We start from the raw sequence: 43,490 nt of genomic DNA, 5'->3' as shown, positions 1-43,490 counted from the left end.
GCATCGTCCAGGACCGCATTGAAGCGGGAACTTTCATGGTCGCGGCAGCGGTCACTAACGGTAACGTGCTGGTGAAGGGCGCCATTGCCGAACACAACCAGCCGTTGATTGCCAAGTTGGAAGAGATGGGAATGACGGTCATCGAAGAAGATGCTGGTATCCGCGTCATCGGGACCTCGGTGATTTTGCCGGCTGATATTAAGACCCTCCCCTACCCGGGCTTCCCGACAGATATGCAACCACAGATGTCGGTTTTACAGCTGCTAGCTAACGGGACGTCCGTCCTCAACGAAACGGTCTTTGAAAACCGCTTTATGCACCTTGAAGAACTACGGCGGATGAACGCCGATTACAAGATTGAAGGGTCGACTGCCGTCTTAAACGGTCCGACGATGTTTAACGGTGCCGAAGTGGCGGCAACTGATCTCCGGGCCGGGGCGGCACTGGTCCTGGCCGGCTTAGCGGCGAACGGGATTACCCAGGTTTCCAACCTGAAGTACCTCGACCGTGGCTACTACCACTTCCACCAGAAACTAGCTGCATTGGGCGCCCAGATTGACCGGGTCGACCTCGACGACCAGACAACCTTGACCATTAAGGCATTTGATAAGAAAACGCAAAGAAATTAGCATTACTGGCGCACTAACCGTGTTCATTATCCGGTTGGTGCCAGTTTTGTGTTACAATAATGCGTAGCTTTTAAACCGGAAGGAGAAATAACGGCAGATGGCGACTGATATTGGGATTGACTTAGGGACTGCCAACGTCCTGATTTATGTACAGGGTAAGGGAATTGTACTGAACGAACCCTCAGTAGTGGCAATTGACACGAACACAAACAAGGTTCTTGCGGTCGGGTCTGAGGCCTACCGGATGGTGGGACGGACCCCAAGTAACATTCGGGCGATTCGGCCCCTCAAGGACGGTGTCATTTCGGACTTTGACGTTACCCAGGAAATGCTGTCGTACTTCATCGGCAAGCTGAGTGTGAAGGGCTTCATGTCCAAGCCAAACATCATGATTTGTGCACCAACGAACATTACTGAAATTGAGCGCAAGGCGATCATTCAGGCGGCTGAACAGTCTGGCGGCGGCAAGGTTTACCTAGAATACGAACCAAAGGTGGCGGCCATTGGTGCCGGTCTGGATATCTTCAAGCCCCAGGGAAACATGGTTATTGACATGGGTGGTGGCACTTCTGACATTGCCATCCTTTCACTGGGTGACATTGTTTCTAGCCAGTCCGTCCGGATGGCCGGTGACAAGATGAACAGTGACATTACGGCCTACATCAAGAATAAGCACGGGTTGGTGATCGGTGAACATACCGCCGAGAAGATTAAGATCGAAATTGGGACGGCGCTACACGTCGATGACCCGAAGACGATGGAAGTCCGTGGTCGCGACGTGGCTACCGGGATGCCAAAGCAGATTGAAACCAACGAAAACGAAATCGAAGAGGCACTTCACGACACGCTGGAACAAATCGTCAACGCGTCAGTGGCCGTTCTCGAGACGGTGCCACCGGAACTGGCTAGCGACATCATTGACCGCGGGATTATCCTGACGGGGGGGACGTCACTGCTGCACGGGATCGACCAGCTGTTTAGCTCCCACCTGAAGGTGCCAGTCGTGGTTTCCGAAGACCCATTGGACAACGTGGCGAAGGGTGCCGGTGAAATGCTGGAACGGATGCAAAGTAACCAGGCATCACCAGCAGAACGGTCGGAAGAAAGCGACGAGACGGCGAAAAAGGGCGGTTTCTTTTCCCGCTTCTTTAAGAACTAGGATTTAACTAACGGGTGAGAACGTGTCAAAAAGAGAAAAAAAGGTTGAAGTAAGCGTCAAGGATATCGAGCGGGATGGTCAGCCCGTCCAACAGGTCTTTATTCGCGGCCGGCTGATTGGTGAAGTGATTACCAATGGCCAGCGGTTTAAGGCCATCATGCTCAATGACGGGAGCGAATTTGGTGTTCGGTCCCAGGAAGAGGGCCTCGAGGTCGTTCTTCAGCAATTCCATCTTCACCAGTATTAAAATAACGGGACCCGTGGCTGCTAGCTTTGGGGCCCGTTTTCGACCAATTCGAGGAGAGTTGATTTATGCAGCAAGCAAAAGTAAATCGCGGCGACGACGAGTCCCGGATCGACTGGGGCATTATCTTCTGTGTCCTATTGCTGGCGTTGATCGGGCTGGCATCAATCTTCGTTGCTGCTTATCATGATAAACAGCAGGTCAGCATTGCCCGCCAGGTAGTTACCCAGCTGGTGTGGTACCTGATCGGGACGGTGATGATCGTCGTGATTATGCAATTTGATGCCGAGCAGTTGTGGAAACTAGCGCCGATTGTTTACTGGATCGGGATCTTTCTGATGTATGCCATCCTGGTCTTTTACAGTCGGTCGTACTTTGCCAGTACAGGGGCCAAGAGCTGGTTTGCCGTTGGTCCGTTTACCTTTCAGCCGTCGGAAATTATGAAGCCAGCCTATATCCTGATGATGGGGCGGGTCATTACCACCCATAACAACGAGGTTGGCACCCATACCGTTAACAGCGACTGGCACTTAATTGGGAAAATGTTTTTGTGGCTCTTACCGATCCTGATTTCACTGCACTTCCAAAACGACTTCGGGACGGCGCTAGTGTTTTTCGCAATCTTTGCGGGGATGGTCCTGGTCTCCGGGGTGACCTGGCGGATTATTGTGCCGGCAGCGATCATTTTAGCGGTTGTCGGGGGGACGGCCCTTTTCCTGGTAACCAGTGACTGGGGACGGACCATTTTGGAGCACCTGGGCTTTCAGGCCTACCAGTTCAACCGGGTTGACACCTGGCTCCACCCCAACGCCGATACTTCCAACCAGGGTTACCAGCTGTGGCAGAGTATCAAAGCGGTTGGTTCTGGCGCCCTTTTTGGGACCGGCTTTAACAATTCCCACGTTTACGTTCCGGTTCGTGAATCAGACATGATCTTTTCGGTGATCGGTGAAAACTTTGGCTTCTTCGGTGGTATCCTGCTGATTCTGCTGTACTTTTTGCTGATTTACCTGATGATCCGGGTGACGTTTGACACCAAAAACGAGTTCTATGCCTACATCTCGACAGGGGTGATCATGATGATCCTCTTCCACGTCTTTGAAAACATCGGGATGAACATCGGGCTCTTACCACTAACCGGGATTCCGCTGCCGTTTATTTCGGCCGGTGGTTCCAGTCTGGTCGGTAACATGATTGGGATTGGGATGGTCATGTCGATGAGGTACCACCACCATTCCTACATGTTCAGTAATAAGAAAGACTTCCGGTAGGTGGTTGAAATGAAGCAGCATGATGACTGGTGGGTGGTCAAGGATCCCACGAAGAAGGGAACCGTGGCGACGATTGGCTTTCGCAACGACCGTTTAAAGGAGTGGGGACAGCTGCTCTTTTTGGACCTGCCCAACGTCGGTGCTTTCCTGGATAGTGGCGACTTTTTCGTTTCCATTGAAGCCACGCGGGAAATTACCTTTTCGGCAGCGCCAGTGGGTGGCCAGGTAATTGCAATTAACCCGCTGCTGAACGGCTGGGTTGACCACCAGGCAACCGGGAGCGAGTGGCTGTTAAAACTGTTAATTCAAGACTAAAGTTAGCGGAGCTGTTGACGACTTGTTCACAGCTCCGTTTCTGTGAGAGGAGGAATTCAGATGAGCGATGTCGCGATTGACGCGGCCGCAATGGCGTTGGACAATCTCCATGACCAGGCGCGTCACGGCGACTTGTTTGCCAAGCTAGGCGAAGAGGTCGGCAAGGTGGTCGCGGGGGTGCCACAACGCAAGCGGACGCGGGTGGCCCTGCCGCGGGTGAGCCCCGGCTACAAGAAGGAAATTGAGCGGTTGGCGAAGCGGGTGGGCAAACAGCCTCTGCCGGCGATTAGCGATGATTTTCTCCAGCAGATGCTCGTCGCCTTTCAGGTGCGCAACTGGAATGTCCGCGCCCGCTGGACATACTACGTTTGGAGTACGATGCTGGCGACCGGCGTGCTGACCGACAGTCAGATTCAAACTTCCCTGCAATGGGCGCTGTCACCGGATCACTTGTACTCGCACGTCCTGGAGCCGGACAACAACGCGGTTTTTACCCGGGCGATGGCGTTGGCAATGATTGTCCTCTTCTTGTATACTAATGCCCGCCAGATAATCACTATCCCAGACGATGATGTGCGCCGGTTAGGTGACGCGGTGGCCCTGCTGACCGTCCTGGAACACGATACTCGCGGTTTTGTCCGCCGGGATGGCTGGGCCCATATGATTATCGAGCTGGCTAACGCTCATTATGAACTGGTCAACCAGCCGCAAATGACCCGTGGTGACAACCTCTTTTTCCTCACGACGGTCATCGAGTCCTACCGGCACTTGACGACGCCGGTGGTCAGTGGCGAAGGGGAACAGCTAGCGATGCTGATTGTGGAGCTACTCAACCGGCACAAGATCTACCAGCAGTATTTTAAGCACGAACTCCGTCGCTGGGCTAAGTGGATGGATCGTGAAAATCCGCTCGTTACCGAGCAGCAGTGGACGCAGCTCTTTAATTACCGGCGGCTGATGCAGGCGCTGCTGGTCAATAGTGACCTGCCAGATGAGATTGGCCGCTTGATTGCCAACGGCGGTCAGCAGGAAAACTCGTCGCGGCAATAAGCACGTTGCTTGTCGCTGGTGAGCATGGTATACTTTAGTTTCTGGAATTTAACGGTAAAAATAACAAACAGAATAGGTGGTTTAAGTGATGACAACCAAGAAACTCCACGTCGCGCTGCTGTTCGGGGGCAACTCGTCGGAGCACGACGTTTCCAAACGTTCAGCGCACAACATTTACGATGCAATGGACAAGGATAAGTACGACGTCTCCTTATTCATGTTTACAACGGATGGGATTTTACTGAACAACGAGCAGTCACTGCGGATTTTTAATGGTGAACCTGAAGACCAGGTCGTTAAGGAAGCTTACGCGACGATGGACACTTCCTCGCCGCTGGCCCCGTTGATGGCGCTGAACACCGTCAAGGACATTGACTTCTTTTTCCCGGTCATCCACGGTAACCTGGGAGAAGACGGGACTGTCCAGGGACTCTTTAAGCTGCTCAAGAAGCCGTACGCTGGTTGTGACATTGCTGCCAGTGCAATCGCCTTTGACAAGGACTTAACGAAGAAGATCTGTGACCAAGCGGGGATTCGCAACGTGCCGTACGTCCTGCTGACACCGGAAAACCGCGACCAGTACAGCTGGGAAACTATTCAAAACGAACTGGGCTCGATGGTCTTCGTGAAGCCGGCCAACCAGGGCTCCTCAGTCGGGATTCACAAGGTACAGTCGGCTGACGAATTCAAGGCAGCCCTCGATGACGCCTTCCAGTACGACGTTAAAGTCTTGGTTGAAAAGGGGATCGACCACCCGCAGGAAATTGAAATTTCAATCTTGGGGAACCAGAAGCCAATTGCTTCGAAGACCGGGGCGGTCCGCGTACCAAAGGGTGACCCGTTCTACGACTATGAAAACAAGTTTGTCGATGCCTCCCAGGTGGTCTTCGACTTGCCGGCGAAGATTGACGATCAGTTGGCAACTGAAATCACCAGTATGAGTTTGAAGGCCTTCCGGGCGATGGGGATGACCGGGCTGTGCCGGTTTGACTTCCTGGTTGACAGTAACAACGTACCATACCTGAGCGAACCTAACACAATGCCGGGCTTTACCAATATCTCTCTGTATCCGCAAATGTGGGAAGTGTCGGGAATTGACTACGCGACCCTGATCGACCGGATCATCAAGCTGGGCTTGGCAGAATTTGAGCGGAAGAGCAAGATTAAGCATAGTTTTAAGAAGCTGGGCACCGAAAAAGTCGGTGAAAAGAACTATACTGAAAAATAACTCAGCGGTTAATAGTTGAATCAAGGTTGCAGCATCAGCTTGTTGCAACCTTTTATTGCGTCACGGAGGCGGAGAACATGGTAGAGTGGCCACTTTTTAGCTACTGCTGGATTGGAATTATGGGACAGTTAATCGCTAACGACCTATTGGTAGGACACCCGGGCGACCAGCTGGGCTTTACCGCGCTCATGGTCGCCCTGCTGACTGCCGTCGTGGCACACCGGCGGGGCGTCAGCGACCCTCGTGAATGGTGCTGGCTGACCGCCGGGACAGTCACTAACTGGCTGTTCCTCTTGCCAGTGGGTGGCCTGGGGTCCACGATCAGTGTTGAAGCACTCCTGCCGCTGCCGACACCGCTGTTACGCATACTGATCCTGGACCGCTGGAAGATTATTCCCGTCCTCGTTGTCATCTGGCTCCTGCTCGGTGGCTGGTGGCTGAGACGGGGCCGGCGCTTCGTCCTGGAACGGACAGGTGGTTGGTTGAAGGGCGTGCCCTGGGATGGCAAGCGGGCGCTAGCAATGGTGGCCCTGACGACTGGGTTCATCTGCTCTGGCATCCTGGTCCAGCACTACGGCGCCGACCTTCTCGCCGCCAGCTGGTGGCTGCTGGTCGTGACCATCCTGCTCTCCTACTGGCTGACAGTGATCGTTAAGTGGTTTTGGCAGTTGCCGGATGAAAAAGGTGACAGTTGGTTAACGTCATTACCAGTGAGGGTGCTGAGCGCTGGTCTGGCCATCGCACTCGGGGCGGTCATCATTAACCAGCAGGAGGCGACGGCGATCATCAACCACCCGCTGGTAATTTCGCACCGGGGCGTTAATGGCAATAACGGGGTGCCGAATACCATCCAGAGCCTGTCTTCAACTGCGAAAGGACACCCGGAACGAGTGGAAACCGACGTCCAGTTGACGAAGAATGATCGCTTTCTGACTTTTCATGACGGCAACTTACGCCAAATGACTGGTCGCCGGGGGACGGTTCACCAGTACACGCTGGCGCAGTTAGCCCGGCAAACAGCCGTCGCTGATGACTATCAGACCAAGCTGACACCTTTTAGTACCTACCTCCGCTATGCGAACCACCACCGGGTTCCCTTACTGGTGGAATTGAAGCCGCAAAAGGGGGTGGCACCGGCAACAACCGTTAAGTACTTCCAGCAGCAATATGGGCTGGGAGTTCACCAGCCACGATTCTGGCTCCATTCGGTAGATATCAAAATTGTAACAATCGTACAAAAACGTCAACCGAATGCTAAAATTGGAATAATCTTTCCATATGTTGTTAGCCAGCTACCGCTAAATGGTGACTTCTATTGTATAAATTATCATATGCTCAATAGAAATTTAGTCGAAACATTACACCGTCATCATAAAAAAGTATATGCTTGGACTGTTGATCGGCCGGCAGATGCGTACCGAATGAAACAGTTGGGTGTTGATGGTATAATAACTAACAATTATGAAAAAGTACTTGAAATTTCTCGTAATAACAAGTACATTTTAAGTAATCAAGTAGTCGGAAAACTGTTTGAATTATTTTAAATATATAATCTATTTCAACAAAGAAGGTAATAGCATGCAATTACGGGGCGAAGAACTACGTAAAATCCGTCGTAAGCGAGGCCTGTCTCAAACGGCTTTGGCGGAAGGTATATGTACCCAGGCAACGATTAGTCTGATGGAAAAGCAAAACCGGATTCCCAAGATGAACATCCTGACGGCCATTTGTGCCCGGCTGGACATTAAGACTGACCAGATCATCAAGAGCGATGATGTGTCACTGACGAGCATCTTTGACGAAACCAGTATTCTGCTGGTTCACGACGAATACGAAGCGGCTCGTAAGGAATTAAAGAAGATCAAGGTTAAGCAACTGAGCACCGACGTTGATAAACAGCTGTACTACTACCTTCTGGGCCGTATTCAAGTGGCGAGTGATCCGGTGGATGAGGCCATCTTTAACTTTGAACTCGTGCTGACCCAGTTCTCGACGACCAGCGCCAACATTTACCTGGCGATGACGACGGTCGGGATGGCTCTGGCATACGAAAAGCGGGGTAATAAGGAACGGGCGCAGCGTTTCACCATGCGGGCAGTTAACCTGATTGACGATAAGCAGTTGATCGGTGGTAAGCAGCAGTGGGTAATCCTCTACCATGACATTACTTCACTCTACCTGCGTCTCGGCCAGTACAAGGCGGCTTTGCAGACGGTTAACCGCGGGATCCGCACCGACCAGGCCGACTCCTCACTCTTCTTGCTAGACGACCTCTATGAAATGCGCGGCCAGGCTGAGCTGGGGATGCACGAAAATGACCAGGCTAAGCAGGACCTGCAAATTGCCGACAGTCTCTCGATCATTATGCAAAATGATGACCGGACGAAACGGCTCGACCAGCAGCTGGCAGCCATGTAAGGCAATAACAATGAAGCGGCACAGCGCCGCTTTTTTTGTGCCTTGACGGCTAGCGGCAAGAGGGGTACTATATTGTATTCCGCTGCGGCGGACATACATTGAGGAGGCACTATTATGCAGGTTGATTCCGCAAAGTTTAAGCAGCTGTGTTACGCATCGATTATCGACTACTTAAAAGCTAAGCAGATCCCCTTTGAGTCAAATGGCCAAAAAGGTTACTACCACCTGAAAGATCACGACTCACTGGTCGTTGTGGCGGCCGGCACTGGTCACTACCAGACCGACACTTTCTTCTGGAACTCACGGGGGCTCTCGGGAAACCTCTACCGGTTCATTACTGAGTATCTGGGCATTCCAAAGGGAAAGTTTGTCGATGAAGTTCTCGCCACGCTGGGGAATGATGCTGGACCTAGTGGTGAATTGACTCATGACCACGAGACTCCCTTTGATGAAAGCAAGTGGGCGGATACTGGCTACCACCAGCAAGTGGCGACCTTCCTGGAAAAGCAGTGCGCCTTTTCACCAGCACTCGTTGACCGGTTGTTCGACCTCGACCTCTTACGGCAGCTCAGTAATGGTGACGGGGCGTTAATGTGGCGTGACAGCCCCCAGAAGATCGTCGGGGCCAGCCAGCTCTTTATCCAGTACCAGGAGGACCAGCTGGTGACGCGGACTTGTCGTGATTCTAAACACTACTACGGCTTTAACTTTGGCTGCCACTACCACCCAGGCGATAACTACACCCTGCTAGTCTTTGAAGACCCGTTGCGGGCACTGGCGTATTACCGCCTGCTGGTCGAAAGTGGTGACACCGCCGCTTACCGTTTCTTATCGGTTGGTGGTTCGGGAACCCGCTTACCGGCCATTGTCAACTACATTAAAGACTGGGGTTGTCCCCAGGCAATCAGGCTGTGTGTTGATAACAGCGATGCCGGACTGATAATGGCGGCTAAGTTTTACGCCGATTACCAGGGAAATGGCGACACCGTGACCTTCTTAGTGGATAAACAACAGCACCAGGTACAGGTCAGTTTTGACCAGGCGAAGGCCGCTGCCGGTAACTTCCTCCGCCAATATGCCGAGCAGGCTGGGGGACCACAGGAAATGACCTACCAGCAGTTCCTGGCTGCCTTTGACCAGAGCCGTCACGAGGGTGCTGCCCAGCAACTGGTAGAAACGACGCCCGGGATTGGTTCAAGCAGGGATCAGGGCGAACCAACTACCGACCAGTCAACTGGCAAGACAGTCTTTGTCGACTTCGATGATCTCGACCTGCCATTTTAAAGCAAAAAAAGCATCAGCACTGTTTTGTGCAGTACTGATGCTTTTTAGTTGTTACCAGCTGAGACTGTCAGCCGAACGGTCCCGTTGGCTCTGGGAAAGTTGGCTAGCGTACTGGTTGAGGAGCACCCGGTTGTACTCGGTGAGGATGTCAGCAATTGCGGCAATTTCCTGCTGGTTGCTGGTGTCAGTGAAGAGAAAATCTTCGGCACTATAACCGCCGTGAAAGTAGTTATTGCGAAGAACACGGACGTAGTTAAAAAAGATCCGCAGGGTCATGGCCAGATCGGGGGTTGGTAAGGTCGACTGGTCCAGGTGACGGTGGTAGGCGTTGACGGCAGTGAGGAGACCGTTGATGGACTGGCAATAACGCTTGTACATGGTCGTTTCACCATCGCTATCACCGCTAGACGCGAACTGCTGAATGGTTTTGACGTGTTCCTCTTTGAGACTGGCAGCCCGCGGGTAGGTGATCACTTCGCCGTTCCGTTTTTGGTGGAAAATAATCGGCCCAAAGTGCATGAACAGCGGCAACAAGTCGTCATCGACGTCGTGGTCCTCGTTGACCATCTGAAAGAAGGGGACGATAAAGTTTAGCTGCATCCAAGTGTAGTTAAACTTCTCGGCTTCCGGGAAGGCAAAGCGCTGCGGGTGGCCGTCCACGAAACGGGCTTCAGTCCGGGCAGCATCCGCAACTAATTTGATGACCCGGCGCGGTGGCAGGTTCAACACAAACCGGGTTGCCAGTTGGTTAGCCCCAGCAAAGTGGAGCGACTGGCTAAAGACCTTTTCCGCCATGTACTGGAGTGTCCGGGCATCGTTGTCGCCGCGGTTTTCGGCGGTCATTGGTCGTTGAAAGATGGTGGAATAAATCGTGTTTAAGCACCGCCAGGAGGAGTCGAAGCGGTGACGGTTATCACTACTGGTGGCACCAATAAAGTTTTTGAGGGCGACCAGCAGTGGTTGCTGGAAGCGGTCGGTGATGGAAAAGAGGTCGCGAGCATTAGGAATGCCGGCTGCTAGCTGGAGCTGGTGGTCGCGGTGGTCAAAGGGCTGGTTCAGCTGCGCGGGGGTAATGCTTTCCCGCTGGTGAAAGTGGTCAGGGAGTGACTGTTGAACAGGCGTCTGGAAGTCAATTTGGCTGACGATGAAACTGCCATGGTAGATTCGAGTCGCATAAAAGAGGAGGGCCTTTTCTAACTCGAGACGGAAATTACTGCCGAGCCCGAGAACGTTTTCGGCGTGCAGGCTAGCAGTCGATCGCCTGGTTCCCCACAGGATGACGCAGTCTTGCAAGTCATTATGGACAAAAGTCAACCGATCTTGGTTGTTAAAAAGATAACGCTGGTTGGCGGTGGGGTGGCGCCAGCCAGTGTAAGCGGTATTGATACCACGGCTAATGCTGTAACCCTTTGTGGGGACGGTCGCAGTCAGCCAGCGCTTGGCATCAGCCGTTAATTGCTGGTTGTCAAAACCGCTGGGAAAAGCGAGCTGGACGGTGAAACAAAAATCCTGCTGCTGATTATTTGTTTGGTAAGCCATTTCGGATCCTCCTGCAAAAATCAATGGTTCTATTTTAAGACACCTGGAGGCAAAAAGAAAAGCCCGCATTGCGGGCTTTACTAGTCATTGATGAAACTTATTGACGGTGGTGAGTCTTTTTCCGCCCGTTCTTTACGGGGATTGGCTGGTTATCCAGGTCCGTCCGTACTACCAAGACATCACAAATCGCTGTCCGGGTAACAAATTCGGTCACTGAACCAATCAGAATCCGTTCCACGGCGTTCAGCCCCGTTGCACCAATCATAATCAGGTCGGCATGCATCTTTTGCGGGACGTCTCGAGCAATGATCGTCTTCGGCGCACCATATTCGATAGTGTAGGAAACGTTAGTTAATCCCTGCTTCTTGGCGAAGTCCACGTATTCGTCCAGCGTCTTCTTGGCGGTTTCAGTAACTTGTTCAACCATTGAACTATCGAAACTGGAAATGTTTTGGAACGCCCGCGTGTCAACGACATGAAGCAACCTTAATTCGGTATCATCACCGTTACGTTTGGCAACGGCAACAGCCTTCTTAAATGCCAATTCCGCTTCCTGGGATCCATCAATTGGAACCAGGATGTGTTTGTATTGTTGTGCCACATCAATAACCCCCTCTCAATTATTTCTACTATTATCATACACCAGGTTCGACCAATTGGTAAAGGTCCTTGATCGACTATTTTTACGGTCATCAGGGCCAAAAAGAAACCGGTGGTTTAAAAACCACCGGTGAGAACTCCGTTCGTGCCGTTAATTGTCATTCAGTGTTGACCTGTGTGTAAAACAGGTGGGACTTGGCCGCCAAGTTTCCAACTACCAAGTGAAAAGGCATGTTGTCCGCGAGACGATACCGCTGCCCCAATATTATAAGACTGTAAGGCAAACCTGCGTTTAGACAAGGCGTACACAACAGAATTTCTACTTGTATGGTAGCATGACCAAGCTGAAAACGCAATCAAAGCGTGTTTAGCAAGAACATGACCAGCTAACTATTTATTGAGTCCCCGTTCCTGGGACCGTTTCAGTTTCCAGTACTGGGCTTTAAAGGCGGCTTCAAAGTTGCCGTTGCCTTTCGGGCTGAAGTACTGGGCGTTTTTGATCTTGTCCGGCAAGTATTGCTGAGCGACCCAGTCCTGCGGGAAGTCGTGGGGGTAACGATAGTTCGTACCGTGTCCCAGCTTGGCAGCCCCCTGGTAGTGGGCGTCCTTGAGGTCCGCCGGCACTTCACCGGTGCCACCGCGGTGGATCTGGGTGATGGCCTTGTCGATGGCGGTAATCCCGGAGTTGGACTTCGGTGAGAGGCAGAGTTCGATCACCGCGTCAGCCAGCGGGATCCTCGCTTCCGGAAAACCAAGGCGCTCTGCCGCCTGCACCGCCGTGACCGCTCGTTGGGCCGCCGGGGGGTTGGCCATCCCGATGTCTTCATAAGCAATAACCATTAGCCGCCGGGCGATGATCGGCAGGTCGCCCGCTTCCACCAATCTACCCAGGTAGTGGAGGGCGGCATCGGTATCGGAACCCCGGATTGACTTTTGAAAGGCTGAGATCACGTCGTAGTGGGCGTCACCATTGCGGTCGGCGGCGATGGCCTTCTTTTGGATACTTTCTTCAATTACCGGTAAGGTCAGGTGAATGACACCGTCGTCAGCCGGGTCAGTGGACCGGGCGGCCAGTTCCAGACCATTGAGGGCGGAACGGAGGTCGCCATTGGTGGCAGTACAAAGTAGTTGCAACGCTTGGTCGGTCAACTCCAGTGACATTTTTCCCAACCCGCGGGTCTTATCCGCAAGCGCCCGCTGAATGGCGACTTTGAGATCGGCTGGACTGAGCGGGTGAACCGGAAAGATTTGCACCCGGCTGCGGATGGCGGGGTTAATGGCGATGTAGGGGTTCTCCGTCGTGGCCCCGATCATGATGACCCGGCCGCTTTCCAGGTGTGGCAAGAGGAAGTCTTGCTTCGTCTTGTCCAAGCGGTGGATTTCGTCCAGCATCAAGATGACCGTCCCGCTCATCCGTGCTTCGGCAACGACGGCCGCCAGGTCCTTCTTGGTGTCGGTGGCAGCGTTGAGCTTACGGAAAGCGTACTTGGTCGACCCCGCAATTGCGCTGGCAATACTGGTCTTGCCCGTACCTGGTGGTCCGTAAAGGATCATCGAGGAGAGCATCTTGGCCTTGACCATCCGGCTAATAATTTTTCCGGGGGCGACCAGGTGGCGCTGACCGACGACCTCATCGAGGGTCCGCGGCCGCATCCGGTAGGCAAGCGGTTCTTGCACGGTAAAACTTCCTTTCCTACTTAGTGAAAGAGGTGGTGCCAGCCGGTCGTTGACTGTTGGCCGACCTGGTGGCGTGACGGTTGGCGACTGGCGCCCCTGGCTACCTTGGCCACGTCAACCGGCGACTGGTAGACCGCGTGATCATCGGCGATGACGATTGCCAAATCACCTGGCCGGGTGTGGTAGAAGGGGTCGGTTTTGATGGTAAAGCGATTGCCAACCTTAATCACCACTAGCTGGTAGGGGTGGGTTAACTTGCTGGGCAGGTTACCGTTGATAATCAGCTGCGCCTGTGGGTGTTGTTCTAGGACGGCCTTGGTCGTCGTTGTCCAGTCTTGCTGGCGAGCCTGGGCGACGCTGATGGTCAGGTAGACTCGTTCACGAAAGGTGCCCAAGTAGTGGTGTTGTTCATCGGGTTTTAGCGCTCGCGGACCATTCATGCTGTCTTTGAGTCGCTGTTCCGTTTGATCTTCATGTTCTTCAGTCACACGATCACCTCCGTTTAATTACCAGCATATTGTAACATTGCTGCTGACAACTGCCAAAGTTAACGGTGACCGGCCGCGAGCTTAAATGGTCCGGTAAATAGCGGACAGTGGCTGACGGACCTTCGGCTTAATCGGTTGGTCCCGGTAACCAAAACTGACCATCACGGCGGCACGCCAGTGCTTGGTGTCCGCCAGGTGGTGGACCTTCAAGTACTGGTTCATTTGCCGGTAGTTAAAGCCCTCGATTGGGCAGGAATCAATTCCTAACTCTGCGGCGGCCGTCATCATGTTAGCCATCGCAATGTAGCATTGCTTAGCCGCCCAGTCGAACCGGGCCCGGGGGCTATCGAGCTGGAGGTCATTTTCCTGAAAGTGCTTGAAGTTCTGGGAAACAGGACTGGACTTACTATAAATGTGACCCTTGACATCACTCACCAGGCGGGCGACGTAAGCACTGTCGTAGGACACATCAGTCCGGGCCAGGATCAGCAAGAGCTTATCGGCCCCGTTAATGCTATTGACCGCGCCCCAGGAGAAGGGCTTAATATCCTGCTTGACCTGGTCACTGTCGATTAAGACAAACTGCCATGGTTCATAACCAAAGGAACTGGGCGACAGGCGGCCAACTTCCAAGATAGTCTGCCAGTCAGCCGTGCTAATGTGCTTCGTGGGGTCGTACTTCTTGGTTGCGTACCGCCGGTGAGCTGTCGCGATAATGGCTTGGCGTTGTTTCTCTGTATTCATCAAATCATTTCCTTTCTAAAAGTAAGTATAGCACACAGGAGGACTGGCCCCGGCAGGGCAACATTATCAACCAACAGAAAAAAGCACCCGGAAATTCCGGATGCTTCCTTGAACAAAGCCGAGTAACCAGTAAAGATTACTTGTTGTAGTATTCAACGATCAGGGCTTCGTCGATATCAGCGTTCATATCTTCACGTTCTGGCAGACGAACCAGCTTGCCTTCCAGCTTGTCCTTGTCGAATTCAACGTATGATGGGCGGCTGACAACAGCGTCAACAGCGCTCAGGATAACGTCAAGCTTCTTGGACTTGTCGCGAACGGCAATCACTTGGCCTACCTTGACTTCGTATGATGGAATGTCAACGCGCTTGCCATCAACAGTGATGTGGCCGTGGTTAACCAGCTGACGAGCTTGGCGACGAGTAGTAGCCAGGCCGAGACGGTAAACCATGTTGTCCAGCCGCCGTTCCAGCAGGATCATGAAGTTAGTACCGTGAGTACCTTCCTTGATCTTGCCGGCACGAACGAACAGGTTAGCGAATTGACGTTCGGTCATCCCGTACATCATACGCAGCTTTTGCTTTTCGCGCAGCTGCATCCCGTATTCAGACATCTTACCGTGACGGTCACGGCCGTGGTCACCGGGTGCGTATGGGCGACGTTCGAGTTCCTTACCAGTACCAGAAAGTGAAACACCAAGGCGGCGAGATACACGCCAGCTTGGACCAGTATAACGAGACATATTAATGTTCCTCCAAGTAAATTAATTTGGAGTAAAATAATTCGATCGTGAGTTTGGCATTCGTGCAGGCTGATCTGAATCGTTCACCTATGCAGCCGCGGTTACTTGAAACACCGCTTGGGCACCAGTCTGTTGACGAGCTTGCCACTCACCGCTGCAATTATTTTACACAAGAACCATCATATCGCGCTGACGCCTTCCTGTCAATCAAGCAGCGGCGAAGAAAATCAGAAACCGCGATGAATCTTTTCCTATAACTATGATACAATTTGAGTGACATTACGCGCTAAGGTGGGGGAAATTTTCATGTTTAAAGTATTAGTGGTTGTTTTGGTGGTCGTCATTGTCATTTTGGTCAGTGTGCTATACCTGCAGCACCAGGGCAAAGCGGCGGTCGCCCAGCTGCAACACTTGCGGCAGGGCATCAACGAGGACGAAATTGTTGACCAACTGCATCAGCTGGATGAAGCCAACCTCGCTGGCCGGACCAAGAAGGCGGCAGATGACGTGGCTCAAAATTACCACGAGCAGGTACTGAAACCGCTGAAGAAAATTGATGAGCAGGTCGGCAATGCGGGGCAACTGCTGCAAGGAACGAAATTATTCAGTTCCCGGGGACAGCTGAACGACTTAGCCGCTGAGCTGGGGGCCATCCAGCAAACATCGCGGACAATTAGCAAGGACATCAATGAACTGACCCAGCTGCAGGGCAGTCAGCAGACCGCCGTGGCAACGCTGGGCAAGCAAATCCAGGACTTCCACCAGCAATTTGATGATAATGGTTACCAGTTTGGTAAGAGTGTCCACCTCCTGGAAAAACGGTTGGCTGACCTGGAAGGTGACTACCAGCACTTCGTTAAGATGACCAAGAGCGGCGACTTCCTGGCCGCCAATGAATTACTGAAAAACCTGCGGACAGAACTCACTGGCTTCCAGCAACTGGTCAAGCAGGTGCCAGCCCTCTACAAGCCGTTGCTGACGGTCTATCCCGACCAGCTCAAGGAGCTGAGCAGCGCCGTTGAACAGCTCAGTGACCAGCACTACCACTTTGTTGAAGACCACTTAGCAGACAAGATTAAGAGTCTCCAGCAGGAATCAACGACGGCCCTCGAGCAGCTCAACCAGTTGCAGTTAGGGGATGTGGCCCACACCAACGAACATTTGAAGACCCAGATCGACCACTACTACGACATCATGCAACGGGAAATCGACGCCCGCGAGCACGTTCAACCAGCCTTAGATAATCTGGGTTCCCACCTGGAACACGCGCGCAAGCAAAATGATGAATTAAAGTCACTGCTGACCCGGCTGAGCGAGTCCTACACCTTTAATAATGACGAGGTCGCCAACACCCGCGAGCTGGACGAGCAGCTGACGTCGATTGCCAACCAGTACCAGGAGGATCGCGCCGCGGTCAAAAACCAGACGGCGGTTGATAGCCGGATCCTGGAACACTGCCAGCAGGGTGAAAAATCGCTCAACGACGTGGAAGTGCAACAGCAGAAGATTAACGATAACGTCGCGATGATGCAGGAAGATGAGCAACGCGCCGAAAAGGCGGTTAAGCACTTTGCCAGTCAGATTAAGGCGATTAAGCGGCACGCCGAAGCGCTGAACTTACCGGGATTGAGTAAACACTACCTCGACTACTTCTTTATGGTCAGTGACGAAATCGGTAAGCTCAACGAAAACATCCACGCCGATAAGCTGAACATGGACGAGATTACCAAGCAGTTGCTGATGGTCCAATCAGACATGCAGACGCTCAGTGACAAGACCGACGACCTCCGCGATGCCGCGCTGTTGACTGAACGGTTAATGCAGTACGCCAACCGCCTGGATGACAATGAAGATGTCACCGCGGCGGCTGCCGAAGCGCAAAAGTACTACGACGCCTACGAGTACAAGCAGGCCATGGAAACCATCGCTACCGCTCTGGAAATCGCTGAACCCGGTGCACTGAAGCGGATTGAGGATTCCTACTATAACGACGTTAAAAACCGGACCCTGATGTCCGACTAGTTCCAACCCTTTAAACCTGTAATTTGGGACCAGATTTGTTATAATATTGCGGGTTTACTGAAGCCTAACGTTCGTCAGGGACGTTAGGCTTTGTTACGCATCACGATAAATGAAAGGAAGAGGCCAACTTGATTTATTTTGATAACAGTGCCACCACCCGGCCGCTACCGGCGGTCTTGGAAACCTTTAACAAGGTGGCCACCGACGTGTGGGGCAACCCGTCGAGCTTGCATAAGCTGGGGGAGCCGGCCTGGAACCTCCTGGAGCAGGCCCGGGCCCAGGTTGCGAAGCTGTGTGGTGTCAAGCCGGGAGAAATTATCTTCAACTCTGGCGGCTCGGAAGGTGATAACGCCGTCATCAAGGGGACGGCGTTCGCTAAGCGACAGTATGGTAAGCACATCATTACCTCGAGTGTCGAACACGGCGCCGTTGCCAACACGATGAACGAGTTGCGAGAACTAGGTTATGACATCACGGTGCTACCAGTCGATGGCGAAGGGCGGGTGAACCCCGCCGACGTTGCGGCTGCCATCCGTCCCGATACCATCCTGGTATCAATCATGGCCGTTAATAACGAAATGGGAGCGATCCAGCCGATTAACGAAATCGGTGAGGTCTTGAAAAAGTACCCGAAGATTCACTTCCATGTCGACGCGGTTCAGGCCGTCGGTAAGGGGCTGGATTCAATGGTCTTTGGCCCGCGGGTCGACTTTGCCACTTTCTCCGGCCATAAGTTTCATGGCCTGCGGGGGACCGGCTTTGTCTTCCACCGCGCTGGCCGCAAAATTATGCCGCTGGTGGCTGGTGGCGGGCAGGAGCACAACCACCGCAGCGGGACGGAAAACCTGGCGGGGGATGTGGCCCTGGCACGGGCGCTCCGCCTGGTCAAGGAAAATGAAGCAGCAACTGTCAAAAACGAACTGGCGATTAAGCACCGCATTTACCAGCACCTGGTGGGCAAGCCACATATTAAAATCTTTTCCGGCGACAGCGATAACCCGCACTTTGCGCCGCACGTTTTGACCTTTGCCATCGTCGGCGTTCGCGGGGAAACGATTGTCCACGCCTTTGAAGAGCACGGGATCTATATTTCGACCACGTCGGCCTGCGCTTCCAAGAAGACCGACGAGGCCGGGACCCTGGTAGCGATGAGGGTGCCGGATAAGGAAGCCACCAGCGCCGTCCGGGTGAGCCTCGGCGACCAGAACACGTTGGCAGAAGCCGACGAGTTCAACCGTGTCTTCGACGAACTTTACGCTGGTTTTCAGAAGATTATCAATTAGGGAGGAACGAGATGACCATTAATTATGATGAAGTGATGGTCCGCTACGGTGAATTATCCACCAAGGGCCATAACCGTAAGTCCTTTATTGACCGCCTCGGCAGCAACGTCCGCCATGCCGTGCACGACTTTCCTGACGTGAAAGTCCATCCCGGACCTGACCGGTTGCACATTACCCTCAACGGGACACCGAGTCAGCCGGTGATGGACCGCTTATCTGCTGTCTTTGGCATTCAGAACTTCTCGCCAAGCATTAAGGTTGAGCGGACCTTTGGGGCAACCAAGGAAGCGGCAATCGCACTGGTTAAGAAGCTGGTCGACCACCCGCAAACTTTTAAGATTCAAACCCGGCGGGCCGACCACGACTTTGCAATGGATGCCATGCAGATGAACCGTGACCTGGGGGCCGCCGTCCTCGACGCGTTTCCGGGCTTGCTAACTGTTGACGTGCACCATCCCGACCTGGAAATCCGGGTGGAAATCCGGAAGAACGGCATCTTCCTCTCGTGTGAAACGATCAAGGGCGCCGGCGGATTGCCCGTGGGAACTGCCGGCAAGGGGATGATGATGCTCTCCGGCGGGATCGATTCGCCAGTCGCCGCTTACTTGGCAATGAAGCGCGGCGTCGACTTGGAAATGGTCCACTTCTATAGTCCACCGTACACCAGTGAACAGGCCCTCGCTAAGGCCAAGGAACTGACGGCCAAGTTGGCCAAGTACTCTGGTCGGATCAAGTTTATCCAGGTCCCGTTTACCGAAATCCAGGAAACGGTGAAGGAAAAGGTACCGGAAGGGTACCTGATGACGGTTCAGCGGCGGTTCATGCTGCGCTTGGCCGTGGAACTAGCGCACCGCCGCCGCGGGTTGGCCGTCTTTAATGGTGAATCCCTCGGCCAGGTGGCATCGCAGACGATGGAAAGTATGCGGGCAATCGAAGAGGTGACGAACCTGCCAGTCCTGCGACCAGTGCTCAGCTACGATAAGACCGAGATTATCAAGATTGCCGAGGACCTCGACACTTATGACTTATCAATTCTGCCATATGAGGACTGTTGTACTGTCTTCACGCCGCCCCGGCCGAAGACGAAGCCGCGGGTGGATAAGGCGCGGCAGTATGAACAAGCCCTTGACGTTGACGGGCTGATGCAACGGGCACTTGACGGGATTAAGATCACGACCATTCACCCCGGGGATGAGTTCTTAAACGCTAACGAAGACGTTTTTGCCGAACTGCTTTAGTTAGCAACGAAGGGGCCACATTCGCCTGGTTCTGGTCGGTAAATTATGTTATCCTTAGAGTAATCTCAGATTAAAATTTAATGAGAGCTAGTGGTGAGAGCAGGCCACTAGTCGCTTACCGAAAGGAGTGTTTGCTCGTGGAAGTAACGTTCAAAGGTCAGCCGCTGTCAACCGTCGGCGATTTGCCGAAGGTGGGTGAGGATATTCCGCACTTCAAGTTATTCGACAAGGATAACCAGCGGGTTAAGACACGGGAATTATTTGGCAAGGTGACGCTGTTTAGCGTCGTACCGAACATTAATACCCCAGTTTGCAGCATGCAGACGCGGAAGTTTAACCGGGCGATGGAAGATTATCCAGAGGTGAACTTCATCACCGTTTCCACCAATACCGTCGCTGAACAACGCGGCTGGTGCGCTGCGGCGGGGCTCGACCACATTCAATTGATGTCCGATTACGAACAGTCCTTTGGCTACGCGCTGAAGCTCCTGATTCCGGACGAGGCCCAGCTGGCCCGTTCAATCATCATCATGGATGAGAACGGCAAGATTATCTACGAGCAGGTCGTCAAGGAACAAACTCATGAACCAGACTACCTGGCAGCACTCCACGTTTTAGACCAGCTGAAAAAGTAGGTCTTGACGGACGGGGGAAAGTTGATTAACATTTAGACATTAAACGTTGACCGAGAAGAAACGCTGACCGGCTGTTTAGAGAGCACCCGTTTGCTGCAAGGGTGTCAGTCGGTCGCGGGAAAAGTAGCTCGCGAGTTCGGTCGCTGAACTAATAGTAGGCGATCGCGGAGTGGCCCTCCGTTACCAACTTCAAGCGGGGTTGTTAGACCCAAGTTAGGTGGTACCGCGAGTTAGCTCGTCCTATTATTGATAGGACGGGCTTTTTGTTTAGTCAATTGCTGGTGCCATTTGCATGCTGGAACGTAGCGGGTCCACTTTGAGCCCAATTGAATTGGTCTCAAAGCTGAACCTTAGTCTAAGCTTGGCCGTTGGCCCGCGCTAATACTAATGTCGCTACTGAGCATGCCTGGCACTTGTCGCAATTGACAGGTCACTGCATCCTGAAGGTTTCACTAGTATCTGGTCTGGAACGCGTCAGCCACTACTTGAAGCCAACCCAGTTTGTATTCAAAGTGAGGTCTTGACCAGGGACAAATATCGCCAATGAGACCGGCTGGTGGTTTTCAAGTTTAGACCTTGTTTGATTAAGTCTGAGTATTGGCTGGGGCTCAGCCGTGAAATTGTCGTTAGCGAAGTGTAACTGAGCTTACGATAAGACCACCCTTCAAGACAAGCAACGCTTGGCTTGAAGTTGTGTCCACGGCGTTCCAGCCCCATAAGCCAATACAGAGTTGCAAACTGAGTTTCTCTTCGTCAACGAATTAACAAGTGCAAGCAGAATTGGAGGATTTATGATGGCAGACAAGAAATCAATGTCGACCAAGTACGATCCGCAAGCGGTTGAAAGCGGCCGCTACCAGTGGTGGATCGACGAAGGTCTTTTCAAACCAAGTGGCGATAAGAAAGCACACCCGTACTCAATCGTGATCCCGCCGCCGAACGTTACCGGGAAGCTCCACCTAGGGCACGCCTGGGACACGACGCTGCAGGATATCATTATCCGTCGTAAGCGGATGCAGGGTTACGACACCCTCTGGGTTCCAGGAATGGACCACGCCGGGATTGCTACCCAGGCCAAGGTGGAAGCCCGGTTACGTAAGCAGGGGATTTCCCGTTACGACCTGGGGCGCGAAAAGTTTGTCCAACAAGTCTGGGACTGGAAGGACGAATACGCCGACATCATCCACAAGCAGTGGGCCAAGATGGGGATTTCCGTGGACTACGACCGTGAACGGTTCACCCTGGACGAAGGGCTGAACAAGGCGGTACGCAAGGTCTTCGTTGACATGTACAAGAAGGGCCTGATTTACCGCGGTACTTACATCATCAACTGGGATCCGCAAGCGCGGACAGCCCTGTCCGACATCGAAGTGATTCACAAGGATGACAAGGGCGCTTTCTACCACGTTAAGTATCCATTCACCGACGGGACAACCTTCAACGGCAAGGACTACATCGAAATTGCGACGACCCGGCCAGAAACGATGTTCGGGGACGAAGCGGTGGCGGTGAACCCGAAGGATGAACGCTACAAGGACCTGGTTGGTAAGCACATCCGTGTGCCATTAGTTGACCGTGAGATTGAAATCATCGCCGACGACTACGTGACCCCGGACTTCGGGACCGGGATGGTGAAGATTACGCCAGCCCACGACCCGAACGACTTCCTCGTCGGGAAGCGCCACAACCTGCCAGAGCTGAACACCTTTAACGAAGACGCCACGCTCAACGAAAACGGTGGTAAGTACCAGGGGATGGACCGCTTTACTGCCCGCAAGGCGATTGTCCACGACCTCGACGAGGGTGGTTACCTGCTGAAGGTTGAACCAATTGTCCACTCCGTTGGGCACTCCGAACGGACCGGGGTGCAGGTGGAAGCCCGCCTGTCGACCCAGTGGTTCGTCAAGATGAAGCCATTGGCTCAGGCTGCCCTCGACAACCAGAAGACCGACGATGCGGTCAACTTCGTGCCGAAGCGGTTTGAACACACCTTTGAACAGTGGATGGAAAACGCCCACGACTGGGTCATCTCCCGTCAGCTGTGGTGGGGTCACCAGATTCCGGCCTGGTACAATAAACAGACCGGCGAAACTTATGTTGGCATGGAAGCACCAAAAGATGCGGAAAACTGGGAACAAGATCCCGACGTCCTCGATACCTGGTTCTCCAGTGCCCTCTGGCCGTTCACCACGATGGGCTGGCCAGACACTAACGCCGCCGACTTCAAGCGTTACTTCCCGACCAGCACCCTGGTGACCGGCTACGACATCATCTTCTTCTGGGTTTCCCGGATGATCTTCCAAAGTCTCCAGTTTACCGGTAAGGCACCGTTCCGTAACGTCATCCTCCACGGGCTGATCCGTGACGAACAGGGCCGGAAGATGAGTAAGTCGCTGGGCAACGGGATTGACCCGATGGACGTCATCGACAAGTACGGGGTCGACGCCCTCCGTTGGTTCCTGACTAACGGCTCGACGCCGGGTCAGGACATCCGCTTCTCCTACAAGAAGATGGACGCGGCCTGGAACTTCATCAACAAGATTTGGAACGCTAGCCGGTACGTGATCATGAACCTGGCTGACGATACCAAGCCGGTCCTGCCGGACGAAAGCAAGTGGAACCTGGCCGACCGCTGGATCTTGAGCAAGCTCAACGCGACGGTCAAGCAGGTCAACGAACAGTTTGAGAAGTTCGAATTTGGTGAAGCTGGCCGGGCAATGTACAACTTCATCTGGAACGACCTCTGTGACTGGTACATTGAATTAACCAAGGAAACGCTCAACAACGGGACAGCTGAAGAAAAGGCCGCTACCCGTGACATCCTAGCCTACGTCCTTGACCAGACGCTACGGCTGATCCACCCGATCATGCCGTTTGCGACCGAAGAGCTGTGGCAATCAATGCCGCACAAGGGTCAATCAATCATGGTTGCCGACTACCCGACGACCCATGATGAACTGGCTAACCCGGACGCCGAAGTCCAGATGGACCGCCTGATCGAGTTGATCACCGCTGTCCGGAACATCCGGAACGAGGCCAACGCCCCGTTATCCAAGCCGGTCGAACTGCTGATCAAGCCGGCTAACGATGGAGTAGCCAAGATCTTTGCCAATAACCAGGACTACATCCAACGGTTCTGCAACACCAGCGAGATCAAGTTGGACGCTAACCTGACGGCGCCAAAGCTGGCAATGTCGGCAGTGATTACCAACGCCGAAGTCTTCATCCCGATGGCCGAACTGGTCGACCTGGATGAGGAACGACAACGGATGGAAAAGGAAATTGCCAAGCTGCAGAAGGAAGTTGACCGCTCTGCCAAGAAGCTGGCCAACAAGAAGTTCGTCGCCAACGCCCCGGAAAAGGTCGTTAACGCCGAAAAGCAGAAGGCCGTTGAATGGCAAGATAAGCTGGCCGCGGCCAAGGACCGTCTAGCAAGTCTGAAAAATGCCTAAGTAAAATTAATGAGAAGCAGCGGTTATGCCGCTGCTTTTTTGTTGGTAATTATCTCGTGTAATATATACTATGTATATATTAACGGAGGTGGCAGTTTATGAGGGTTAAGTTGCGAAGATTAGGGGACTCAAAAATCTTGATGGTACCGGAAGAAATTAAGACGGTAGCTGTCGAATATGAGGTCGCCAATGTGGGAACCACGATTGTCTTCACACCAGTCCAGAAGCATCAAAATGTTTTTGCTACTAAAGAGTGGCAAGAATACGATTACCAAAGGGACATGGCAGAAGATCCCGCTTTGTAGCCGGTTAAGCCAGTTGGTAAGGAAAGATTGGACTAATGAGGATGCCACACAAGGGCAATGTGATAATCGCGGATGCTGAACCACACGCTGGTCACGAAATGGGGGGCCATAATCCCCGGCAAGGTAATATCCGGCGACATTACGTGGTGATGAGTACGGATGCTTATAGTCAGGCAACGGGAATGTTTGTCGGTTTTCCCATTACGACTGTTGACCGTCATAATAATCCTCGCTACCTCCCATTGTTAATTAATGGGAGCAATGGTACGGGTGTCAAAGGGTATGTGGTCTTATGGCAGTTGCAAAATTTCGATTTTCAATCACGTCACGGGACAGTAGTCAACCATCTTTCGCCCGCGGTGCTCAAACAATTGCAACAGTACGTTAATGATATTGTTGGTTAAATCAGTACGACAGGGTTGGGTGCATGCCAACCCTGCTTTTTTTATATTTACATCTTTTTTGTCAATCGCGGCCTTTCTATCACGGTTTGGGTGGTGGAAACTGTTACAATAGGACCAGAAATAAATTTGGGAGGGTCCACAATGTATGATTACCGCAATGAATTAATGGAATTACTAAAACACACCAGTGACGATCCCGCCAGTCTCAAGCAAACCCAGCGGAGTTTGACGATGATTTTGCGGCTGCTGAACCGCCTGCAGCCGGTCGATGACTGGGCAGTCGGTGACGGGGATGAAGACTGGAACCACCGCCACCATCACCACCGGGATGATGATCGTCAGCAGGGAAGTCACCGTTTCCGGATGCGGCGGCGTCGCGAGGATGAACACCACCAAGCAGGGACGGAAGGTGGCCACCATGAAGACCATCAGGGGCAGCACCACCGGCGGACGCACGAATTAGTTGACCACCCCGGCGAAAAGATGCCGAAGCAGGTCAGTGGCGAGTTTGCCTCGTTGCTGGATAAGTCATTGAATAATGTCGCCAATCAGGGAGAGAGCACCCCGTTGACCCAGGTCAGCGACGATGAGTCGGCTAAGGGAGAACAGCCGGAAACGGAAAAGCAGCCGGCCACGGCAAAACCCACATCAGCAACGACTAGTGACCAACCAGCGGAGCCGACCGAAGCCGAGCTGGCGGCTGACAATCGTTACGTCGTTCACCGCAAGCTCAGCGGGGCGATGATCAACCGCCAGTATTACTCCGAACGGGTCCTCCACGCCCTCCCATATGAGCTGGAAGATGGCGACGTGGTCGAACTAGGCGAACGCCACGGTGCCGGCTTAGCGCCGATCATCAAGAAACTGAAGGTACAGCACGATGGCCGACCAATCCAGGTTCTCCGGCGGGCACCACTGCGCGAAGTGGCCGGGACGAAGATGTTCCAGATCAGCGAAACGCAGAACGGTGATTCACCGCTGGACGCCGAAGAAGGGGCGACATTGCTAATCGACCCGAAGCGCTATGGCAAGCTCGGCCTCCACGCGGGGATGCCAATTGACTTTGCCTACTATGACCACGGTCACGGGATGCGCGATGCTGCCTCCGGGACCCTGCGCTGGGCTTACGAAGGCGAAACGGTCAATGATCATCACGCCGACCAGCCGCAACAGACATCGACGCCGCAGTCGGCAGCGCAGCCAGCCGCTACCAAACCAGTTGATCCTCATTTCGACTTGCACCAGCGAAAAGTGCTGGTGATCAGTGCCAAGCCAAAACAATGGGGACCACTGCGCGAAGTAATGGCCGACCACCACGGTGTCTTCTACGGCCTGGACGCCTCGCGTCCGCAAAACGTGACGTCGAGTAAGCTGAAGCAGGCCCTGCGTCAGGTGGATACCGCCATTGTTTGTGAAGACGGGGTTGATGGCAAGGCAGTCAAGTTGGCTGCCCGTCACGCTGAGAAGTACGGCGTGGCCTTTGAAAAGGCGCCATCCAGTGACCAGCACCACGTTGAACACGCGCTCGGCCGCTTACAGCTAGCCTAGGGGTCGTCAATGATTAAAGAGCGAGCTTTTCAGCACTACACCTGGGTGGAATTGGTGACGCCGAACCCGGAAGAGGTGACCACCGTCGTTGCTAAGTACCATTTTCCGACAAAGTTTAAGAATTACTTGTTAGACCGGCACGAGCAACCGCGGGCGGCAGCCGACATGGTGGCCCATTGTGCCTTACTAGTTTTACGGGTGGTCAGTGGACCCAATAACCAGCAACAGCGGACGAGCCCCCTGTGTCTGGCCTTCAACGATCAGGTCTTAGTCACCGTCAGCCACGTCCGCAACCAGCGGTGGATGTTTGCTCACATGCCGGTCAACCCAACGGGGCAGGTGAGTGAGCCCATCCTGCGGATTATTAACCGGGTTTTGCAACCGTACTTCAGCGCACTGGACGACATTATTGCGCGGACAGACCGCTTGTCTAACCAACAGCTCAATTACCGGATTACTAACCGGCGGCTGGACCGCTTATCCCTGCTTAGGACGCGGCTGATTTATCTTCGCGCGGCCACCGGGAGCAACCTGGTCGCCATGCAGGAATTACAGGGGATCCTGCGGCAATTTTTTGGTACCCAACCGGAACGCACCCAACAGATTAGCCAGCAGCTGGCTGACACACTGGTCGAATTTAAGCAGTGCCAGGCGATGTTTGACGTCGTCAGTGATGAACTGAGCGAAACCGCGGAGTCGTTTGGCAACCTGTTAAATAACCGCCTGAATGACACGATGATGTTTCTCACCGTCTGGTCATTAGTCTTGGCCATCCCACCGATCGTTTCCGGCTTTTACGGGATGAACACCTACCTGCCGTTAGCCAACCGGCACCTGGCCTGGGTTGACACGATCCTGCTGACCGGGGCACTGATCCTGTTAATGGTGATATTGTATTTCGTGCACACGCATCGCAGAAAGTAAACGGGTCCCGGAGCAACCGGGGCCTTTTTCAGAAGGGAGTCAGTCATGAAAAAATCCTGGTTAAACATCCTACTACTATTGTTAGTCGTCGGCCTGGCCGGCTGCACCAACCGGCAGGCACAAAAGAAGTGGGTCCATTCGACGACACCGACGATCTTTGTCCACGGTTACGGGTCAAGTTCGCGGGCCGAGGACTCGATGGTCGCTGCTGCCCGCAAAGCCGGGGTGACTGAGACGGTCGTCCAGGCGCAAGTAAAAGCGGATGGCCGCGTGGCCTTGCATGGCCCGTCGATTAAGGGCAAGCGCAACCCAATTGTCCAGGTCAACTTACAGAATAACCGCAATACCAACATGGCGGAGGGCGGCCGCTACATCCGCAACGTGGTCTGGAAACTCAAGGAAGAAGACGGGATCAAGACCTTCAATCTCGTTGGGCATTCGATGGGCAACACCGATAACTTCGCCTTTTTGAATGACTATGGTCAGGAAAAGGGGATGCCACGGTTGAAAAAACAGGTGGTCCTCGCGGGAGCTGGTTTGACGGGAGCACCAGTGAATAACCAGGTCTTCCAGCGGATGGTCACTCACCTGCAGAACCTCAAAAATAACTACCCGCACGCCCAGGTACTCAACATCATGGGTGACAAGGGTGGCGGCACTGACGGGTGGATCGATAATCAGTCATCACGGTCGATCAAGGAGATGCTCGGTAATCGTCCGGCTTCGTACCGCCAGGTGGTAATCCACGGTAAAAACGCCCAGCACAGTAAATTGCACGAAAACCCGCGGGTCTTTAAGCTGATCAACCAGTTCTTGTGGGGCCGGTAAGAATGGCGTTTTCTTTCGGCTTAGTTTATGGTAAAATGAGAAAACTCTAATAAAATGAATGGGGGAATTAACGTGGAAAAAGAACCAGCAAACGAATTAAAACGTTCACTCGGGTTCTGGTCGGCACTGTCAATCGTGATTGGGACGATCATCGGCTCCGGGATCTTCTTTAAACAGGGCTCAGTCTTGGATAGTGCCGGTTCCTCCACGATGGCACTGGTCGCCTGGGTGCTCGGTGGGGTCATTACCCTGACCGGCGGGTTAACGATTGCCGAAATTGGGGCTCAGATGCCCTACACCGGGGGCCTGTACGTCTACATTGAAGAGCTGTATGGCCGATTAATGGGGTTCTTAGCTGGCTGGATGCAGGTGATTGTCTACGGGCCAGCGATTATCGCCGCAGTGGCCGGTTTCATGAGTATTCTGATGGCCAACTTCTTTGGCTTGTCGGCGGCCTGGCGAATTCCCTTGGCCGTGATTACCATTCTGTTGATCGCTTTGATGAATATGCTGGAGAACAAGGTCGGTGCCGCCTTTGCGGTGATTACCACGGCCGGAAAGCTGATCCCGATCGCAGCGATTATCATCTTCGGGATTTTCTTCGGCCACCAACACGCTCTCGGGCAGACACTGACCGAGGTTCACCAGAGTACTGGCAATTTCGGGGTAGCGGTGCTCGCGACGCTGTTCGGCTACGATGGCTGGATTTTGATTGCTAATCTCGGTGGTGAGATGAAGAACCCGCAGAAGCTGCTGCCACGGGCGATCATCATGGGAATTACCGCGGTGCTGGTAATCTATACCTTAATCACCTACGGCGTTTTCCGCTTCTTGTCGGTTAACCAGATCCACCGCTTAGGCGAAAACACCACTGCCTACCTCGCCACTTCCGCTTTCGGCCAAGTTGGTGGGAAGCTGCTATCACTGGGAATCATTATTTCAATGATGGGAACTCTTAACGGGAAAATGATGACTTTTCCACGGATTGTCTACGCGATGGCGAAGCGCCGTGACTTGCCGTTCTCGCGCTACTTGGCCTATGTGACGCCCAAGTCGCGGGTGCCAGTTAACGCCACCATCTTTATCCTGGTGTTGGCAACGTTGATGATGTGCTTCTTTGATCCCGACCACTTGTCAGACCTCTGTGTCTTCACGGTCTACATTTTCTACACGATGGCCTTTGTCGGCATCTTCGTTCTCCGTCATCGGCAGCCGGACCCAGCGAAGCGGCCGTTCTCGGTGCCACTGTACCCGGTGCTTCCGCTGGTCGCCCTCCTTGGTGGCCTCTTTGTCCTGGTCAGCGAAGTCTTTAACGACCCGGCCGGCGTCCTCCTCTTCATTGGGATCGTCATCGTTGGCTTGCCTATCTGGGCACTGGTTAAGTGGCTGGATAAGCTACGGGTGGACCATAACGAACAGTTTAAAAAGTGATCATAAAAAAGCGGCTAGTGTCAGCAGGCACTGGCCGATATTTTTTTGGCAAAATTTAGCTCTGAGCACCCGACATATCTGCATATAGGTCGGGTGTTGAAAGTGAAAAATGGGGTTTATGAATAAATATTTGGATCAATCTCAAGCTATATTTTATTAGTGAATTTAGAATAATGACTCTTTCAGCTTTGTAAAAATAAATTTTGATACTAATTTCTGATGTCTTGGCGGTTTGTTAATAAATTTCATCTTTTGTTCATAGAATTGCCCCATGCTTAGCGGTACAATTAAAATATCGATGAAGGGAGGAGAGGAGAATGGCAAACGCTGCAAAGATTATGTTCTTTTTCGGCACGCGGGCCGAAGCAATCAAGTTGTCGCCGATTATTCACCTGATGGCTAATTCTGCCAAGTTTCAACCGGTTTTGACGGTTGCCGGCGCCCATTCGACCCTCCTCCAGCAAACGATGCAGAACCTGGGTTTAGCACCGGATTTTGACCTCCAGACCCTACCGGCCAAGCTCGATAACCTGGAAGGGTTAGCGGCAATGATTCACAACCTCAACAACGTCGTCAACGCGGCGCAGCCAGACATGATCATTGTGATCGGTGATACGACCGTCACTCTGGCAGGGAGTCTTTGCGCTTCCTACCACCGCTTACCACTAGCTCACGTCGAGGCAGGATTGCGAACCCACGATAAGACGCGGCCGTTTCCGGATGAACTGCAACGGCAGCTAGTCGACGTGATGGCTGACCTTTATTTTGCGCCAACTAACATTGCCCGCCATAACCTCTTATTAGAGCACCATCCGGGACGGCGGATTCATGTTACTGGCAACACGATTATCGACGCCGTTCAGCAAAACTTGAAAGAAGATTATGATAGTCCCTTGTTGCAGGAGATTGGTGACAAACGGATTATCCTCCTGACTGTTCAGCGACCGGAAAACCGCGGCGAGAAACTGGAACGGCTCTTAGCCACGATGAAGGATATTGTGGAAACCAATGACGATGTGCAATTGGTTTACCCACTGTACCCTGTTCCTGAAGTGATGAGTGCGGCTGAGCGCATCCTGGACCACCATGAGCGGATCACGATTACCCAGCCGTTGCCATTTACCGACTATATTAACCTGGCGGCGCGTAGCTACCTGCTAGTGACGGACTCCGGCAGTGCACTGGAGGAGGCATCGGTGCTGCGGAAACCAGTCCTGCTCTTGCGGGATAAGACTGAGCGGCCGGAAGTCGTCAAGCATAAGCAAGCAAAGCTGGTGGGGATTGACCCAACGAAGATTCAGCAGGCAGTCTTCGAGCTCCTGCACAAGAAGTTCCATTATTGGCGGATGACCAGGAGCCGTGACTCCTTTGGTGGCGGCCAGGCCGCCCAGCGGATTGTTCACCTCATTGAAGATTACTTAAAATAAGAAAAGCCATTGGGAAATTCGTGTTTCCCAATGACTTTTTTTAACGTTCAAACTTTTTTTGCTGTTTAAAGATCAAAAATTTCGAAAAGATAAAGTTGGCGATAAACACTACGACGTTGTCAAGTGTCTTCACAACTAACTGTTCGACCGGCGAGTTGAATTGCAGGACAGTGACGCCGACGAACATGAAGGCGACGTCGATTAAGAGGGTCAGTCCACGGTAAAAATAAAAGGCAACAAATTCAATCACGAAGGCCTTGACCGTCGTGTAGTGGGAATTAAAGACCCACACTTTATTGGTAAAGTAGGCGACCAGGACAGATAAGAACCAGGCGATGATGTTGGCCACCTGATAGTTCATGTGCACCCCGGAGCTGAGCCACTGAAAGACACTGATGTTGACGACGGTGGTTACCACCCCCCAAAAGAGATAGGAAACCACTTGCTTGTACTTATCCCATAGTTGAGCAATCACGGCGAAACTCCTTAGTTAGCAGCCTTGACGAGTTGATCAGCAAAGGCATCCAGTGTTGTGATATCGTCGGCATCGGGTGCCAGGTTGATGTGGATCGGGCCAGCACCGCGCTTAGCGCCCGTTTTGGCAAAGGCAGCGTCGAACTTGTCGACTGCCTTGCAATAGTCATCGGCATAAGCAGTGTCACCGGAACCAGCGACCCCAAAAATCTTCCCACTGAGGTCTTCTTCTTGCAGATCGTCATAGAAGTCGAGACCTTCATCAGGGAGGGCCCCTTCATCGTAAGTGTAGGGGCAAACGACGCAGATGTCGGCGTCATTGAAGTCGGCGGCATCCGCCATCGTAATTTCAGTTTCTTCGACTTCCACGCCCTGCTTTTTTAATTCTTCGGCCACGATGTCGGCAACGTCCTCGTTATTACCGGTAATGGTGGCATAAACTACTAGTGCACTTGCCATAATCTTTGCCTCCTGGATAAATTGCTCCCGTTAGTATATCACAATCGGCTTTCGGCTGCCTGGACTTCCGGCAAAGTGCTATACTGGAACAGTAATTAAAAAGAGGGAGCGTTAATTAATGATTAGTTTAAAGTCACCGCGAGAAATTGAAGCGATGGAGAAATCCGGGGCGGTTCTCGCTGGGATGCACGTTGGTTTGCGGTCAATTATCAAGCCGGGAATTTCCAGTTGGGAAATTGAAGAGTTTGCCCGCCGCTACTTTAAGGAACACGGTGCAATTGCCGCTCAAATCGGTTTTGAAGGCTACAAGTACGCCACCTGTGTGAGTGTCAATGACGAAATTTGCCACGGCTTCCCACGGAAGAACCTGGTCTTGAAGAATGGTGACCTGGTCAAGGTCGACACGGTGGTGAACCTCGACGGGGCCTTTAGTGACTCCTGCTGGAGTTATGCTGTTGGTAAGCCGAATAAAGAAGTTCGCGACCTGATGGATGTGACCCACAAGGCCCTCTATATGGGGATTGACCAGTGTGTCATTGGCAACCGGATTGGTGACATTGGTGCGGTCATCCAGCACTACACGGAAGATGAGCACGGCTATGGCGACGTTCGTGAATTTGTCGGTCACGGAATTGGCCCAACGATGCACGAAGATCCGATGGTACCGCACTATGGCGAACACGGCCACGGTGTTCGGCTCCGTGAGGGGATGACGATTACCGTCGAACCAATGATTGATACCGGAACCTGGGAAGCTGATACTTCCGACCCGAGTGGTTGGTTGGCGAAGACTGCTGACGGGAGCCTGAGTTGCCAGTATGAACACACCCTGGTTATTACCAAGGATGGTCCGAAGATTTTGACCTCACAGGATCCGGAAGCTGATGCGAAGTACTTGTACGATGATAACTACATTAAGTACTTTAACGAGGCAACCAAGGAATTTAAGTAAGCTCGACAAGAAAAAAAGCGAACCGCTTTTGACAACGATTCGCTTTTTGTACGTTCAAGAGGGGCTATTCCTGGTAAAATGGGCGTTATAAATGGAGTCAATGATGAAACAAATTCCCCACAAAACTAAACATTTTATCCAGGTCTTTATGAAGCACTTTCGGATGGCCCAGGTGTCGGCGTCGGCGGCAGTGCTCGCTTATTACACGCTGTTGTCGATTTTTCCGGCGATCATCGTTGTCGGTAACCTGATGCCGATGATGGGGCTCGATGCCGACACAGTGACGTCTTACCTGCAAACCGCGATTCCGACGTCAATTTACAGCTTCATTCGTCCCTTTATCTACGCCTTTTTGCAGCGGGGGAGCGGCGGCTTGCTGACTACCGGGGCCTTGATTGCTCTCTGGTCAACCAGCACTGGTATTGCCGCCTTTCAACGGAGCGTCAACCATGCCTACGGGGTAGCAGAGAACCAGAACCCGGTCATTAATCGGATCGTCTCTTTTCTGTGGATGGTCGTGGTGATTGTGATTCTCTTTGTTCTGATTATCCTCTACGGACTGGGGGAGCAGGTGCTTTTAGCCATCCAGCCGCTGTTTCACTTTAGTATGGAATATATCCAGTTGTTTACTTCACTCAAGTGGCCGGTGACCTTTGGGGGCCTTTTTGTGACGTTGAGTTTACTCTACTACTTCGTACCAAGCGCCCGGGTGCGGTTGCGCTACGTGGTGGTGGGGGCACTAGCGGTGACCCTGGCCTGGATGGCGTTGTCACGACTCTTTTCCTACTATACTGTCGTTTTCTCCCACAGCATCACCTCCTACAAGACGATCGGGGCCTTTATTATGCTGATGATCTGGCTCGATATTTCGGGGATGCTGGTCATGATTGGCGCAGTGATTAATGCGACGGTGCAGGGTTTGATTGAGGGACCAGCCAAAGAGCGGCGGACTTTCTTCCAGCTGGTGCGCGACCTGGCAGTAAATAAAAAGGACAGCGACCATCATTAGTCGCTGCCCTCATTAGGTTATGCCGGGGTATTAAAATCTTCCTTCCCGAGGATTACTTCTTCGGTGGTGGTAACGTACTTGGCGGAAACTGGTTGAACATAGAGTTGTTCGCCGTCCTTGGCAAATAATTGGCTATCTGCCAATGCTTTCATTTGCTGGGAAATTTCTGCCTTTGTCAGGCCATCCTTGACGTAGTTGATCTTCAACAGGTGGGTTTTACCAAGGCTGCCCTTGTAAGTTAAATTTAAGCTCTTCATCAGTTAGTGACTCCTTTGCTTAGTTCAGTTGGGAAGTGACAACGAGTTGCGTATCTTCAATCGTTCCGGCAGTAAAGGTCTCGATCGCGGTCTGCAAAATGTGCAGGCTGTCGGCACTAGGCGATTGAACCAGGTTGTTGAAGGTAACAATCGTCTTGTTTTTGTCACCGACACCGGACATCTCCAGACGAAGCTTAGCTGACTTAAATGCGGAATTATTCATAATGCGTTCTCCTTTTGGTTGGTTAGTGGTAAGTGGCGGCCGCTGCTTACACTAATAGAAACGATTGAGGAGGGTAATTGTAAAGGGATGATTTTAAGAAATGGCGAAGATTACTAAAATCACCGCCCAGAAGAAAGCGGGAAGGTATAATATTTACCTCAATGGCAAGTTCGCCTTCCCAGTTAGCGAGGAAGTGCTGGTAAAGTACCGCTTGCTGAAGGGAGTCGAACTTGACGACCAGCAGGTGGCGATCATTAAAAAGGCCGATCACCAGTCAAAGGTTTACTCACGGGCGCTAGATTACTTGTCCTATCAACCACGGACGGTCGCTGAGCTGCAGAAGAAACTAGCCGACTTGGAAGCTGCCCCGGAACAAATTGAGCAGGTCGTTGAACGGCTGAAAGCTGAACGGCTTCTTGATGACCGCCAATATGCCAAGGCGTACGTACGAACCATGGTTAACACTTCATTGAAGGGGCCGCGGGTAATTAGTCAAAAGCTGGCCCAGAAGGGTGTCAGTCCAGCTGACATTGAAGGCGGCTTAGCGGAATTTTCCGCCGAACAGCAAGCAGCAAATGCGCGTAAGCTGGCTGGTAAGTTATACCGCCGTTATCATCGCAGTTCCACACGTCGCCGGCAACAAAAAGTCGAGCAATCTTTGGCGGTGCAGGGTTATGGTTTTGGCTTAGCGCGGCAAGTGGCCGCTGAGGCAGCACCAAGTGTTTCTGTTGATGAACAGCACCAACTGCTGGTAGCTGCGGCAGAAAAAGCCTGGCAGAAGTATCGCCGCTTTGAGGGCCGCGACCGTGAACAACGGGTGCTCCGTCGTTTATATGCGAAGGGGTTTGACCTGGATGAATCACGAGCGTGGTTAAGAAGTAAACGCTAAGCCGCGCTTGCTAAATGACTAGAGACTCGGTATTATCTTTGTTAGTGAATTTTTCAGAAAATATGAGGCATTGAATTAATGGTTGAATACAAATATTCAAACAACCAGTCATGGTGGTATCGCTTTGTCAAACGGTTATGTGATATTGTTTTATCATCATTAGCGCTGGTTGTCTTTAGCCCAATTTTTTTGGTAGTGTGGGTTACTGATAAGTTTGGGGATAACAAGGGACCTGTTTTCTTTGAACAAGTCAGAATTGGTCAATATCATAAACCGTTTAAGATTCTGAAATTTCGTTCAATGGTGGTGGGGGCTGATGAGATTCTTCATCAAGATCCAGAATTATATAAAAAGTATGTTCAAAATAATTACAAACTAGAACCAAATGAAGACCCCCGAATCACAAAATTGGGCGGCTGGTTGAGAAAAACATCAATTGATGAGATTCCTCAGTTCATTAACATTCTGAGGGGAGAAATGTCGATTGTTGGACCGCGACCAGTGGTGAAGGAAGAATTAGTTGAATATGGCGACCGTGTGGATAAGTTTTTGTCTGTTCGCCCCGGAGCAATGGGATTGTGGCAGGCAAGTGGGCGAAGCAACATCGGTTACCCAGAACGTGCTGATTTAGAGTTAAGCTATGTCGATAAGGCATCTTTGCACTTTGATTTTGAAATTATGGTCAAGAATATAATCAGTATTTTCAAAAGTACCGGTGCGTACTAATAAGGAGTAAAAATGAAAGTTAAAGTTATTGTGGCTACTCATAAGAATGTTGCCATGCCAACAGACCAGCTCTACTTACCGGTCTTTGTCGGCAAAGACTTACATCCGGATGTTAACCATACTTTTCAGGGCGATAACACTGGTGATAATATCTCAAAAGAAAACGCCCACTATAACGAATTGACGGCGATTTACTGGGGATGGAAGAACCTTGATGTTGACGCACTGGGGTTGGTCCACTATCGTCGCTACTTGAGCTTAAATAAAAAGAAGTCGCTTGATGCAGTCCTCTCTGGGGAAAAAGCGAAGGAGTTGCTGGGGCAGTACGATATTATCTTGCCCCAAAAGCGTAATTATTATATCGAAATCAACGAGTCGCACTACCTGCACGCTCATCAGCATGAGCCATTTAATGTGATGCGGCAGGTGATTCAAGAAGATTATCCGGAGTATGCGGATGCGTTTGAAACGGTGATGAAGCGGACCTGGGCCCACATGTTCAACATGTTCATCATGAAGAAGCAACCTCTGGACGAATACCTGACTTGGATGTTTGATGTGCTACATAAAGTGGAAGGCCAGATCGATATTAGTTCGTATTCCGCCTATGAACAACGGGTTTATGGTTTTCTGAGTGAATTATTGCTGGATGTTTGGCTGATTCAACATCCGCAATATAAGACCCATGATGTGAAGTATGTGTTTATGGAGCATACTAATTGGCTAGTCAAGGGTGGTAACTTTATTAAACGGAAGATTGTCGGACATGCTTGATGTTGGGAGGTGTAGTAATGAAAACACTGTCGATTGTTGTTCCTTGCTACAATGAACAGGAATCCATCCCATTATTCTATCCAGCTGTCGATAAAGTTGTTAAGCAGATGGATGTTAACGTTGAGTATTGGTTTATTAATGATGGTTCCTCTGATAAAACGCTCGCGGAAATGGAACGGCTTCATGATGATCATCCAAAGCAAGTTCACTTTGTTTCCTTTTCTCGTAATTTTGGCAAAGAAGCAGCACTCTATGCCGGGCTGCAAGCGTCTACTGGCGACTATGTGGTAGTAATGGATGTGGATTTGCAAGACCCACCATCGATGTTGCCAACGATGTTTAATTCCCTGGAAAGCGGCGAATATGACTGTGTTGGTACAAGACGAGTTGATCGTAAAGGCGAAAAAAAGTTTAAGTCCTTCCTCTCTAGCCAGTTCTACCATGTAATTAATAAGATCTCGGATACTGAGATTATTCCAGGTGCTAGAGACTACCGAATGATGACAAGACAGATGGTCAACGCTGTCTTGTCTGTGGCGGAATACGATCGTTTTTCTAAGGGCATTTTTAGCTGGGTCGGTTTTAAGACTAAGTATCTCGATTACCATAACATAGAACGGGTAGCTGGCGATACGGATTGGTCTGTTTGGAAACTTACTAAATATGCTGTTGATGGTATTATGAGTTTCTCAGATGCCCCTCTCTCACTAGCTATTTGGATTGGTCTCTTCTTGTCGATTGTATCTTTTTTAGGATTGCTGTTTATCATTATTCGACATTTTATCTCACCAGGTGCAAGTGCCTTTGGATGGTCGTCATTGGCTTGCATTACCCTTTTTATTGGGAGTATTCAGTTAGTGTTTACCGGAGTTGTTGGTAAATACGTCGGAAAGACATATATGCAAAGCAAGCATCGTCCAATTTATATTGCTAAGATTAAAAAATAGCTTTGTGTAGCCTATATATCAGGAGAACTTATGAATATTGAGAGAAACAAAGGAATATCTATATTGGGTAATTATATTACTGGAGAGCAATTATATTTTTTGGGATTTATTATTTATTTTATACCCTCTTTCTTACTCAATACTATGTTTAGTTCAACTATTGGGGGTCATTCCTTAAGACTAATTTCTTATATGGCTATTCCGTTTTTGCTAGGTAAAGTTTTCATAATTGATAAATGGAAATTAAAACAATTGTTTCTGATATTTTTTGCTTTTGTTATTAGCCTAGTAGTTTGGCGAAAAGCACAGAATGCGGATTTTGTATTTGTCTGTTTGTTGATGGTAGGGGCCAAAAACATAGAATTTAGAAAGATTATTTCATGGTTTCTCTATTTGAGTGTAATTAGCTTGCTATTAACGTTTATATTTGCATTAGTCGGAATTATTCCAAATTTAATATATTATTCCCCATTAAGGCCAACTCGATATGCTTTGGGAATGGCATATGCCACATATGCTGCTACGATCTACTTGTATATTGTGCTTGCATATTGTTATTTGAGGTTTGGAAATCTAAATGTTTGGGATTATTTTGGTATTGTTGTCATTGACTGTATAATTATGGGGCTTACTAATACACGGCTAGATTTTTTTGCAGTACTTTTCTTTATTCCGATTGTTGAAATTGCACAAAGAGCATATCACGGAAATAGAGTATCTCGTATTTTGTCATCTTTTTACTGGATGGCTACACCTATTCTGGCAACGTTGATAATTGTTCTTTCATTTTTTTATCATTCTGGCAACCATATCTTGCATAAACTTGATAAATTGTTTTCTGGGAGGTTAATGTATGGTCAAATAGCTTTTAAAAAATATAATGTGAATTTACTAGGAAGGAAAATTGTAGAACACACCTATTCAGGATTTAAGGGAAATTCATTCCAAAATAATCCAATGGACCATATAGGGATTAATTATTTTTTCATTGATTCCTCTTATGTCAGAATGTTATTGTTGTGGGGATTAATTGCCTTTTGTTTGGTGATTATCTCAATGACAATAATAGCTATACGATCTACAATCAACAAAACATATGTTTTATCTGTCATTATGTTAATTGTTGCGATTAACTGTATGTTTGAACCTTATATAATTCATTTCGTTTATAACCCATTCTTATTAGCTCTTTTTGCAAAAGAAAAAATTTGGACACCTTCTGGAGGTAACAATGAATAATCACGAACAAACAAAATTAAGCAAAAACATCATTTGGAAAAATATAATCGTTATTGCTTGTTTTACAATTATTTTTGGAATTTTGGGTATTTTGTATGCTCGTCATAAACGTCATACAACTTACGAAGCTGAAAGAACTATTATGACTTCAACCTCATATCAAGGGGCCAATGCTAATGAAGAGGTTCAAGCAGATATTAGTTTAGGAAAAACCTATGCTAAAATTACTGAAAGCAAGAATGTCGCAAAGCGAGCGCACAGAGAATTACCTAAAAATATGCGCAAAGAATATACTGTTAAGGATATATCATCTATGGTAAATGCCGATCCAGTAGCTCAAACAACTTTAATAAAAGTATCCGTCAAATCCAGCAGCGCTAAGAGAGCAGCAAAGATTGTTAATGCAGTGACAGATGCAGCGGCGAAGGAGATACCTCGAAGAGTTCCTTCTGCAAAACAAGTTTCTCTTTTTTCGAAGGCAAGTAAAAGTGATACAACTAGCAAAACATCACCATCCACAAAGAAAATGGCGCTCCTTGGCGCAGCGGTTGGCTTATTGCTAGGCATGGTTGTTTCTTTTTCAATTACAACGTGGAAACATTTGATTTAGCGAGGGTTTAAAATTATGAAATATGATTATCTAGTAGTTGGTGCCGGCCTTTACGGTGCTACCTTTGCCTATGAAGCAGCTAAGCGCGGCAAGCTGGTCAAAGTGATTGAAAAACGTGATCACATCGCTGGAAACATTTATACAAAGGCAGTTGATGGAATCCAGGTTCACCAATATGGTGCCCACATTTTCCATACTTCCAATAAAGCAATTTGGCAATACATTAACCAGTTTGCTGAGTTTAACCGATACACTAACAGTCCGGTTGCTAACTACAAGGGCGAGATTTATAACTTACCATTTAATATGAATACCTTTAATAAGATGTGGGGTGTGGCGACACCGGCTGAGGCAATGGCTAAAATCAATGAGCAACGCCGAGAAATGGCTGGCAAGCAACCAGCTAATTTGGAAGAGCAGGCGATTTCGTTGATTGGTCGCGATATCTATGAAAAGTTGGTCAAGGGCTACACGGAAAAGCAGTGGGGCCAGAAGGCTACTGAATTACCAGCCTTCATCATTCGCCGCCTTCCAGTCCGGCTAACTTATGACAACAACTACTTTAACGACAGTTACCAGGGCATCCCAATTGGTGGCTACACGCAAATTGTCGAAAAGATGCTGGCGAGTGACCTGATTGATGTTGAGTTAGGTGTTGATTTCTTTGACCACAAGGATGAATACCTGGCCAAGTATCCCCGGGTCCTGTTTACTGGGCCAATTGACCAGTTCTTCGACTATCAACTAGGTGAATTAGAATACCGCAGTCTCCGTTTCGAAACCGAAGAGCTCAACGAGGATAACCACCAGGGTAACGCCGTGGTTAACTATACTGACGCTGAAACACCTTATACACGGATTATCGAACACAAGCACTTTGAGTTTGGCAAAGGCGACAAGGAGAAGACGGTTATTACTCGTGAGTACCCGGCTGACTGGCACCGTGGTGACGAACCTTACTACCCGGTCAATAACAGTCATAATAATTCATTGTACAAGGAATACACGAAACTAGCTGAGAAGACGCCGCAAGTAATGTTTGGTGGGCGACTCGGTCAGTACCGGTATTACAACATGGATCAAGTTTTAAGTGCCGCACTCAGGGCAGTTCATGAGGAGTTTGATTAACAAAGATGAAAGTGATCAAGAACTATTTGTATAATGCGGGTTACCAGATTCTCTATATGCTGGCACCATTAATTACTGTTCCGTATATTTCACGGAATTTGGGTGCCCATGCTAGTGGGATTAACTCCTATACAAATGCCTGGGTCACTTTTTTCTATTTAATGGGGCAGATGGGGGTTGCTCTCTATGGTAACCGTGAAATTGCCTATCATCGTGACGACATCGATGCCCGTTCACGGACTTTTTGGAGTATTGAGTTACTGCAGATTTTAACTGTATCTAGCTCGTTGGTCGTTTATTTGGTTGCAGTAATATTCTTTAGTACTACTTTCCAGAAGTACTTTCTCCTACAGTCCTTGTGGATCATTGCTGCCGGTGTGGATATCTCCTGGTATTTTATGGGACTAGAGGACTTTAAGAAGACGGTTGTCAGAAATACGATTGTCAAGTTGATTTCAATCGCGGCAATTTTTATCTTTGTGCGGCGGCCAAGTGATCTTTGGAAATATATTTTACTGCTGGGGGTTGCTCAATTAGGTGGGAGCTTGACGCTTTGGCCATACTTGCGAGGGAGCATTCATAAAGTTAAATTACGTGATCTACACCCATTAAAGCATTTTTATCCTGCTTTTCTTCTTTTTATTCCGACCATCACCACGCAGGTTTACGTTGTTGTTAATAGGTTAATGCTAGGTCGTATGTCTACACAAGCCGCTACTGGCCAATTTGACTACGGTGACAAGATTGTTAAGCTAGTTTTAGCCATTGTGACAGCTACTGGAACGGTGATGTTGCCCCATGTTGCAAATAAATTTGCTAAAGGTGATGTTAACGGGGTAAGGAAAAGTTTATATAACTCGTTTGATTTCGTTACGGCGTTAGCAGTTCCAATGATGTTTGGACTTATGTCGATATCATTAAAATTTGCACCATGGTTTTTGGGCAACGAATACATACCAACTGGAAAGTTAATGTTTATTGAGTCACCCATTGTTTTATTTATTGCATGGAGTAATGTGACAGGAACTCAGTATTTGATGCCAGTTAATAGGGTTAAGGAGTATACTTTATCAGTTACTTCTGGCGCAGTTAGTAATATTATTTTTAATTTTATTTTAATTAAAGAATATGGGGCTAATGGTGCTGCATTAGCTACAGTTTTATCTGAATTCTTTGTCATAGCTGTTCAACTGTTTTTTGTTAAAAATACAATTAGTAGAAGACGATTGTTCAAAGATACTTGGAAATATCTAATAAGTGGTTTCTTTATGTTTATTATTGTATTTCGCTTTAATGAGATTATGCATATGTCAATTATCAATTTGGCCGTTCAGGTTGTTATTGGAGCATTTGTTTATTTTGTTGGATTAATTATTTTGAAGGCTCCAATATTACAACAAGCTAGAAAGATATTTTCTAAATAACATAACTATTTCAGTGGAGGCTATTGTGTACAAATGATGAAACGACAGCGTCTTACATATATTGATATAGCAAATATAATCGCAATTTTGGGAGTTCTTTTTCAGCATACTGCTGTTATTTCTCATTTTGGGAATCCTCATGCTAAGACAACCATAGCTGCATCGCTTATTCAAATCATTTTTTTACCGGCAGTAGGGATTTTTTTTATGAACTCTGGTGCTACTTTGATTAACTATCGGCAAAGGTATGGTACAGAACATTTTTTCAAAAAGCGGTTTGTAAGAGTTTTAGTACCTTTTTTAATTTGGTCATTATTTTTTTATTTTTATGGTTTATACTTTAACGGGTTTGGCGTTGTAAGGCATACCTCATTAGGCTTTTTTGACTTTATTTCAGCATTTATCAATGATAAGATCATTACTATTTTTTGGTTTTTTTATGTAATTATTCAGCTTTACTTATTTACACCAGTATTATCTTTTTTGAGTGAGAATGGTAAAAAAATTCTTTTTTACGTTGTTTGTGTTTCTTTTATTTGTTGGAATGTATTTGACTATATTGACGGCATTTCACATATACATCTTCATGAATCAATGATTTATCAACCCCTATTATCTTCTTCTTGGATACAGTATTTTATTATGGGGTACCTTATCAAAGAAAACTTTTTTGCTAAAAAACAAGAAAATATGTTGATCTGGTTCGGAGTTATTATTTTTGCTTTAAATATTTTAAACGAGATCACTATTCATCACTATGTATTTCTTCATAATATTAATGTGTTTCCATATGCTGTAGCTATTTACTTACTAATCAAAAGAGTTTCTGCTAAAGTACAAAAGGTGTCATTGCAGATATATGCAGCTAAGTTAGCATCTACCAGTTTAGGCATATATGTGTTGCATCCAATTGTGATACCACTTTTTGATAATTTATTATTTAATCATTCTCTTTTTGGTAATTCGAATAGCATCTATATTTTAACTAATCCAATACATATTTTAGTTTTACCTTTTATCATTTACGTCTTCCTTGTTATTTTTATCCTTGCTTTAAAGAAAACTAAACTGTTTGGTTTTATCCTTCCATAGGAAATCATTGTTTAAATAAATTGAAATTCTCTCTATTTTATATCTACCTAAGTGGGTTCATCACTTGGGCTTTTTATTTGCAATAAAAAACAAACAGCGCTTTATGAAATTCAATCTGTTGGATCGATTTTTCTGCAGCATTGCAATTTTATTTATATATTTTTAAATTTTATATATAATATAAGAAATAAAAGTGAAATGTTAACAGATGTAACAATTTGTAAAGGTTTTGCAACTACAATTTCTGATAACATAGTTATACTATATAATTTCATCGAAAAAAGAGTGATTTTTTATTGAAGGAGTTCATTATGTCTAGTGGAGCACGTTACAAGTTATATAAGAGTGGCAAACAGTGGTGTGTAATGGCTATTGCAATACTTGCAAGTGTAATGAGCCTAT

The 43,490-nt window shown here is 49.7% G+C and carries 43 protein-coding genes, 1 other RNA gene, 1 pseudogene and 1 other annotated feature; of the genes and pseudogenes, 34 read left to right on the top strand and 11 right to left on the bottom strand.

Annotated features, from left to right (window positions below; translation table 11 throughout):
• From Q0E49_RS02450 to Q0E49_RS02405, 10 genes and pseudogenes are all read left to right on the top strand, one after another.
• Nucleotides 1-629 (top strand): annotated as a pseudogene (locus tag Q0E49_RS02450) (UDP-N-acetylglucosamine 1-carboxyvinyltransferase); the annotation flags it as partial.
• Nucleotides 630-726: 97 nt separating this feature from the next.
• Nucleotides 727-1,788 carry a rod shape-determining protein gene (locus Q0E49_RS02445; protein ID WP_295746326.1) on the top strand — a complete coding sequence of 354 codons (1,062 nt, stop codon included), beginning with the start codon at nucleotides 727-729 and terminating at the stop codon, nucleotides 1,786-1,788.
• Between the two features lie 22 nt (nucleotides 1,789-1,810).
• The gene (locus Q0E49_RS02440; protein WP_295746324.1) at nucleotides 1,811-2,035 is read left to right on the top strand and encodes a DUF2969 domain-containing protein; all 225 of its coding nucleotides are present in this window, start codon (nucleotides 1,811-1,813) and stop codon (nucleotides 2,033-2,035) included.
• A 65-nt stretch (nucleotides 2,036-2,100) separates the two neighbouring features.
• On the top strand, nucleotides 2,101-3,303 hold the full coding sequence (locus Q0E49_RS02435) for an FtsW/RodA/SpoVE family cell cycle protein (RefSeq protein WP_295746323.1): 1,203 nt from the start codon (nucleotides 2,101-2,103) through the stop codon (nucleotides 3,301-3,303).
• A 9-nt stretch (nucleotides 3,304-3,312) separates the two neighbouring features.
• Nucleotides 3,313-3,618, top strand: coding sequence for a hypothetical protein (locus Q0E49_RS02430; protein WP_295746322.1), 306 nt, complete (start codon nucleotides 3,313-3,315; stop codon nucleotides 3,616-3,618).
• 60 nt (nucleotides 3,619-3,678) lie between these two features.
• Nucleotides 3,679-4,668 carry a DUF2785 domain-containing protein gene (locus Q0E49_RS02425; protein ID WP_295746320.1) on the top strand — a complete coding sequence of 330 codons (990 nt, stop codon included), beginning with the start codon at nucleotides 3,679-3,681 and terminating at the stop codon, nucleotides 4,666-4,668.
• An 88-nt stretch (nucleotides 4,669-4,756) separates the two neighbouring features.
• Nucleotides 4,757-5,896: a D-alanine--D-alanine ligase family protein gene (locus tag Q0E49_RS02420; protein ID WP_295746318.1), complete on the top strand. Its 1,140-nt coding sequence runs from the start codon at nucleotides 4,757-4,759 to the stop codon at nucleotides 5,894-5,896.
• 77 nt (nucleotides 5,897-5,973) lie between these two features.
• Complete coding sequence (locus Q0E49_RS02415) at nucleotides 5,974-7,440, top strand: glycerophosphodiester phosphodiesterase family protein (RefSeq protein ID WP_295746316.1); 1,467 nt, start codon at nucleotides 5,974-5,976, stop codon at nucleotides 7,438-7,440.
• Between the two features lie 34 nt (nucleotides 7,441-7,474).
• Nucleotides 7,475-8,314 carry a helix-turn-helix transcriptional regulator gene (locus Q0E49_RS02410; RefSeq protein WP_295746314.1) on the top strand — a complete coding sequence of 280 codons (840 nt, stop codon included), beginning with the start codon at nucleotides 7,475-7,477 and terminating at the stop codon, nucleotides 8,312-8,314.
• Between the two features lie 114 nt (nucleotides 8,315-8,428).
• Nucleotides 8,429-9,598 (top strand): hypothetical protein, encoded by a 1,170-nt coding sequence (locus Q0E49_RS02405; protein ID WP_295746312.1) that lies wholly within the window; start codon nucleotides 8,429-8,431, stop codon nucleotides 9,596-9,598.
• Nucleotides 9,599-9,649: 51 nt separating this feature from the next.
• Here the strand turns inward: Q0E49_RS02405 and Q0E49_RS02400 are convergent, their stop codons facing one another.
• The 7 genes from Q0E49_RS02400 to rpsD form a co-directional block, all read right to left on the bottom strand.
• On the bottom strand, nucleotides 9,650-11,137 hold the full coding sequence (locus Q0E49_RS02400) for a hypothetical protein (protein ID WP_295746310.1): 1,488 nt from the start codon (nucleotides 11,135-11,137) through the stop codon (nucleotides 9,650-9,652).
• A gap of 97 nt (nucleotides 11,138-11,234) precedes the next feature.
• On the bottom strand, nucleotides 11,235-11,738 hold the full coding sequence (locus Q0E49_RS02395; RefSeq protein ID WP_295746308.1) for a universal stress protein: 504 nt from the start codon (nucleotides 11,736-11,738) through the stop codon (nucleotides 11,235-11,237).
• Between the two features lie 131 nt (nucleotides 11,739-11,869).
• Nucleotides 11,870-12,057: non-coding RNA, 6S RNA (ssrS, locus tag Q0E49_RS02390), on the bottom strand.
• Between the two features lie 70 nt (nucleotides 12,058-12,127).
• Entirely contained in the window at nucleotides 12,128-13,414 is a 1,287-nt protein-coding gene (locus tag Q0E49_RS02385; protein WP_295746306.1) for a replication-associated recombination protein A, read from the bottom strand.
• A gap of 20 nt (nucleotides 13,415-13,434) precedes the next feature.
• Complete coding sequence (locus Q0E49_RS02380) at nucleotides 13,435-13,902, bottom strand: YueI family protein (RefSeq protein WP_295746304.1); 468 nt, start codon at nucleotides 13,900-13,902, stop codon at nucleotides 13,435-13,437.
• An 81-nt stretch (nucleotides 13,903-13,983) separates the two neighbouring features.
• Entirely contained in the window at nucleotides 13,984-14,646 is a 663-nt protein-coding gene (locus Q0E49_RS02375) for an NAD(P)H-dependent oxidoreductase (protein WP_295746302.1), read from the bottom strand.
• 136 nt (nucleotides 14,647-14,782) lie between these two features.
• Complete coding sequence (gene rpsD, locus Q0E49_RS02370; RefSeq protein ID WP_295746300.1) at nucleotides 14,783-15,388, bottom strand: 30S ribosomal protein S4; 606 nt, start codon at nucleotides 15,386-15,388, stop codon at nucleotides 14,783-14,785.
• Between the two features lie 306 nt (nucleotides 15,389-15,694).
• Between rpsD and Q0E49_RS02365 the strand changes: the two genes are divergently transcribed.
• The 12 genes from Q0E49_RS02365 to wecB all read left to right on the top strand — a co-directional run bounded on the left by Q0E49_RS02365 (nucleotide 15,695) and on the right by wecB (nucleotide 30,885).
• Nucleotides 15,695-17,410 carry a septation ring formation regulator EzrA gene (locus tag Q0E49_RS02365; RefSeq protein ID WP_295746298.1) on the top strand — a complete coding sequence of 572 codons (1,716 nt, stop codon included), beginning with the start codon at nucleotides 15,695-15,697 and terminating at the stop codon, nucleotides 17,408-17,410.
• Between the two features lie 128 nt (nucleotides 17,411-17,538).
• Nucleotides 17,539-18,693, top strand: coding sequence for a cysteine desulfurase family protein (locus Q0E49_RS02360; protein WP_295746296.1), 1,155 nt, complete (start codon nucleotides 17,539-17,541; stop codon nucleotides 18,691-18,693).
• Nucleotides 18,694-18,710: 17 nt separating this feature from the next.
• Nucleotides 18,711-19,931 carry a tRNA uracil 4-sulfurtransferase ThiI gene (gene thiI, locus Q0E49_RS02355; RefSeq protein ID WP_295746334.1) on the top strand — a complete coding sequence of 407 codons (1,221 nt, stop codon included), beginning with the start codon at nucleotides 18,711-18,713 and terminating at the stop codon, nucleotides 19,929-19,931.
• A 137-nt stretch (nucleotides 19,932-20,068) separates the two neighbouring features.
• Complete coding sequence (tpx, locus tag Q0E49_RS02350; RefSeq protein WP_295746294.1) at nucleotides 20,069-20,566, top strand: thiol peroxidase; 498 nt, start codon at nucleotides 20,069-20,071, stop codon at nucleotides 20,564-20,566.
• Between the two features lie 37 nt (nucleotides 20,567-20,603).
• Nucleotides 20,604-20,812: a binding site (T-box leader), on the top strand.
• Nucleotides 20,813-21,360: 548 nt separating this feature from the next.
• Entirely contained in the window at nucleotides 21,361-24,018 is a 2,658-nt protein-coding gene (locus tag Q0E49_RS02345; RefSeq protein ID WP_295746292.1) for a valine--tRNA ligase, read from the top strand.
• 98 nt (nucleotides 24,019-24,116) lie between these two features.
• A complete protein-coding gene (locus tag Q0E49_RS02340) occupies nucleotides 24,117-24,323 on the top strand; it encodes a hypothetical protein (RefSeq protein ID WP_295746290.1) in 207 nt (68 codons plus the stop codon).
• A 35-nt stretch (nucleotides 24,324-24,358) separates the two neighbouring features.
• The gene (locus tag Q0E49_RS02335) at nucleotides 24,359-24,727 is read left to right on the top strand and encodes a type II toxin-antitoxin system PemK/MazF family toxin (protein ID WP_295746288.1); all 369 of its coding nucleotides are present in this window, start codon (nucleotides 24,359-24,361) and stop codon (nucleotides 24,725-24,727) included.
• A 141-nt stretch (nucleotides 24,728-24,868) separates the two neighbouring features.
• Entirely contained in the window at nucleotides 24,869-26,275 is a 1,407-nt protein-coding gene (locus Q0E49_RS02330) for a hypothetical protein (protein ID WP_295746286.1), read from the top strand.
• 9 nt (nucleotides 26,276-26,284) lie between these two features.
• Nucleotides 26,285-27,199, top strand: a complete 915-nt coding sequence (locus tag Q0E49_RS02325; protein ID WP_295746284.1) for a magnesium transporter CorA family protein — start codon at nucleotides 26,285-26,287, stop codon at nucleotides 27,197-27,199.
• 45 nt (nucleotides 27,200-27,244) lie between these two features.
• Entirely contained in the window at nucleotides 27,245-28,027 is a 783-nt protein-coding gene (locus tag Q0E49_RS02320) for an alpha/beta hydrolase (RefSeq protein ID WP_295746282.1), read from the top strand.
• A gap of 54 nt (nucleotides 28,028-28,081) precedes the next feature.
• Entirely contained in the window at nucleotides 28,082-29,458 is a 1,377-nt protein-coding gene (locus Q0E49_RS02315; protein ID WP_295746280.1) for an amino acid permease, read from the top strand.
• A 317-nt stretch (nucleotides 29,459-29,775) separates the two neighbouring features.
• Nucleotides 29,776-30,885 (top strand): UDP-N-acetylglucosamine 2-epimerase (non-hydrolyzing), encoded by a 1,110-nt coding sequence (gene wecB / locus Q0E49_RS02310; RefSeq protein WP_295746278.1) that lies wholly within the window; start codon nucleotides 29,776-29,778, stop codon nucleotides 30,883-30,885.
• Nucleotides 30,886-30,925: 40 nt separating this feature from the next.
• On the opposite strand, the gene Q0E49_RS02305 is transcribed toward wecB, so the two are convergent.
• Together Q0E49_RS02305 and Q0E49_RS02300 are read right to left on the bottom strand one after the other, a co-directional pair.
• The gene (locus Q0E49_RS02305) at nucleotides 30,926-31,360 is read right to left on the bottom strand and encodes a GtrA family protein (RefSeq protein WP_295746276.1); all 435 of its coding nucleotides are present in this window, start codon (nucleotides 31,358-31,360) and stop codon (nucleotides 30,926-30,928) included.
• Between the two features lie 11 nt (nucleotides 31,361-31,371).
• Entirely contained in the window at nucleotides 31,372-31,818 is a 447-nt protein-coding gene (locus Q0E49_RS02300; protein ID WP_295746274.1) for a flavodoxin, read from the bottom strand.
• Between the two features lie 118 nt (nucleotides 31,819-31,936).
• On the opposite strand from Q0E49_RS02300, the gene map reads away from it, so the two are divergent.
• Nucleotides 31,937-32,770 carry a type I methionyl aminopeptidase gene (gene map / locus Q0E49_RS02295; RefSeq protein WP_295746272.1) on the top strand — a complete coding sequence of 278 codons (834 nt, stop codon included), beginning with the start codon at nucleotides 31,937-31,939 and terminating at the stop codon, nucleotides 32,768-32,770.
• Nucleotides 32,771-32,873: 103 nt separating this feature from the next.
• Nucleotides 32,874-33,779, top strand: a complete 906-nt coding sequence (locus Q0E49_RS02290) for a YihY/virulence factor BrkB family protein (RefSeq protein WP_295746332.1) — start codon at nucleotides 32,874-32,876, stop codon at nucleotides 33,777-33,779.
• A gap of 17 nt (nucleotides 33,780-33,796) precedes the next feature.
• On the opposite strand, the gene Q0E49_RS02285 is transcribed toward Q0E49_RS02290, so the two are convergent.
• Complete coding sequence (locus Q0E49_RS02285; protein ID WP_295746271.1) at nucleotides 33,797-34,036, bottom strand: DUF2922 domain-containing protein; 240 nt, start codon at nucleotides 34,034-34,036, stop codon at nucleotides 33,797-33,799.
• A 19-nt stretch (nucleotides 34,037-34,055) separates the two neighbouring features.
• A complete protein-coding gene (locus tag Q0E49_RS02280) occupies nucleotides 34,056-34,259 on the bottom strand; it encodes a hypothetical protein (protein ID WP_295746269.1) in 204 nt (67 codons plus the stop codon).
• 100 nt (nucleotides 34,260-34,359) lie between these two features.
• Here Q0E49_RS02280 and recX point away from each other — a divergent pair, with 100 nt between their 5' ends.
• From recX to Q0E49_RS02230, 10 genes are all read left to right on the top strand, one after another.
• Complete coding sequence (recX, locus tag Q0E49_RS02275) at nucleotides 34,360-35,148, top strand: recombination regulator RecX (RefSeq protein WP_295746268.1); 789 nt, start codon at nucleotides 34,360-34,362, stop codon at nucleotides 35,146-35,148.
• A gap of 78 nt (nucleotides 35,149-35,226) precedes the next feature.
• On the top strand, nucleotides 35,227-35,874 hold the full coding sequence (locus tag Q0E49_RS02270) for a sugar transferase (RefSeq protein WP_295746267.1): 648 nt from the start codon (nucleotides 35,227-35,229) through the stop codon (nucleotides 35,872-35,874).
• 12 nt (nucleotides 35,875-35,886) lie between these two features.
• Nucleotides 35,887-36,648 carry a DUF4422 domain-containing protein gene (locus Q0E49_RS02265; protein ID WP_295746266.1) on the top strand — a complete coding sequence of 254 codons (762 nt, stop codon included), beginning with the start codon at nucleotides 35,887-35,889 and terminating at the stop codon, nucleotides 36,646-36,648.
• Between the two features lie 17 nt (nucleotides 36,649-36,665).
• On the top strand, nucleotides 36,666-37,595 hold the full coding sequence (locus Q0E49_RS02260) for a glycosyltransferase family 2 protein (protein ID WP_295746265.1): 930 nt from the start codon (nucleotides 36,666-36,668) through the stop codon (nucleotides 37,593-37,595).
• A 30-nt stretch (nucleotides 37,596-37,625) separates the two neighbouring features.
• Complete coding sequence (locus Q0E49_RS02255) at nucleotides 37,626-38,834, top strand: polymerase (RefSeq protein WP_295746264.1); 1,209 nt, start codon at nucleotides 37,626-37,628, stop codon at nucleotides 38,832-38,834.
• A complete protein-coding gene (locus Q0E49_RS02250; protein ID WP_295746263.1) occupies nucleotides 38,827-39,444 on the top strand; it encodes a Wzz/FepE/Etk N-terminal domain-containing protein in 618 nt (205 codons plus the stop codon). The genes Q0E49_RS02255 and Q0E49_RS02250 overlap by 8 nt, the downstream gene beginning before the upstream one ends.
• Nucleotides 39,445-39,456: 12 nt before the next feature.
• Nucleotides 39,457-40,572, top strand: a complete 1,116-nt coding sequence (gene glf / locus Q0E49_RS02245) for a UDP-galactopyranose mutase (RefSeq protein ID WP_295746330.1) — start codon at nucleotides 39,457-39,459, stop codon at nucleotides 40,570-40,572.
• A gap of 5 nt (nucleotides 40,573-40,577) precedes the next feature.
• Nucleotides 40,578-41,996 (top strand): flippase, encoded by a 1,419-nt coding sequence (locus Q0E49_RS02240; protein WP_295746261.1) that lies wholly within the window; start codon nucleotides 40,578-40,580, stop codon nucleotides 41,994-41,996.
• Nucleotides 41,997-42,029: 33 nt separating this feature from the next.
• A complete protein-coding gene (locus tag Q0E49_RS02235) occupies nucleotides 42,030-43,088 on the top strand; it encodes an acyltransferase (protein ID WP_295746259.1) in 1,059 nt (352 codons plus the stop codon).
• A gap of 311 nt (nucleotides 43,089-43,399) precedes the next feature.
• The coding region (locus Q0E49_RS02230) for a KxYKxGKxW signal peptide domain-containing protein (RefSeq protein ID WP_295746328.1) at nucleotides 43,400-43,490 on the top strand (91 nt) is incomplete at its 3' end.

Origin of the sequence: uncultured Limosilactobacillus sp. (genome assembly GCF_934202235.1) — a bacterium.
Classification (GTDB): domain Bacteria; phylum Bacillota; class Bacilli; order Lactobacillales; family Lactobacillaceae; genus Limosilactobacillus.
Note: the sequence above shows the minus strand (reverse complement) of the source record. Positions and strands in the feature narration are given on the sequence as shown.

Coding starts and splice junctions, on each gene's coding strand:
- Q0E49_RS02445 (WP_295746326.1), top strand. CDS start 727: ATGGCGACTGATATTGGGATTGACTTAGGGACTGCCAACGTCCTGATT.
- Q0E49_RS02435 (WP_295746323.1), top strand. CDS start 2,101: ATGCAGCAAGCAAAAGTAAATCGCGGCGACGACGAGTCCCGGATCGAC.
- Q0E49_RS02430 (WP_295746322.1), top strand. CDS start 3,313: ATGAAGCAGCATGATGACTGGTGGGTGGTCAAGGATCCCACGAAGAAG.
- Q0E49_RS02425 (WP_295746320.1), top strand. CDS start 3,679: ATGAGCGATGTCGCGATTGACGCGGCCGCAATGGCGTTGGACAATCTC.
- Q0E49_RS02420 (WP_295746318.1), top strand. CDS start 4,757: ATGACAACCAAGAAACTCCACGTCGCGCTGCTGTTCGGGGGCAACTCG.
- Q0E49_RS02415 (WP_295746316.1), top strand. CDS start 5,974: ATGGTAGAGTGGCCACTTTTTAGCTACTGCTGGATTGGAATTATGGGA.
- Q0E49_RS02410 (WP_295746314.1), top strand. CDS start 7,475: ATGCAATTACGGGGCGAAGAACTACGTAAAATCCGTCGTAAGCGAGGC.
- Q0E49_RS02405 (WP_295746312.1), top strand. CDS start 8,429: ATGCAGGTTGATTCCGCAAAGTTTAAGCAGCTGTGTTACGCATCGATT.
- Q0E49_RS02400 (WP_295746310.1), bottom strand. CDS start 11,137: ATGGCTTACCAAACAAATAATCAGCAGCAGGATTTTTGTTTCACCGTC.
- Q0E49_RS02375 (WP_295746302.1), bottom strand. CDS start 14,646: ATGAATACAGAGAAACAACGCCAAGCCATTATCGCGACAGCTCACCGG.
- rpsD (WP_295746300.1), bottom strand. CDS start 15,388: ATGTCTCGTTATACTGGTCCAAGCTGGCGTGTATCTCGCCGCCTTGGT.
- Q0E49_RS02365 (WP_295746298.1), top strand. CDS start 15,695: ATGTTTAAAGTATTAGTGGTTGTTTTGGTGGTCGTCATTGTCATTTTG.
- Q0E49_RS02345 (WP_295746292.1), top strand. CDS start 21,361: ATGGCAGACAAGAAATCAATGTCGACCAAGTACGATCCGCAAGCGGTT.
- Q0E49_RS02340 (WP_295746290.1), top strand. CDS start 24,117: ATGAGGGTTAAGTTGCGAAGATTAGGGGACTCAAAAATCTTGATGGTA.
- Q0E49_RS02335 (WP_295746288.1), top strand. CDS start 24,359: ATGAGGATGCCACACAAGGGCAATGTGATAATCGCGGATGCTGAACCA.
- Q0E49_RS02330 (WP_295746286.1), top strand. CDS start 24,869: ATGTATGATTACCGCAATGAATTAATGGAATTACTAAAACACACCAGT.
- Q0E49_RS02325 (WP_295746284.1), top strand. CDS start 26,285: ATGATTAAAGAGCGAGCTTTTCAGCACTACACCTGGGTGGAATTGGTG.
- Q0E49_RS02320 (WP_295746282.1), top strand. CDS start 27,245: ATGAAAAAATCCTGGTTAAACATCCTACTACTATTGTTAGTCGTCGGC.
- Q0E49_RS02315 (WP_295746280.1), top strand. CDS start 28,082: ATGAATGGGGGAATTAACGTGGAAAAAGAACCAGCAAACGAATTAAAA.
- wecB (WP_295746278.1), top strand. CDS start 29,776: ATGGCAAACGCTGCAAAGATTATGTTCTTTTTCGGCACGCGGGCCGAA.
- Q0E49_RS02300 (WP_295746274.1), bottom strand. CDS start 31,818: ATGGCAAGTGCACTAGTAGTTTATGCCACCATTACCGGTAATAACGAG.
- map (WP_295746272.1), top strand. CDS start 31,937: ATGATTAGTTTAAAGTCACCGCGAGAAATTGAAGCGATGGAGAAATCC.
- Q0E49_RS02290 (WP_295746332.1), top strand. CDS start 32,874: ATGAAACAAATTCCCCACAAAACTAAACATTTTATCCAGGTCTTTATG.
- Q0E49_RS02285 (WP_295746271.1), bottom strand. CDS start 34,036: ATGAAGAGCTTAAATTTAACTTACAAGGGCAGCCTTGGTAAAACCCAC.
- Q0E49_RS02280 (WP_295746269.1), bottom strand. CDS start 34,259: ATGAATAATTCCGCATTTAAGTCAGCTAAGCTTCGTCTGGAGATGTCC.
- recX (WP_295746268.1), top strand. CDS start 34,360: ATGGCGAAGATTACTAAAATCACCGCCCAGAAGAAAGCGGGAAGGTAT.
- Q0E49_RS02270 (WP_295746267.1), top strand. CDS start 35,227: ATGGTTGAATACAAATATTCAAACAACCAGTCATGGTGGTATCGCTTT.
- Q0E49_RS02265 (WP_295746266.1), top strand. CDS start 35,887: ATGAAAGTTAAAGTTATTGTGGCTACTCATAAGAATGTTGCCATGCCA.
- Q0E49_RS02260 (WP_295746265.1), top strand. CDS start 36,666: ATGAAAACACTGTCGATTGTTGTTCCTTGCTACAATGAACAGGAATCC.
- Q0E49_RS02255 (WP_295746264.1), top strand. CDS start 37,626: ATGAATATTGAGAGAAACAAAGGAATATCTATATTGGGTAATTATATT.
- Q0E49_RS02250 (WP_295746263.1), top strand. CDS start 38,827: ATGAATAATCACGAACAAACAAAATTAAGCAAAAACATCATTTGGAAA.
- Q0E49_RS02240 (WP_295746261.1), top strand. CDS start 40,578: ATGAAAGTGATCAAGAACTATTTGTATAATGCGGGTTACCAGATTCTC.
- Q0E49_RS02235 (WP_295746259.1), top strand. CDS start 42,030: ATGATGAAACGACAGCGTCTTACATATATTGATATAGCAAATATAATC.